Annotated in this window: 57 protein-coding genes and 1 pseudogene (1 of these 58 running past the window's edge); 12 read left to right on the top strand and 46 right to left on the bottom strand. The window is 52.9% G+C overall.

The window, feature by feature from the left end; all coding sequences use genetic code 11:
- Nucleotides 1-103 precede the first annotated feature (103 nt).
- Nucleotides 104-895: a class I SAM-dependent methyltransferase gene (locus tag AMM48_RS07175; protein ID WP_102783522.1), complete on the bottom strand. Its 792-nt coding sequence runs from the start codon at nt 893-895 to the stop codon at nt 104-106.
- Nucleotides 896-1,074: 179 nt separating this feature from the next.
- On the opposite strand from AMM48_RS07175, the gene AMM48_RS07180 reads away from it, so the two are divergent.
- From AMM48_RS07180 to AMM48_RS07200, 5 genes are all read left to right on the top strand, one after another.
- Entirely contained in the window at nt 1,075-2,205 is a 1,131-nt protein-coding gene (locus tag AMM48_RS07180; RefSeq protein WP_102783523.1) for an ABC transporter substrate-binding protein, read from the top strand.
- A 35-nt stretch (nt 2,206-2,240) separates the two neighbouring features.
- Entirely contained in the window at nt 2,241-3,266 is a 1,026-nt protein-coding gene (locus AMM48_RS07185) for an iron ABC transporter permease (protein ID WP_240626367.1), read from the top strand.
- Complete coding sequence (locus AMM48_RS07190; protein WP_022733758.1) at nt 3,260-4,084, top strand: ABC transporter ATP-binding protein; 825 nt, start codon at nt 3,260-3,262, stop codon at nt 4,082-4,084. The genes AMM48_RS07185 and AMM48_RS07190 overlap by 7 nt, the downstream gene beginning before the upstream one ends.
- Nucleotides 4,085-4,252: 168 nt before the next feature.
- Nucleotides 4,253-4,510, top strand: a complete 258-nt coding sequence (gene eutB, locus AMM48_RS07195) for an ethanolamine ammonia-lyase subunit EutB (RefSeq protein ID WP_244271154.1) — start codon at nt 4,253-4,255, stop codon at nt 4,508-4,510.
- Between the two features lie 412 nt (nt 4,511-4,922).
- Nucleotides 4,923-6,050 (top strand): class I SAM-dependent methyltransferase, encoded by a 1,128-nt coding sequence (locus AMM48_RS07200; RefSeq protein ID WP_102783524.1) that lies wholly within the window; start codon nt 4,923-4,925, stop codon nt 6,048-6,050.
- 188 nt (nt 6,051-6,238) lie between these two features.
- Here the strand turns inward: AMM48_RS07200 and AMM48_RS07205 are convergent, their stop codons facing one another.
- The 30 genes and pseudogenes from AMM48_RS07205 to AMM48_RS07345 all read right to left on the bottom strand — a co-directional run bounded on the left by AMM48_RS07205 (nt 6,239) and on the right by AMM48_RS07345 (nt 39,420).
- A complete protein-coding gene (locus tag AMM48_RS07205) occupies nt 6,239-6,661 on the bottom strand; it encodes a rubrerythrin family protein (RefSeq protein WP_102783525.1) in 423 nt (140 codons plus the stop codon).
- A gap of 252 nt (nt 6,662-6,913) precedes the next feature.
- A complete protein-coding gene (gene irrA / locus AMM48_RS07210) occupies nt 6,914-7,360 on the bottom strand; it encodes an iron response transcriptional regulator IrrA (protein WP_102783526.1) in 447 nt (148 codons plus the stop codon).
- Between the two features lie 194 nt (nt 7,361-7,554).
- Nucleotides 7,555-8,949, bottom strand: coding sequence for a 2-nitropropane dioxygenase (locus tag AMM48_RS07215; protein ID WP_028791762.1), 1,395 nt, complete (start codon nt 8,947-8,949; stop codon nt 7,555-7,557).
- A 99-nt stretch (nt 8,950-9,048) separates the two neighbouring features.
- Nucleotides 9,049-11,172, bottom strand: a complete 2,124-nt coding sequence (gene pnp / locus AMM48_RS07220) for a polyribonucleotide nucleotidyltransferase (protein ID WP_102783527.1) — start codon at nt 11,170-11,172, stop codon at nt 9,049-9,051.
- A 208-nt stretch (nt 11,173-11,380) separates the two neighbouring features.
- Nucleotides 11,381-11,650 carry a 30S ribosomal protein S15 gene (gene rpsO, locus AMM48_RS07225; protein WP_022733752.1) on the bottom strand — a complete coding sequence of 90 codons (270 nt, stop codon included), beginning with the start codon at nt 11,648-11,650 and terminating at the stop codon, nt 11,381-11,383.
- 17 nt (nt 11,651-11,667) lie between these two features.
- The gene (gene truB, locus AMM48_RS07230; RefSeq protein WP_022733751.1) at nt 11,668-12,594 is read right to left on the bottom strand and encodes a tRNA pseudouridine(55) synthase TruB; all 927 of its coding nucleotides are present in this window, start codon (nt 12,592-12,594) and stop codon (nt 11,668-11,670) included.
- Entirely contained in the window at nt 12,594-13,013 is a 420-nt protein-coding gene (gene rbfA / locus AMM48_RS07235) for a 30S ribosome-binding factor RbfA (RefSeq protein ID WP_022733750.1), read from the bottom strand. Before rbfA ends, truB begins: the two co-directional genes overlap by 1 nt.
- Before the next feature lie 17 nt (nt 13,014-13,030).
- Nucleotides 13,031-15,712: a translation initiation factor IF-2 gene (gene infB, locus AMM48_RS07240; RefSeq protein WP_022733749.1), complete on the bottom strand. Its 2,682-nt coding sequence runs from the start codon at nt 15,710-15,712 to the stop codon at nt 13,031-13,033.
- An 80-nt stretch (nt 15,713-15,792) separates the two neighbouring features.
- The gene (locus tag AMM48_RS07245) at nt 15,793-16,383 is read right to left on the bottom strand and encodes an RNA-binding protein (RefSeq protein WP_022733748.1); all 591 of its coding nucleotides are present in this window, start codon (nt 16,381-16,383) and stop codon (nt 15,793-15,795) included.
- 18 nt (nt 16,384-16,401) lie between these two features.
- On the bottom strand, nt 16,402-17,970 hold the full coding sequence (gene nusA, locus AMM48_RS07250; protein WP_028791761.1) for a transcription termination factor NusA: 1,569 nt from the start codon (nt 17,968-17,970) through the stop codon (nt 16,402-16,404).
- A gap of 9 nt (nt 17,971-17,979) precedes the next feature.
- Nucleotides 17,980-18,519 (bottom strand): ribosome maturation factor RimP, encoded by a 540-nt coding sequence (rimP, locus tag AMM48_RS07255; RefSeq protein ID WP_022733746.1) that lies wholly within the window; start codon nt 18,517-18,519, stop codon nt 17,980-17,982.
- 137 nt (nt 18,520-18,656) lie between these two features.
- A complete protein-coding gene (locus AMM48_RS07260) occupies nt 18,657-19,256 on the bottom strand; it encodes a biliverdin-producing heme oxygenase (RefSeq protein WP_102783528.1) in 600 nt (199 codons plus the stop codon).
- Between the two features lie 152 nt (nt 19,257-19,408).
- Nucleotides 19,409-20,671, bottom strand: coding sequence for an HlyD family type I secretion periplasmic adaptor subunit (locus AMM48_RS07265; RefSeq protein ID WP_244271155.1), 1,263 nt, complete (start codon nt 20,669-20,671; stop codon nt 19,409-19,411).
- A 98-nt stretch (nt 20,672-20,769) separates the two neighbouring features.
- A complete protein-coding gene (locus AMM48_RS07270) occupies nt 20,770-22,506 on the bottom strand; it encodes a type I secretion system permease/ATPase (protein ID WP_347876273.1) in 1,737 nt (578 codons plus the stop codon).
- Nucleotides 22,507-22,615: 109 nt separating this feature from the next.
- Entirely contained in the window at nt 22,616-23,347 is a 732-nt protein-coding gene (locus AMM48_RS07275; protein WP_102783529.1) for a calcium-binding protein, read from the bottom strand.
- 180 nt (nt 23,348-23,527) lie between these two features.
- Nucleotides 23,528-26,230 (bottom strand): TonB-dependent receptor, encoded by a 2,703-nt coding sequence (locus AMM48_RS07280; protein ID WP_244271156.1) that lies wholly within the window; start codon nt 26,228-26,230, stop codon nt 23,528-23,530.
- A gap of 212 nt (nt 26,231-26,442) precedes the next feature.
- Nucleotides 26,443-27,066 carry a FecR domain-containing protein gene (locus AMM48_RS07285; protein ID WP_244271175.1) on the bottom strand — a complete coding sequence of 208 codons (624 nt, stop codon included), beginning with the start codon at nt 27,064-27,066 and terminating at the stop codon, nt 26,443-26,445.
- Between the two features lie 183 nt (nt 27,067-27,249).
- Nucleotides 27,250-27,363: pseudogene (locus AMM48_RS22355) on the bottom strand (FecR/PupR family sigma factor regulator); the annotation flags it as partial.
- A 111-nt stretch (nt 27,364-27,474) separates the two neighbouring features.
- Complete coding sequence (locus AMM48_RS07290; protein ID WP_102783532.1) at nt 27,475-28,032, bottom strand: RNA polymerase sigma factor; 558 nt, start codon at nt 28,030-28,032, stop codon at nt 27,475-27,477.
- Between the two features lie 188 nt (nt 28,033-28,220).
- Entirely contained in the window at nt 28,221-28,940 is a 720-nt protein-coding gene (gene trmB, locus AMM48_RS07295) for a tRNA (guanosine(46)-N7)-methyltransferase TrmB (RefSeq protein WP_102783533.1), read from the bottom strand.
- A 136-nt stretch (nt 28,941-29,076) separates the two neighbouring features.
- On the bottom strand, nt 29,077-30,249 hold the full coding sequence (gene metK / locus AMM48_RS07300) for a methionine adenosyltransferase (RefSeq protein ID WP_102783534.1): 1,173 nt from the start codon (nt 30,247-30,249) through the stop codon (nt 29,077-29,079).
- Nucleotides 30,250-30,555: 306 nt separating this feature from the next.
- Nucleotides 30,556-31,050, bottom strand: coding sequence for a helix-turn-helix domain-containing protein (locus tag AMM48_RS07305; protein WP_198413508.1), 495 nt, complete (start codon nt 31,048-31,050; stop codon nt 30,556-30,558).
- An 86-nt stretch (nt 31,051-31,136) separates the two neighbouring features.
- Nucleotides 31,137-32,711, bottom strand: coding sequence for an apolipoprotein N-acyltransferase (gene lnt / locus AMM48_RS07310; RefSeq protein WP_102783535.1), 1,575 nt, complete (start codon nt 32,709-32,711; stop codon nt 31,137-31,139).
- Nucleotides 32,704-33,681 (bottom strand): hemolysin family protein, encoded by a 978-nt coding sequence (locus tag AMM48_RS07315; RefSeq protein ID WP_347876274.1) that lies wholly within the window; start codon nt 33,679-33,681, stop codon nt 32,704-32,706. The genes lnt and AMM48_RS07315 overlap by 8 nt, the downstream gene beginning before the upstream one ends.
- A gap of 37 nt (nt 33,682-33,718) precedes the next feature.
- The gene (gene ybeY, locus AMM48_RS07320) at nt 33,719-34,309 is read right to left on the bottom strand and encodes an rRNA maturation RNase YbeY (protein ID WP_102783536.1); all 591 of its coding nucleotides are present in this window, start codon (nt 34,307-34,309) and stop codon (nt 33,719-33,721) included.
- Entirely contained in the window at nt 34,293-35,432 is a 1,140-nt protein-coding gene (locus AMM48_RS07325; RefSeq protein ID WP_240626372.1) for a PhoH family protein, read from the bottom strand. Before AMM48_RS07325 ends, ybeY begins: the two co-directional genes overlap by 17 nt.
- Entirely contained in the window at nt 35,429-36,826 is a 1,398-nt protein-coding gene (miaB, locus tag AMM48_RS07330; protein WP_102783537.1) for a tRNA (N6-isopentenyl adenosine(37)-C2)-methylthiotransferase MiaB, read from the bottom strand. The genes AMM48_RS07325 and miaB overlap by 4 nt, the downstream gene beginning before the upstream one ends.
- 312 nt (nt 36,827-37,138) lie before the next feature.
- Nucleotides 37,139-38,044: a lysophospholipid acyltransferase family protein gene (locus AMM48_RS07335; RefSeq protein ID WP_102783538.1), complete on the bottom strand. Its 906-nt coding sequence runs from the start codon at nt 38,042-38,044 to the stop codon at nt 37,139-37,141.
- On the bottom strand, nt 38,041-38,835 hold the full coding sequence (locus tag AMM48_RS07340) for a GNAT family N-acyltransferase (protein WP_028791758.1): 795 nt from the start codon (nt 38,833-38,835) through the stop codon (nt 38,041-38,043). The genes AMM48_RS07335 and AMM48_RS07340 overlap by 4 nt, the downstream gene beginning before the upstream one ends.
- A gap of 162 nt (nt 38,836-38,997) precedes the next feature.
- Nucleotides 38,998-39,420: a Fur family transcriptional regulator gene (locus AMM48_RS07345; protein WP_022733735.1), complete on the bottom strand. Its 423-nt coding sequence runs from the start codon at nt 39,418-39,420 to the stop codon at nt 38,998-39,000.
- A gap of 233 nt (nt 39,421-39,653) precedes the next feature.
- Here AMM48_RS07345 and AMM48_RS07350 point away from each other — a divergent pair, with 233 nt between their 5' ends.
- Nucleotides 39,654-39,899, top strand: a complete 246-nt coding sequence (locus AMM48_RS07350; RefSeq protein ID WP_102783539.1) for a sulfurtransferase TusA family protein — start codon at nt 39,654-39,656, stop codon at nt 39,897-39,899.
- A gap of 148 nt (nt 39,900-40,047) precedes the next feature.
- On the opposite strand, the gene AMM48_RS07355 is transcribed toward AMM48_RS07350, so the two are convergent.
- Both AMM48_RS07355 and tsaB read right to left on the bottom strand, forming a co-directional pair.
- Nucleotides 40,048-40,614, bottom strand: a complete 567-nt coding sequence (locus AMM48_RS07355) for a GNAT family N-acetyltransferase (RefSeq protein WP_102783540.1) — start codon at nt 40,612-40,614, stop codon at nt 40,048-40,050.
- On the bottom strand, nt 40,611-41,411 hold the full coding sequence (tsaB, locus tag AMM48_RS07360) for a tRNA (adenosine(37)-N6)-threonylcarbamoyltransferase complex dimerization subunit type 1 TsaB (protein ID WP_101301324.1): 801 nt from the start codon (nt 41,409-41,411) through the stop codon (nt 40,611-40,613). The genes AMM48_RS07355 and tsaB overlap by 4 nt, the downstream gene beginning before the upstream one ends.
- Nucleotides 41,412-41,430: 19 nt before the next feature.
- Between tsaB and ddpX the strand changes: the two genes are divergently transcribed.
- Nucleotides 41,431-41,991: a D-alanyl-D-alanine dipeptidase gene (gene ddpX, locus AMM48_RS07365; RefSeq protein WP_102783541.1), complete on the top strand. Its 561-nt coding sequence runs from the start codon at nt 41,431-41,433 to the stop codon at nt 41,989-41,991.
- Nucleotides 41,992-42,023: 32 nt separating this feature from the next.
- On the opposite strand, the gene ugpC is transcribed toward ddpX, so the two are convergent.
- The 4 genes from ugpC to AMM48_RS07385 all read right to left on the bottom strand — a co-directional run bounded on the left by ugpC (nt 42,024) and on the right by AMM48_RS07385 (nt 46,254).
- Nucleotides 42,024-43,103 (bottom strand): sn-glycerol-3-phosphate ABC transporter ATP-binding protein UgpC, encoded by a 1,080-nt coding sequence (gene ugpC, locus AMM48_RS07370; RefSeq protein WP_102783542.1) that lies wholly within the window; start codon nt 43,101-43,103, stop codon nt 42,024-42,026.
- A gap of 5 nt (nt 43,104-43,108) precedes the next feature.
- Nucleotides 43,109-43,963, bottom strand: coding sequence for a carbohydrate ABC transporter permease (locus AMM48_RS07375; protein ID WP_051146036.1), 855 nt, complete (start codon nt 43,961-43,963; stop codon nt 43,109-43,111).
- A 2-nt stretch (nt 43,964-43,965) separates the two neighbouring features.
- A complete protein-coding gene (locus AMM48_RS07380) occupies nt 43,966-44,817 on the bottom strand; it encodes a sugar ABC transporter permease (RefSeq protein ID WP_033369135.1) in 852 nt (283 codons plus the stop codon).
- Nucleotides 44,818-45,009: 192 nt separating this feature from the next.
- A complete protein-coding gene (locus AMM48_RS07385; RefSeq protein ID WP_102783543.1) occupies nt 45,010-46,254 on the bottom strand; it encodes an ABC transporter substrate-binding protein in 1,245 nt (414 codons plus the stop codon).
- A 230-nt stretch (nt 46,255-46,484) separates the two neighbouring features.
- Between AMM48_RS07385 and AMM48_RS07390 the strand changes: the two genes are divergently transcribed.
- Both AMM48_RS07390 and AMM48_RS07395 read left to right on the top strand, forming a co-directional pair.
- A complete protein-coding gene (locus tag AMM48_RS07390) occupies nt 46,485-47,816 on the top strand; it encodes a GH1 family beta-glucosidase (protein WP_102783544.1) in 1,332 nt (443 codons plus the stop codon).
- A gap of 67 nt (nt 47,817-47,883) precedes the next feature.
- On the top strand, nt 47,884-48,924 hold the full coding sequence (locus tag AMM48_RS07395) for a LacI family DNA-binding transcriptional regulator (protein WP_022733723.1): 1,041 nt from the start codon (nt 47,884-47,886) through the stop codon (nt 48,922-48,924).
- A 24-nt stretch (nt 48,925-48,948) separates the two neighbouring features.
- Here AMM48_RS07395 and AMM48_RS07400 read toward each other — a convergent pair whose 3' ends face one another.
- Both AMM48_RS07400 and AMM48_RS07405 read right to left on the bottom strand, forming a co-directional pair.
- Nucleotides 48,949-49,518, bottom strand: coding sequence for an MgtC/SapB family protein (locus AMM48_RS07400; protein ID WP_244271157.1), 570 nt, complete (start codon nt 49,516-49,518; stop codon nt 48,949-48,951).
- 37 nt (nt 49,519-49,555) lie between these two features.
- Entirely contained in the window at nt 49,556-50,500 is a 945-nt protein-coding gene (locus tag AMM48_RS07405; protein WP_102783545.1) for a LysR substrate-binding domain-containing protein, read from the bottom strand.
- Nucleotides 50,501-50,594: 94 nt separating this feature from the next.
- Here AMM48_RS07405 and AMM48_RS07410 point away from each other — a divergent pair, with 94 nt between their 5' ends.
- Entirely contained in the window at nt 50,595-51,296 is a 702-nt protein-coding gene (locus AMM48_RS07410; protein WP_102783546.1) for a LysE family transporter, read from the top strand.
- Nucleotides 51,297-51,298: 2 nt separating this feature from the next.
- Here the strand turns inward: AMM48_RS07410 and AMM48_RS07415 are convergent, their stop codons facing one another.
- Together AMM48_RS07415 and moeB are read right to left on the bottom strand one after the other, a co-directional pair.
- Nucleotides 51,299-51,730: a DsrE family protein gene (locus AMM48_RS07415; protein ID WP_022733719.1), complete on the bottom strand. Its 432-nt coding sequence runs from the start codon at nt 51,728-51,730 to the stop codon at nt 51,299-51,301.
- Nucleotides 51,720-52,523, bottom strand: coding sequence for a molybdopterin-synthase adenylyltransferase MoeB (gene moeB, locus AMM48_RS07420; protein WP_102783547.1), 804 nt, complete (start codon nt 52,521-52,523; stop codon nt 51,720-51,722). Before moeB ends, AMM48_RS07415 begins: the two co-directional genes overlap by 11 nt.
- A 62-nt stretch (nt 52,524-52,585) precedes the next feature.
- On the opposite strand from moeB, the gene AMM48_RS07425 reads away from it, so the two are divergent.
- The gene (locus tag AMM48_RS07425; RefSeq protein ID WP_244271158.1) at nt 52,586-53,089 is read left to right on the top strand and encodes a metalloregulator ArsR/SmtB family transcription factor; all 504 of its coding nucleotides are present in this window, start codon (nt 52,586-52,588) and stop codon (nt 53,087-53,089) included.
- Nucleotides 53,073-53,552: an SRPBCC family protein gene (locus tag AMM48_RS07430; protein WP_102783548.1), complete on the top strand. Its 480-nt coding sequence runs from the start codon at nt 53,073-53,075 to the stop codon at nt 53,550-53,552. The genes AMM48_RS07425 and AMM48_RS07430 overlap by 17 nt, the downstream gene beginning before the upstream one ends.
- 104 nt (nt 53,553-53,656) lie before the next feature.
- On the opposite strand, the gene cysK is transcribed toward AMM48_RS07430, so the two are convergent.
- The 5 genes from cysK to AMM48_RS07455 form a co-directional block, all read right to left on the bottom strand.
- Nucleotides 53,657-54,607, bottom strand: a complete 951-nt coding sequence (cysK, locus tag AMM48_RS07435) for a cysteine synthase A (RefSeq protein ID WP_102783549.1) — start codon at nt 54,605-54,607, stop codon at nt 53,657-53,659.
- A gap of 202 nt (nt 54,608-54,809) precedes the next feature.
- The gene (locus AMM48_RS07440; RefSeq protein WP_022733714.1) at nt 54,810-55,265 is read right to left on the bottom strand and encodes an Rrf2 family transcriptional regulator; all 456 of its coding nucleotides are present in this window, start codon (nt 55,263-55,265) and stop codon (nt 54,810-54,812) included.
- 105 nt (nt 55,266-55,370) lie between these two features.
- Complete coding sequence (gene dut, locus AMM48_RS07445; RefSeq protein WP_102783550.1) at nt 55,371-55,838, bottom strand: dUTP diphosphatase; 468 nt, start codon at nt 55,836-55,838, stop codon at nt 55,371-55,373.
- Nucleotides 55,839-55,917: 79 nt separating this feature from the next.
- Nucleotides 55,918-57,144: a bifunctional phosphopantothenoylcysteine decarboxylase/phosphopantothenate--cysteine ligase CoaBC gene (coaBC, locus tag AMM48_RS07450; RefSeq protein WP_102783551.1), complete on the bottom strand. Its 1,227-nt coding sequence runs from the start codon at nt 57,142-57,144 to the stop codon at nt 55,918-55,920.
- A gap of 147 nt (nt 57,145-57,291) precedes the next feature.
- A protein-coding gene (locus tag AMM48_RS07455) for a polysaccharide deacetylase family protein (RefSeq protein WP_102783552.1) crosses the window boundary here: on the bottom strand, nt 57,292-57,671 show its end. It continues 832 nt past the right edge of the window; only the last 380 of its 1,212 coding nucleotides appear in the window; the start codon falls outside the window, past its right edge; the stop codon is at nt 57,292-57,294.

Raw genomic sequence — 57,671 nt, forward strand, 5'->3', positions numbered from 1 at the left:
TGAAAGATATATATCTTCCTGCGGCTTCGCTCCGCGTATCCGCACAAATCCGGTCAACCATTCAAACCAAATTAAGAGGTCCTGAGCCTAGACATTCGGGCAATCAGCTGATCGGTTTTTGTGCGCAAATGGCATAGCGATGCTGTGCGCCGCGCTCCAGCCCCTTGGCAAAGCTGATGTGTTTCTTTTGCGCGCTGTGAATTTGCTTGAGGTCAAAATCAACCGTGATCGGGTCAAACCCGGTTTGGCGTAGCATTGCTGAAACCTCATCGGACCGTGCGCCACCCGAAAAATGCACGCGGGCCAGAATATCACGATGGGTTTTCATCTGTGGCGCCACCTCAACCGCTTTGCGCAGACCAAGTGTTTGCATGAAATCAGCCATCGCCTTATTGAGCTTACTGGCCCAAGTCGATGAAACAAAATCACCATCGACCACCAACAGTTTTCCGCCCGGTTTAAGAACCCGGAACCATTCGACAAATGCTGCCGCCGGATCAACCAGCGTCCAAACCAGATGGCGTGTCACAATCACATCATAACTGTTGTCTGGCTCAAGCGTATTTTCCGCATCGCCGAGCAGAAACTGGATATTTGAGCCGCGCTGTTTTGATTTGGCGCGCGCCTTTTCAAGCATGGTTTCAGACCAATCAAGCCCGGTCACCGCAAACTCAAGATCATGCATCAGATGGCTGATCACAGCGGTCCCACTGGCAAGGTCAAGGGCGCGGCGACCATTCCCTTTTCCAATGTGACGTTCAAAAAGCGCATGCCACGCCGCCCGTTCCGTTTCAGAAAATATTTCGTGACCGGGTTGTTCGTCAAAAGTCGCCGCACGCATCGACCAATATTCTTTGATCTCGTCACGCAGGGAGTAATTGCTGGCCTCATTCATAGTATCTTTATGCCCTCAACAGCGGAAAACGCGAGATTTCCGCGATTTGTCTCGATCTCTCACAGATGTTCAAATTACGAATCCGCAAATAAATCGCATTATCATTGCGAAAAACATTGATTTGCATTCTCAATAACTGATAATCCCGCATCAGGGCAATCCTAAATGAGGGAACGGGAATGAAAATTTTTGGTGCAATTGCAGCGCTGACGATGTTGGTTGCGGGGTCTGCACAGGCCGCCGAATCGGTTAAAATTACCGATGTTGCCGGGCGGGAAGTTTCGGTAAACCTGCCGGTTGAACGCGTAATCCTTGGCGAAGGCCGCCTGATTTATGGGTTGGCAACGCTTGATAGCGAAGATCCTTTCGCCCGTGTTGTTGGCTGGCGCGATGACCTGAAAAAGGCCGACCCGCAAACCTATGACATCTATGCTGCGAAATATCCGCGCGTTGATGAGATTCCGACCTTTGGTGGCATGAAGGATGGCACGTTCGATGTCGAACAGGCGATCTCGCTGAAACCCGATGTCGTGATCATGAATCTCGAATCCAAAGGTGCGACCGAAGATGGCGGTTTTGATGAAAAACTCGCCGCCGTTGGCATTCCGCTGGTCTATATCGATTTTCGTGAAGCCCCGATCAAGAACACCGAAACCAGCATGAAAATTCTTGGCCAACTGACCGGAAAGGTTCAGAAAGCCGACGAATTCATCACCTTCCGCAGTGATCATATCAACGAAGTCACCGCACGGCTTGCCAAGGCAAATCCGGAAAAACCCAATGTCTTTATCGAACGTGCTGCGGGCTATTCCGAAGAATGCTGCATGTCGTTTGGCAACGAAAACTTTGGCAAAATGGTTGAAATGGCCGGCGGTATAAACATCGCTGCTGCGATCATTCCGGGCACATTTGGCACCATCAACCCCGAACAGGTTGTGGCATCAAACCCCGATCAGGTAATTGCAACGGGCGCCAGCTGGGAAGCCTATTCCCCCGGTGGAGCCTGGGTTGGTCTTGGCCCGAATGCCGATATGGTTGAAGCTCATCGCAAACTTGTTGGTCTGACAGAACGCCCGGCCTTTACCGGCATCAAGGCCGTCGAAAACGGCAAGGTTCATGCGGTATGGCATCAGTTCTATAACAGCCCTTATCAGTTCGTTGTCATCGAACAGATGGCTAAATGGCTGCACCCGGACCTGTTTGCCGATATTGACCCTGAAGCAACCTTTAAGGAACTTCACGACCGCTTCCTGCCGATTGACTATCAGCCGGGTTATTTCATCTCCATTAGCGATACCGTCACAAACTAATGACACCCAAACAAATATCTGTCGAAGCCGGGAGCGTGCACTACAAAGCACGCTCCTTGCGTCGTTTTTTGCTGCTGCTCGCGATGGGCGGGGCATTGTTTCTCTCGTTTGCTGTCGATCTGGCGACGGGACCGGCGAACTATCCGCTGTCTGATGTGATTGCCACCCTGCTTAATCCCGGGGCTGCAAGCGATCAGATGCGCGTGGTGATCTGGGAGATCCGCATGCCGGTTGCGCTAATGGCGCTAACTGTCGGGGCAGCCCTATCGACGGCTGGTGCACAGATGCAAACCATCCTTGCCAACCCGCTTGCAAGCCCCTTTACGCTTGGCATTTCGGCCGCCGCCGGATTTGGCGCGGCCTTGGCACTGGTTCTGGGCGTCGCGCTCGTACCGTCCCTTGTTGAATTTATTATTCCGATCAATGCCTTCATCATGGCCATGGGCGCAGCACTGATCATTCATTTCTTTAGCCGTATGCGTGGTGTCACGGTCGAAACCATTGTTTTGCTGGGCATCGCACTGGTCTTTACCTTCAACGCGCTTCTGGCCCTGTTGCAATATCTCGCCAGTGAGCAGGCGTTGGCTGCTGTTGTCTTCTGGACCATGGGTAGCTTGGTGAAAGCCACCTGGACCAAGGTCGCCGTCACTGCCGCCGCCGTTGCGATTGCCCTGCCGCTGTTTACCAAACAAGCATGGGCCTTGACCGCCCTTCGTCTGGGCGATGCCAAGGCCGAAAGTTTCGGCGTCAATGTTCAGGGCCTACGCCTGCGCACCATGCTGATCGTAAGCCTTCTGGCGGCAATCCCGGTATCGTTTGTTGGCACCATCGGCTTTATCGGGCTGGTTGGCCCACATATCGCCCGCATGCTGGTGGGCGAAGACCAGCGCTTCTTCCTGCCCGCATCGGTTCTGTGCGGGGCCTTGATCCTGTCGGCCACCTCGGTACTTTCCAAACTGCTGATCCCGGGTGCGATCTTGCCGATCGGGGTGATTACCGCCCTTGTCGGTGTGCCGTTCTTCTTCTCGTTGATTTTCGCAAGTCGGAGGAAATCATGGTAACGCTGCAACTTGAAAATATCGGAGCACGGTATGGCAAGGTTCAGGTGGTTTCGGGTGTTACGACGCCTTTGATCAAACCGGGCACTGTCACCGCCGTCATCGGCCCCAATGCGGCAGGTAAATCCAGCCTGTTCAAACGCATTGCGGGACTGGCCAAGGGGGAGGGCACGGTCGATACCGGGTCTGCTGCCAAACAGCGCAACACCATTTGCTACATGCCGCAGGATACTGGATCAACCGCCGTTTTGTCGGTCTATGAGTCAGTCATTCTTGCCGCCAAGCAAGGATCAAGTTTACGCGTGCGTGATGATGAACTGACCCGCATTGATGGCATTCTTGCTGCCTTGCGTATTTCAGACCTGTCGGCGCGCAATTTGGGCGAGCTCAGCGGCGGACAACGCCAATTGGTTGCCATCGCCCAGACACTGGTGCGGGACCCGAAAATCCTTCTGATGGATGAACCAACCTCGGCCCTTGATCTGCATCGCCAGATGGAGGTTCTGTCTTTCATGCGTGATATCGCCAAAGGACAAAACATCATTGTCCTGATCGCCATTCACGATCTGAACCACGCGCTTCAATATTGCGATCAAGCCATGGCGATCCGCGATGGCCGCATGGTGGCTTTCGGCCCCTGTGCCGATGTCATCGACAGCGACCTGTTGCGCGATGTCTATCAGGTCGATGGCCATGTCGAATATAATTCGCTTGGTCATGCTCACGTTGTCTTGCGCGGCCCGCATGATGAAACCAACAGCCGCCATAGCACAGCCGTGATGCATAATCCCGTCTCGGACATGTCACTGGCTGCTCAATAAGCATTCGCGATTTGCACAAAGATTAAAAATTTTGCATTTGCGGAATTTTCTGCTTCCATGGACTTCAGGATAAAACACATCGTTCTGGCGTCCATTCTGCGCCGTACAACATTGAAATATCGGACATGAACTGTCCGGCGATGTGACGGATGCTTCAGGAGACAGAACGTGCAGACAAGCGTGCCATATAGTTTCGAACGCTTTACCTTCCCCGATTTGAAAACCCTGCTGGCAAAGGCAAGTCCTTTACGCTCGGGCGATGTTTTGGCCGGTCTTGCCACCCAATCGGATGAAGAACGCGTTGCTACGCGGTTTGCACTGGCCGATGTGCCCTTAAAACGATTTCTAAGCGACTCACTGGCTCCATATGAACGCGATGATGTCTACCCGCATGATCATGGTTGGTCGCAACCGGGATGCGCTTGACCCTGGGTCCTCCATGATGGTTGGCCATTTTCGAAACTGATGCGCAATGAAGACCTGGTTGAAGTAGCAAATGACATGAATGATCCCAGAACAATGCGCCGGTCATCAACATGCGGAACCCTATGAGGCTGTGGAACAAGGTCTCAATGCGCTGTAACTGAGAACAAAACAGTTTGCTCTTAAAGTGTTCTTCAACAATCACAGGCACTACTTTTAAAAAAGGGTGGAGCAAAAAATTTGATAAGTTCTGAGTTCAGATTGACCCTAGACAATCAATAGACATATTTAGAATATCTAAGAAAAAGCTAGATACTAGACAAAATTTATTTCTTATTCTGCTTATCCGGATTAGAATATTAAATAAGATAACAAACCTTGAGTTAAATTAAATATTTATCTACATGAGGAAAACATGACAAAATATAAAGATGTATATGGAAAATATTCCATAGGATCTGGTGCAATTTTATCAAATGGAGATGAAGATAAAGTATGGGATAGAATAGATGAGCCTGAAGTGATCTCCGCTTACAAAAGATCAATTGTTCGGGACTTTGTCAAATCTGGAATATCACTAAAAGAACTCCCACAATGGAATATTATGGATGTCGGCACAGGAAGACAAGCAATAACAATGCTCGATCTAGGAGCAAAGAAGGTTGAACATTATGATATCAGCCCTGAAAACGTTGATCGATTGAATAAATATTGCACTTCCAATGGACTTGAAGGGCGTCTTAAAACTAATTGCTGCGATATAGTAGAAACATATTTAGGAAGTGAAAAATATGATTTCATTTACCTTAACGGAATAGTTCAGCATTTTTCAAACGTTGGTAAAGGAATAGAAAATTGTATTAAAGCGCTTAAGAATAGCGGATTGATTTGGCTTTATTTCTACAGATCTGGAACTTACGATAATTTTTTACTTTATATGATACGAGACCTAATTCATTCTAGTAATATTTCGAATGGAAGTGAAAAATTAAAAGAGCATTTTATTTCGTCTATTATTTCATACTCCGAAGATGTTGATAAAAATTATCTCACATCAATGTATATCGACGGCATATTTACAAGATATGCTAACTTATATACTCCTGAAACATATATTAATTTCATGAAAGAGCGAGGTTTTGAAGTTGTATCATCATCAGGACTTGACCCATTGGGCAAGAATATAGATCACTATTACGCGAGGGCAGCAACAGTAATAACCTTTAGGAAATCAAAAAAAATAAATGATTTAAATAGTTTAACAAACACTCTTTCTCCAGAAAATGATGTCAACCAACTCGAAAAATCCCTATATCTGGAACAAGAAATCGTCGAAACAATCGAACTCTATTCAGAAATGAAAAGACTGTTGAGCAATCCAAACGTACCTCAGTCTTTAACTGTATTTGTTAGCTTACGCCTGTTTAACTTCCTTAACTCAAAAATAAGATCAGAAAAACATGACCCTATGAATAGACATATAGACTTGCAGCATATACTGAGAAACATAAACAAACTTGTTAAAGAAGAATACATAGCTTGAATTAATTACATGTGAATACCAATATTTATATATGAATAAACATCCTTTATTAACTCTAGGCACAATGCGTTTCTTTGCACCTAGAGTTAATAAACTTAATTTTCTGAACATTAAATTAATTACATATCTATAATTAAGATAGTTGAAAATTGAGGTTCAGAACCAATACGCTAAATAATTTTTGAGTATCATCTGAATTTTTTTCCCCAAAGAAGACTCTCTATCCGTTTTACATGTGCTAACTCGACCCGCGCCAGACTTTCAAACCATGCGGCAACGTCATCAAGGCCTTCTTCCCGCGCGATACGCGCCATTTCTGGATAGGTCTGATCGGCTTCAGCACGTTCTAAGGCCAATGCCGCTTCCAGATTAAGCTTTGTCGTACCCAATGCCTTGCCGGTCGTCGCATCACCGGTTTTTTCCAGAAACTCCAGATGTCCGAACGCATGACCGGTTTCCGCCTCGGCGGCGGCTCGGAACAGCTCGGCGGCGTCGGTATCGCCTTCGATATCAGCCTGCTGGGCGAAATAAAGGTATCGACGGTTGGTTTGTGCTTCTGCGGCAAAGGCTGCGCGCAGATTTTCCTCGGTACGTGTTCCCTTAAGCGCCATGTGCGCTGTCCTTATATTATTGTTCGCAAGGATCATTTGTGTGGATGCTTGCGAAAGGTATCAAACAAAACAGGCGGCAAACCCTTACGGTTCTGCCACCCCTGTATTTGTCCTGAAATCGTTCTGCGTCAAGCAGCATCAAACCAATTTGCACCACCTGACGGCAGATTTCATCAGCCTGTCACATTGTGCCCAAATGCCGAAATTACCCCGCGACCAAGATGCTGATCACAGCCAAACATACCGGGGGAATCAGGCCGCATTCCGTGTCGCTGAATTGCGTTTCAGGCGGAAGACAAGATCAACCGACTGCAGTTCCGTGCCACGCGGCATGTTGGGAATACCGGCAATCTGAATGGATTCAGCCGGAATATCAGACAGCATGCCGTCTTCTTCGCAGTAGAAATGATAATGCGGGGCGGTGTTGGTATCAAAATATGAACGGCCCGAATCAACCACGATCTCATTAAGCAAACCGGCATCGGTGAACTGGTGCAAAGTGTTATAGACCGTTGCCAATGACACCTTGATGGTGTTGGTCATTGCTTCGGAATGAATTTGCTCTGCCGTGATATGGCGATGGCCATCTTCAAACATCAGACGGGCCAGGGCCAGTCGCTGCCGGGTGGGGCGCAGATTGGCCTCTTTAAGGCGATTAAGTGCATTGGTGTATGGACGCCCGGCGGTGGCGGTACGCATGATCTTGCCCCTTCACTTTCCTGACGGGCCAATATTCATTTACGGCCCCGATCAATTCCAAGGCTACCTTAGGGAACCTCTGCGCGCGGTTCTTTGATTTTGATCAACTCCAATCACATCAATCCGCGGCATGCGCCCATAAAAAAAGGGCCGGTGAAAAACCGGCCCTTTGAAATGATCTGACAGATCGATGATCAGTCACCGGTCATGATGCGATCAACGAGCTGTTTGACGGTCGGAATATTGCCGTTGGCATAGAACGGGTCTTCACCAAACTTGTAGGCATTATGGCCGGCAAACATCAGTTCGTTTTCAACCTTCGCACCGTGCGCAATGTTCTGAAGCGTTTTCTGAATACAGAAAGAACGCGGATCAGCACGCTTGCCGGTCGTGCCACTGTGCTGTTCCCAGTTGGAGAACTGGCACTGTGACAAACAGCCCATACAATCGATCTGGTCTTTCTTAACCGTCAATGCGCTTTCAGGTGTCAAAAACACCATGGTTTCATCCGGGGTCGGCATGCCTTCGGTGTATCCGGCATCAAGCCAGCCACGCACCTTGTCGGCATCATCTTCGCGGACGTAAATCGGACGCCCACGACGGCCCAGCGGAATACCAACATGCAGGTCTGCTTCAGCGGTACGCGAATAGCGCACCTGACGATCAGACCGCTGATGCAGGTCTTCGAGGAAGGTGTTGCGCACCGCCGAGCTATAGAAACCCGTCGGGCTGAATTTATGCAGCGATACATCGCCATCCTGAAGGCTGGTCAGGCGCTGTTTCCACTCGTCGGAAATCTCGCTTTCCTGAGTCAGAAGCGGACGGGTACCAAACTGGAAGGCCACCGGGGCAACTTCCGGGTTGTCGATCCAGTCTTCAAAATCACGCAGGAACCAGACACCGCCAGCCATAATGATTGGCACATGGTTCAGGCCAACCGAATTCATGAATGTACGCAGGTCACGGACACGCGGGAACGGATCTTCGGGCACAAGCGGATCTTCGGAATTCGACAGGCCGTTATGACCACCGGCACGCCATGGATCTTCATAAACCACACCGCCCAGCCATTCCGGGGTCTTTTTATACGACCGCAGCCACAATGCGCGGAAAGCACGGGCCGAAGACACAATCGGATAATAGTGAACGCCATAGTGGGCTGAAATCTGGGCAATCTTGTAGGGCATGCCCGCACCACAGGTCACCCCGTGAATAAGGCCTTTGGCACCTTCGAGAACCCCCTCAAGGATGGGTTCGGCGCCGCCCATTTCCCACAATACGTTCATATGCAAACGGCCTTCGCCATTCCGCATTTCGTGGGCAATCTGAGCCTGTGCAATGCCGCCGCGAATACCGTACGCAATCAGTTCCTGATGGCGGTCACCACGGGTTTTTCCTGCGTATTCGATCGGAACCATGTTGCCGTTCTCGTCATACGAGTCAGCATTCACAGCGGAAAAAGTTCCGATACCGCCGGCAGCGGCCCATGCGCCGGAACTCTTGCCCGTCGATACAGCAACGCCTTTGCCACCTTCGATAACTGGCAAGACTTCTTTACCCGACATGACGAGCGGATTAAGGGCTTTCAAGTTCGTCTCTCCCATTCGGCAATTTGCCAGCGACACCCCTGCATCGCTTTGACTGCCGGACGACGTTACATTTTTATCGTCGTCCGGCATCCAATTTGCTTATTCGGCGTCGCCTGCTTCGAGGTCTGCACCGGTTTCCTGGTCGACACGTTTCATCGACAGTTTGATCTTGCCGCGATCATCGAAACCGATGACTTTGACTTTAACTGCATCGCCTTCTTTCACGATATCCGAAACCTGTTTGACACGCTCAGGTGCCAGTTCGGAAATGTGAACAAGACCGTCGCGGGCGCCAAAGAAGTTTACGAAGGCACCAAAGTCGACAGCCTTAACGACCTTACCATCATAGATATGATCCAATTCAGGTTCTGCAACGATTGATTTGATCCAATCAACAGCTTGCTTGCCTTTTGCACCATCGGTGTGTGCGACAGTGATCGAACCATCATCTTCGATATCGACTTTTGCGCCGGTCTCTTCGCAGATTTCGCGAATAACCTTACCGCCCGAACCGATGACATCACGAATTTTGTCTTTCGGGATCGAGAACTGGGTAATGGTCGGTGCATTGCCCGATACTTCACCACGTGCTTCCGGAAGCGCCTTGGACATTTCACCAAGGATATGCAAACGGCCGTCACGTGCCTGTTTCAGGGCAATCTGCATGATGTCTGCGGTCACCGAGGTGATCTTGATGTCCATCTGCAGCGAGGTAATGCCGTTTTCGGTACCAGCAACTTTAAAGTCCATGTCACCAAGGTGATCTTCATCACCCATGATGTCAGAAAGAACGGCAAAGTCGTCTGATTCCTTGATCAGGCCCATTGCAATACCCGCAACTGGACGTACCAGCGGAACACCGGCATCCATCATTGCAAGCGAGCTTGCACACACCGTCGCCATCGAAGACGAACCGTTTGACTCGGTAACTTCCGAAACAATACGGGTGGTGTACGGGAAGGTGTCTTTGGTCGGCATCAACGGATGCAGCGCACGCCATGCAAGTTTACCATGACCGATCTCACGACGGCCAGGCGACCCCATGCGGCCAGCTTCACCAACCGAGTACGGCGGGAAGTTGTAATGCAGCATGAAGCTTTCACGGTATTCACCGTCAAGCGCATCGACGATCTGCTCGTCCTGACCGGTACCAAGGGTAACAACAGCCAGTGCCTGCGTTTCACCACGGGTAAAGATCGCAGAACCATGCGAACGCGGCAGAACCGAAACTTCGCCGAGGATCGGACGAACGTCAGCACCGCTACGGCCATCAATACGTTTGCCGGTTTTCAGGATCGCACCGCGAACGATGTCTTTTTCCAGATCCTTGATGATCGACGAAACTTTGCCTTTAAGCCCATCAGGAACTTCATCGCCAAGTTTCTCGACGATTTCAGCTTTGGCAACCGAAATTGCAGCCGAACGCTCCTGTTTGACAACATGGCCATAAGCTTTGGTCAGGGCATCGGTGCCAAGACCAGCAATTTTTTCGACCAGTGCGTCATAGCCTTCTGGCAGTTCAGCAATAGCGCGCGGCTCTTTGGCAGCATCTTCAGCCAGATCGATGATCAGGTCGAGAACGCCCTGGAACTGATCGTGGCCGAATTTAACCGCACCAAGCATGATTTCTTCGGACAGCTCGGATGCTTCGGACTCAACCATCATCACGCCATCGCGGGTACCCGCAACAACAAGATCAAGATCGCCTTCTTTAACCGAGTCGGTCGCCGGGTTGAGGATGTACTCACCATCTGCATAACCAACGCGCGCAGCACCAATCGGGCCAAGGAACGGCAGGCCAGAAATCGTCAGCGCAGCCGAGGTACCGATCATGGCAACCACATCCGGGTCGTGTTCCATGTCGTGCGACAGAACGGTACAAACGATCTGGGTGTCGTTGCGATACAGCGGGTGGAACAGCGGGCGGATCGGACGGTCGATCAGACGCGAAACAAGCGTTTCTTTTTCCGAAGGACGGCCTTCACGTTTGAAGAAACCACCTGGGATTTTACCCGCGGCAAATGCTTTTTCCTGATAGTTAACCGTCAGTGGGAAAAAGTCGACATCCGGGCGCGGCTGTTTGGCGCCAACGGCAGTACAAAGAACAACGGTCTCACCATAGGTGACCTTGACAGCGCCATCGGCCTGACGGGCGATTTTACCAGTTTCAAGGGTCAGAGTGGCGTTGCCCCACTGCATTTCCTTACGGACGACATTAAACATTATTTTCTCTTCCTCTTACAAACATCTGACGGACCCGTAATCATACACGAGTTCCGAACACATTAATTATGAGGCTTTGGTAACAGCTTCATAATTAATGGGTCCGGATTAAGCATCTGGTCGGCCCATCCGACCCTACTTCCCGTGTTCTGATCCATCAGAACAATAAAAAACGACGGCGGAGGTCACCCTCCGCCGTAGTTCGAAATCAGCGGCGAATACCGAGACGTGCAATGACGGTCTCGTAACGCGACTGGTCTTTGCGCTGCAGATACTTCAGCAGGCGACGACGCTGGCCGACCATCATGAGAAGACCACGACGGCTATGGAAGTCGTGTTTGTGTTCTTTCATGTGTTCGGTAAGGTTCTTGATCCGTTCGGTCAGGATTGAAACCTGGACTTCGGGGGAACCGGTGTCACCGTCTTTCTGAGCGTATTCTTTGATCAGCTCGGCTTTGCGTTCAGCAGTAATCGACATCAGGCATCCTTTCGCCTTTAGAGATTAAAAACACGTACGGGCCGAATTTCGCCACCACTTATCTCCGCCAACGCAACAGCACGGTTATGGAGCATGGCACAGACGATTTCGTCCTGCACGACGGGGTTTTCGAGGGCACTTCGCTTTGCAACCGGCAACAGTCCTACGGACTGGCCAGATGAAAGGCGTTGCGCCTCGACTTCGGTCAGGGCCAGCGCCGGGATGTCGTCCAGCGCGGTCTCAACCGGAAGCATTTTCTTCAACACCTCTTCGGGGTCCATTTCGAGCAGATCCTGCAAGCGAATGGAATCACCCTCCGAAAACGGCCCCGCCGAAGTCCGGCGAAGCGCGGCGATATAGCCAACAGTACCAAGGCGCAGCGCAATATCGCGCGCCAAAGATCGCATATATGCCCCTTTGCCCGATATGACATCGAACACAGCATGATCGCGATCTGGCATATCGACCAGTCGAAGATCCTTGATCAGAATCGGACGTGGTTTTAACACCACCTCTTCATCGCGGCGCGCAAGATCATAGGCACGTTTGCCATTGACCTTGATCGCCGAAAACTTTGGCGGCACCTGCTGAATTTCACCCGTGAATTCATTCAGCACGGCCTTAATTTCATCTGCGCTCGGACGATGATCAGACGTTTCGATAACGTCGCCTTCTGCATCATCCGTACTGCGTGCTTCGCCGAACTTCAGCGTAACACGATAACTTTTGCTGCCATCCATGACATAAGCAACCGTTTTGGTTGCTTCGCCAAAGGCAATTGGCAACACACCAGACGCCAATGGGTCAAGTGTCCCGCCATGTCCAGCTTTGGCTGCATCTAACAGACGACGCACCTGATTGACCACGGTTGATGACGTGATCTCCAGTGGTTTGTCGACCGCCAACCAGCCATTAATGCTTTTACCGCGACGACGACGCGCCATCAGTCGTCCTCATTTTCCGGTTCGTTTGAACCACCATCCGCAAGATCCTGAGCAACGTGCGGATCGCGCAACAAAGCTCCGATATGGTCGGCGACATCAAAACTTTTGTCTTCGATAAATCGCAATGCTGGCACATATTTCATGTGAACCTTCTGGGCCACATGATTGCGCAGGTGACCCTTCTGGCGCGTCAGCGCCTTGAGCGAGGCTTCCGCCTCACCCCCGCCAAGCGGCGTGAAGGATACCATAGCATTGCGCATATCCGGTGAAAGACTGACACCCGTAATGGTGACCGGGCGACGGGTCAGTTCCGGTTCGTAAATATCGCCGCGTTCCAACGCCTGCGACAGCGCCTGGCGAATTTCTTCCGCCACTCGGAGCTGTCGCTGACTTGGTGCTTTGGCTGGTTGCTTCGCCATTTCAGATCCTCACCGCCTTACAGTTCGACGGCGATTTCCTCGTTTTCGAAGCACTCAATCATATCGCCGGCCTGCAGATCATTATACTTGGCGAACGACATACCACATTCATAGCCCTCGCGGACTTCTTTGACTTCGTCCTTGAAGCGACGCAGGGTCGACAGCTCGCCGGAGTGAATGACCACGTTGTCGCGCAGAAGGCGGACACCTGCACCACGTTTGACGGTACCTTCGGTAACCATACAACCAGCGATCTTATTGCCAGAAATGGTGAACAGATCGCGGATTTCGGCGTAGCCCAGGAACTTCTCGCGAACTTCCGGCGACAGCATACCCGACAGCATCTTTTTGATGTCATCAGCAACATCATAGATGATCGAATAATACCGAATATCAACGTTATCACGACGCGACTGTTCGCGGGCCTGCTGGTTTGCACGCACGTTAAAGCCGATGATCAGCGCGTTCGATGCACGGGCAAGTGTGACATCCGATTCGTTAATTCCACCAACGCCGCTGTGCAGGACGCGAACCGAGACTTCTTCGTTACCAAGCTTCTGCAAGGTCCCGATAAGCGCCTCGACCGACCCCTGAACGTCACCCTTGATGACAATCGGAAGTTCTTTAACTTCACCGCTCTGCGCGAACATGTTCTCAAGCGCGGATTTCTTCATCGCCGCAGCCTGCGTTTCGCGGATACGACGCTGACGGAAATCAGAGACTTCACGTGCTTTTGCTTCGTTTTCAACAACCACGAAGTCATCACCCGCTGCTGGAACACCGTTCAGGCCAGTGACCTCAACCGGCATCCCCGGAATGGCATCAACAACACGGTTACCGTGATCATCGACCAGCGCACGAACACGGCCCCATTCTGCACCCGTGACAAAGATATCACCGGTTTTCAGCGTCCCGCGCTGAACCAGAACGGTTGCGACCGGACCACGGCCTTTTTCCATACGGGCTTCGACAACAACGCCATCGGCAACACGTTTGGGGTTGGCTTTAAGGTCAAGAACCTCGGACTGAAGCAGAATGGCTTCTTCAAGTTCGGTAAGACCAAGACGCTGTTTGGCCGAAACCTCGACAGCCTGAACGTCGCCGCCCATTTCCTCGACCACAACTTCATGCTGAAGCAGCTGGGTTTTAACCCTTGATGCATCGGCACCCGGTTTGTCGATCTTGTTGATCGCAATAATCATCGGAACACCGGCTGCCTTGGCATGGCTGATGGCCTCGATCGTTTGCGGCATGACCGAGTCGTCGGCTGCAACAACAAGAACAACGATATCGGTAACCTTCGCACCGCGCGAACGCATTTCGGTAAATGCCGCGTGGCCCGGAGTATCAATAAAGGTGATTTTCGCACCGGTCGCCATGGTGACCTGATAGGCCCCAATGTGCTGGGTAATACCACCGGCTTCGCCACCGGCGACATCGGTTGCACGCAGCGCATCAAGCAAAGAGGTTTTACCATGGTCAACGTGGCCCATAACGGTCACGACCGGCGGACGACCAATCAGATTGTCGTCATTCTCATCAACCGATACCAGCGATTCTTCAATATCAGCATCCGAAACACGCTTCATGTTATGGCCGAATTCTTCGACCACAAGCTGGGCGGTATCTGGATCAAGGCTCTGGTTGATGGTCGCCATAACGCCCATGCCCATCAGGGACTTGATCACATCAGCTGCACGTTCGGCCATACGGTTGGCAAGTTCCTGAACAGTAATGACGTCAGGAACGACCACATCACGCACGACTTTCTCCTTAGGTTTCTGCGGGCCCTGAGCACGGGCCTTGGCTTTGGCCTGCTGGCGCTTGATCGATGCCATTGAACGACGACGACCACTTTCGTCACCGCTCATGGCATTGTTGATCGACAGTTTGCCACGGCGACGGCCATCATCGGTTTTGGCGCGCGCAGCCCCGCCCTTTGCTTCTTCTTCGGCACGCTTGCGTGCTGCCAAACGAGCATTTTCCTCGTCGATTTCCTTGCGGCTTTTGGTCTTGGCAGCAGCAGGGGCCGTACGACGACGCTCTTCAGGAACCAGCGGTTCGGCCGGTTCACCAGGCATGATTTCTTCGGCTGCTTTTGGCTTACCAACCGGTTTTGGTTTGGACGGTTTGCCTTTGGCCGTTGATGCCGCAATCGACTTTTCAACGTCTTCAACAGACATCGAACCATCTTTAACCGGAGCATCTTCTGCTTTGTCGGCAGCTTCTGCCGCTTTGGCTTCTTCTGCCTTGCGGGCATCTTCTTCGACCTTACGCGCAGCTTCTTCGCGTGCACGCACCTCGGCATCCGCTTCATCCTGCTTGCGGCGCTCTTCAGCAGCCTTCAAAGCAGCCATGCGGGTTGCACGCTCACTGTTGGTCAGATTGCCCTGATCTTCGACAACCGGACGCTTTTTTACTTCTTTAACCGGTTCCTTTTTAGCTTCCGGTGCCGATTTGGCTTCCGGTGCTTCTGGCGCCGCCTGCGGCTCCTCGGCAACGAGATCCTTTTTCACTTCACGGAAGCGACCGGATTCGTTCTTTTCGAATGTCCGCTTCTTGCGCACTTCGACGGTCACAGATTTTGACCGTCCATGTGAGAAGTTTTGGCGAACCTGCCCTGCCTCGACCGTCTTGCTCAATTCAAGTTTCGATCTGTTGAGGCTCAGCGGTTTCTTCTCCTGATCGCGATCACTCATAATCCGTCCAACTTCCTCATTTCCTGCGGGATCGACTTCACATGTCGACCCTGTCCTGTCCGTCCGGCGCACGCCTGTTGTCAGACTGCGCGAAATCCTTCAAGCCGCTTCAAGGAGCGACCCAGCCGTTTGGCCAGGCCTCCTGGCGCAACGGCCACATGTACTGCTTTTTCACGACCAAAAGCCGCGCCGATTTCAGCAGCGTTCAGAACGGAATAAATCGGCAGATCCCGGGCCTTGGCCTCGATCTTGGATTTTCCGTCTGCAGCACCATCGCGTGCTGCCAATATCAGAGCCGCACCCTCAGCAATTTGGGCACGTGCTTTTTCAAACCCGGCAACGGCTTGACCGGCACGTCGTGCAAGCGACAACAGATCAAGACATTTCTGCGTTAGCAGCTGCTCGATCCGGTCAGCAAGCTCGGGGTCGATCACGACTTTTTGCCGCGCTGCCCGGGCAAAGGCATTCTTTGCACAGGCGGTATTTATCACATCCCGCGACGGGCACAACCATAATCCCCGTCCCGGCAACCGTTCCTCAAGATCGGGAACAACCGAACCATCTGGTCCGATCACAACCCTGAGAAGATCTTCCTTGGCCCGGACCTCGCCGGTGACAATGCACCGGCGTTCCGGAACCTCGGCTACCTTGCCGCCTTTGCGATGCGACATGGCGTCCTCCGATCGGCCTTAGGCCTGTTCGCTTTCAACTGCTTCGTCAGCAGTCTCAACGGTCTCTTCTTCAAGACCTTCGAACCAGCCAAGCTTGCGACGGGCTTCCATGATCATGTCATTCGCCTGATCCATGGTGATATTGTCGGCATCGCCGGCAAATTCGATCAGCTCGTCACTTGCCAGATCGGCGAAATCTTCAAGGTTTTTAACCTCATTCTCGCCAAGACGCACAACAACTGCCAGCGACAGGCCATTAAATTCGACCAGATCGTCAGCAACCTTAAGTTCTTCGCGGCGTTTCTGAAGACGTTCAGCTTCGTCCGACAGGAAGGTCCGTGCACGGGTACGCAGTTCCTCGGCGATTTCTTCTTCGAAACCTTCGATTTCTGCCAGCTCGGCCAGTGGCACATAGCCAACTTCCTCGATCGAGGTAAAGCCTTCGGCGACCAGGAGATGGGCGATAACTTCATCAACATCAAGTGCCTTGATGAACATTTCCGCACGCTTGCGCGCTTCTTCCTGACGACGTTCGCTTTCGTCTTCTTCGGTCAGAATATCGATATCCCAACCGGTCAGCTGAGACGCCAGACGCACGTTCTGACCACGACGACCAATGGCCAGGCTCAGCTGATCATCCGGCACAACGACTTCGATACGATTGGTTTCTTCATCCAGAACAACCTTGGTGACCTCGGCAGGTGCCAATGCGTTCACAACAAAGGTTGCTGGATCTTCCGACCACTGAATGATATCGATTTTTTCGCCCTGCAATTCGGCAACAACCGCCTGCACACGCGAACCGCGCATACCGACACAGGCACCGACCGGATCGATCGAGGTGTCTGACGACTGAACCGAGATTTTAGCGCGCGAACCCGGATCACGGGCCACCGATTTGATTTCGATAATACCGTCGTAGATTTCCGGTACTTCCTGGGCAAAAAGTTTGGCCATGAAAGCAGGATGGGTCCGCGACAGGAAGATTTGCGGGCCGCGCTGTTCGCGGCGCACATCCAAGATCACCGCACGAACGCGATCTCCTTGACGTACTGTTTCACGGGGGATCAGCTCTTCGCGGCGCAGGATGGCCTCGGCACGGCCGATATCAACCAGAACGTTGCCAAATTCAACACGCTTGACCAAGCCATTGATGACTTCGTCGGCACGGTCTTTGTATTCTTCGAACTGACGTTCACGCTCTGCGTCGCGCACTTTCTGAACGATAACCTGTTTGGCGGTCTGTGCTGCGATACGACCAAAATCAATCGGCGGCAACGGATCAATCAGGAACTCACCCAGATTGATGTTTTCATCACGGATACGCGCCTGTTCGAGCGACATCTGCGTAAAATCGTTTTCGATGTCATCGGTGACTTCAACGAAACGTGCGAGTTTGATCTCGCCGGTTTTACGGTCGATATGGGCACGGATGTCATGTTCATGGCCATATCTGGAGCGGCCAGCCTTTTGAATGGCCTGCTCCATTGCGCCAAGAACTTCATCACGATCAATGCCCTTTTCACGGGCAACGGCATCAGCAACTTGCAAAAGTTCCGGCCGTGGCATTCCCGAAGTGGCTTCCATATCCAACCTCTATTCTGCGGTGTCGTCAGTCCGGCGTTGGCCGGTGACATGCGCGATCAATTCATCCGTCAACACCAATTTCGACTTCGCGATATCGGCCAGCGGCAACAAGACACGTTCGCCATCAACAATCAGGGCGACCGCATTATCTTCAATCCCATCCAGCAAACCGCTGAAACGGCGACGACCATTTTGGGCCATCGTCAGTTCGACCTTTGCCTCAAACCCCTTCCACACTTCAAAATGCGGTGCACGGGTTAAAGGACGGTCGATACCCGGGGAGCTGACTTCAAGGTGATACGCACCTGAAATCGGGTCCTCGACATCCATAAGGGCAGAAACAGTACGGCTGATTTCGGCGCATTCAGTAACATTGATGCTGCCTTTGGCGTCCGCACGATCTGCCATGATCTGCAGGATATTGTGGTCCTGTCCGGTCATGGAGACGCGGACAAGTTCAAAACCCAGCGCGTTGATCGACGGTTCAATAATTTCCGTGACCTTCGCCATCAACGGGTCTTTTAACTGCTGTCCAATCAGTTCGGCCATATAGCGATGCCATACCCCAAAATGCACAAAAGAGCGGGCGCAAGGCCCACTCTTTGTCCGGTTTTACAAAAAGCTTGGCGGCTTTATACAGCCGGTTTGCGCAGAAATCAAGTCGGGATACCCACTGCGAGAGCCTTTCAACCGTGGGATTGCGTGTCAGCCGTGCGCGCGGCCTCTACCATCAGCAGATTACGGAAAAATTCAAAGGCCGCACAGGCACCGTCGCGAACCATCTCATCTTCATTCTTTCCGAGTGCCAAGTTATTGACCTGATCGACAAATTCACGCCAATGACGCCCCCGGCCATCTGCATGTGCTGCCAGATGACGCGCCCCGAAATCAGCGGTAAGGCCGATCCCCGCAGCCGCCTTTAACAAAAAGGCAGCACCCAGCGATGATCCTTCACAAACATAAAGCCAGCCAACACGCGCCATCCCGATTTGCGCTATATCTTGGCGACTCCTAAAATCAGGAACCTCACATCCCATGTCGTCAATATCCATCGACACAGCACCATATCGGCTTCGATCTGCCAGCCCCGGCATCAGTTGGTTCAGGTCATCGGCCACGTACAGTGGCCGCATTGTGCTATGAAATATATATTGCAGCCGAAGAAACCGTTTGTAGTTTTCCAGACTGTCAAAGGGTGCCATTGCCATCACCATATCATCAACACTCTGATGGTCGGTCCGCGTTGATTGTTTCAGCTCCGCCAATCGCGTTAGCTGGCCTCGCATCGTCTCTGGTTGTGATATCTCGTTCACGTCAAAGCCCCTCGTGACTGTTCTATTTGCCTAAACTGGCTGCTGGTAAACAGCCCATAGAATCTGAAACGATCCGGACCACGTGATATCTGAACGCCGCAATGCTTTCCTGTGACATTGGGATGTTAATCCTCTCGAAAGGCACGCGCGAACTGATCCGACAAGGGTTTAAAAAGATAACTCAGCGCAGAACGTTCTCCGGTTGCCAAAAAGATTTCAACCGGCATACCCGGCACCAGTTCCTGCCCATCAAGCTTATCAATTTCCCCCGAACCGATGCGCACCCGCACCACATAGTAACTTTCACCGGTTAGCTCATCGCGATCCAGTTCGGCGGAAATCCGTGACACTTCCCCCGACAATTCCGGCGTTGTCCGCTGGTTAAAGGCTGTAAAGCGCATCATAGCGGTTTGACCAGGCATGACCTGTTCGATATCACGCGGATTAACATGTGCTTCGATCACCAATTCATCGCGGTCAGGGACAATTCCCATGATGCGATCACCACCGGCAACAACACCACCCACCGTATGGACAGCCATCTGATAAACCGTCCCGTCATAGGGGGCACGAATGTCAATCCGGCGCAGTTGATCATTAAGCGCGATCTGGCGTTGCAGTAATTCGGCAAGTTGCTGGTCAATTTCGGTCAGTTCGGACAGAACGTCTGTCTGACGGTCACGATCAAGTTGTAAAATCTGCATTTCAGTTTCAGAAATCTGCATATGGGTCGCCGCAATTTGCGCGGTCAGTTCACCATGAGTCCCGTCGAGACTAGCCCGCTCCCTGCGTAACGCCGCCACCCGCGTAATCGGAACAAGTTGCTTGGCATAAAGCATCTCCAACCCGCCAAGTTCATCAACAATGTGCCTGCGTTCCTCTTCATTTGCTGATTTCTGTGCCGTTAATCCGACAATTGTTTCGGAAAGCTGGGCCAGTTTTTGCGCAAGCTGTTGTTTTTCACCTTCAAGGCTGCTGCGCCGTGCCGCAAACAGGCGGTTTTCGGCACTTACCAGCTCAGAAATATCGGCATCCTGCTGTCGACTTTTAAAAGCATCCGGCAAAGACAGCTCATCATTTACATCGCGTTCTGCGACCAGACGCATCCGACGCGCTTGAAAGGCATCAAGCTGGGATTCGACAATGCCAAGACTGGCACGCGCCATTGTATCATCGAGCCGGATCAAAAGATCACCGGCCTTAACCTGATCACCGTCATGGACGTGAATTTCACCAACGATGCCACCATCGGCATGCTGGACATCCTTGACGTTGCTTTCGACCACCATTTTACCAGATGCCACCACGGCCCCGGAAAGCTGGGCAAGAAACAGCCACACCATCAAACCTGCCATCAAGGCAAAGACAATCCCGCCGCCCCAAAACATATGCTTTCTTAATGCCAGTTGTGCCACAGATAGACCCGTCTGTTGCCGGCCGGCTGCCGAGGGGGATACGGACATCGCACGCACAGATGAAACACCGATCATGCTGTTTCTCCCACCTGTCGGACGGTTTTGCGCAAGATGTCATCGCGCGCACCAAAGGCTACCTGACGTCCGTCCTGAATAATGGTTGTCAGGTTAACCGTCGCCAGTGCACCGGGACGATGCGCTATCAAAACAACAATGGCACCACGTTCACGCGCATCGCGGACTGCCTGCAAAAGCGACTGTTCACCCGCGCTATCAAGATTGGAATTGGGCTCATCAAGCACGATCAGGAATGGATCTCCAAATAGGGCGCGTGCCAAGCCAATCCTTTGACGCTGCCCCCCTGACAGAACCACACCACCGGCCCCGACTTTGGTGTCATAGCCATTGGGCAGGGACTGGATCAGGTCATGCACACCAGCAGACCGGGCCGCCGAAACGATATCCTCGGATCTGGCATCAGGGATAAGCCGGGCAATGTTACGGGCAACCGTGTCGTCAAACAGTTCAACATCTTGTGGCAAATACCCGACATGACGCCCCAGCCGGTCAGGATCCCAATGTGATAATTCAGCCCCGTCAATACGGATGGAACCACCCCGAATGGTGCCAATGCCGACCATTGCCCGCCCAAGAGTCGATTTTCCCGATCCGCTGGGACCAATGATCCCCAAACCATCTCCGGCCTTAAGCACCAGATCATTAACCCGCAACAATACTTTTTGGGCATGTACAGACTCCCCACCCGACGTTGCCACTACAAGATTTGAGATTGTCAGACCTTGCGTTGGCGCAGGCAACTGCATGCGTTCGGAATGAGCGTCCTGTTTACTGAGAATGTGATCCAGGCGGGTGTGCGCTTGTCGGGCTGCGACAAACCCCCGCCAATTGGCAATGGCCTGCTCGACCGGTGAAAGTGCGCGTGCGGTCAGGATTGATGCCGCCACCATGGCACCCGGCGTGACTTCCTGCCGGATCGCAAGATAGGCCCCAAGGGCAAGCACAATGGATTGCAACGCAAGCCGAATGACCTTGATATAGGCCGAAAATGTTGAATTAACGTCGCCAACGACGGTGTTTTCCCTCAAGTAGCGATCATTTTGCTGACCCCATTGGTGCCGAAAAGCCCCCAACATCCCCATCGCCCGAATGGCTTCGGCGTTACGGCACCCTGCTTCGACCAGATTGCTTCGCACGACTGTTTGCGCATTCATGTGCGCGACCTTCTTACGGGTCACCAATTCACTGACAAATGTCAGCGTTATTAAAACAATCCCGCCGACCAACGCCAATATGCCAAGCCAAGGGTGGAAAACAAAAACAATCCCCAGAAAAAGCGGCATCCACGGCAGATCACAAATCGCAATCGGTCCGGCCCCACCAAGGAATTGGCGAATTTGATCAAGGTCATTGAGCGGCTGCGCCGTTTCCCGACCATTGCCCAAGCGAATGGCAAGCGTCTGTTCCAATGCCTTTGGCCCAATCTGCTCATCAACCCGCCAGCCAATCCGCACCAGCATGCGGGCGCGCAGGGCATCCACACCGCCCAGAAACAAATAAAGACCGATCACAAGACCAATCAACGCCAGAAGGGTCGGGACACTCTGACTGGCCAGCACACGATCATATACCTGAAGCATAAAAAGCGGGCCCGTCAGCATCAGCAGGTTCGAGATACCGCTCAACCCTGCAACAACCCAGAACACACGGCGCAAAGATGCAATCGCGGATCCAATTGGTGATTGGGGGGCACCATGCACAGTGCTTTGGGCCGATATTTTGCCAAACACGTTTTTTATATTCCAAAGATGTTTTACGCTGGGGTGGGTGCCGCTGTTACGCGGCACCCTGCATCAAGACTTTGCGCCCGTTCCGCTGCTTGTGGGACGGGCCGTTTTGTTAAACGAAGTCAGTTGCGTCGATATCGGTGTAATCAACACCGGTCAGCGTGACCGTGCCATTGGCATGGGAGATCAGCGCATTGCCGCTGCCATCATCGGCAACAGTGACCGAGGCATAATCGATATCAAGAAGATCGGTACCGTCGGTAAAATCGGTCACGGTGTCGTCACCGAAATCTGCTGACGTATCGAATTCGAAGGTATCTGCACCGCCATTGCCAGTCAGAACATCATCACCGGCCCAGCCACCGATAACGTCATCACCAGTGCTGCCGTTGATTTCGACACCTTCGGATGCAAAAACCGACTGCAGTTCCGAACTATCACCACTGAAAAGCCCGGTCAGAACCGTACCGGTTTCACTCGAACTCAAAGCAAGCCCGGAAATATCGACGCTTGAATCGCTTAGATAGTAATCACCGTTGGCATCCTGGGCCTTGGTTTCACCGAACGAAAGCTGATCAAGATTGCCAACGATTTCATGCGTACTGATGTCATAGCTGAAATCGGTGCCACTGTTGGATGAGGCTAGGAAACCGCCCGTATAGCTCGAACCGCTGTCTTCATCGCTCAAATAATATTGTTCGCCCTGAAACAAACCGTTGCCATTCAGGAACTCACCATAGTTGAACAGACCCTTGGAAAAGTTTGCATCAAAGTCTGCAAGCAGACCTTTGAAGTCCACACCGTTTCCTGAACCATCTGCATTCAGATCAATCGTGATCGTCATTTCGGAATCTCCTCGTTGTTTGTCACCCCAACCATTGAAGCAACAAACATGAGAATGACTCTTAGTTTCATAATGAGTCAATATGTTTTTTTGTTTAAAAACAATTAGTTAATAGGAAATACCAAAACACCGGCCAGGGAATTTCCTGACCGGTTAATGCCGTTTAAATTGCCTTGTGACCTAGAAATTACCGCTTAAAGTCACAATCGCCGTCCGTCCCGGTGCAGCCGCATATGTTCCCCCTGATCCCTGAACGTAAGCTTCATCAAGCATGTTGTTCACCGCAAATCGCAGCGAGACATTCTCGTTGACTTCATAGGAGCTGTAGAAGTCGAACACACGATACTTGAAATACTCGCCGACCGACGTTGACAGTGTTGCATGACCAATATTGTCTTGCGGGTACACAAATGTCGCGCGCATCCCCATGACCAGATCTTGATCAAACAACCTGAAACCGCCATCAAGTGTGTATTTTCGTTTTGGCGGTGCATAAACACCATTAAGGCTGGATGCAGATCCATATTGATCTGCGACCGAAAGGGCTGCTGCGGAGTATGTGGTATCAAGGATGTAGGGGTCATAAGTCCCCTTAAGGTCCATGTCCGAGGTCGTCAGTGTTCCGCCGAGAAAATACTCACCGCCATCATAGGCCATCTCAAGTTCGGTACCGTGGATATAGACTGGGTCGGACAGGTTCACCATACCAGCCGCCTGATAGGTCCCGGTCAAACTGGCCAGAAGAAGCGATGGAGTCGGCACATAGCCCATGGTGATGTAGTTATCCACCGTGGTACGATAATAGGCAACTTTGGCCCGGAAACCGTCGCCTTGTTGCAAAACATTGTCGAATTTGAAATTCGCACCAATTTCCTGTGTACGCGACTCTTCAGCCTTAAGATTAGCATTTGAGAAAAAGGAAAGCGGTACACCGCCAAGATGCGAACCTTTCAACATCGTCTCCATCACAGTCGGAGCACGAAAGTTTTCACGATAATTGGCGAACAACTGGATACCATTGACAGGTGTAATGCCGAAACCGAATGACGGGGAAACCTTGTCTTGGACCAAGTCAATATCAAGAGACGCATCATTGTCAGTCGCACATTGATTTGCCGAGCCAAAGAAATTTGGAACCGCTTCACACCAGTAAGAATCTCCATCCAGAGCAAACCGGTCATAGCGAACACCTGCGCTCAGCTCAAACACATCATTCCAGCCATATGTTCCCGTTAGATAGCCGCCGTAGACATCCCGCTGACCGGCAGGCGTATTGCCTTCAACTTGATAAGGAAGGTCGCCTGAACCACCTAAATCTTCGACTTCCGAACGTGTTGTGGCTTTGTCGTGAAAAAACTCGGTCCCATAGCCTAAACCAAATTCACTAAGCCCATCTCCAAACCGGGTCAGATCAAATTCGCTGTGGTTCGCGATATCGCCACCCGTTGTGTCCACTGCAAAAAGATTGGTGTACGGATCATGCTCGACCGAACCCGCTGCATTGTAGCGGGCGGGCCGATACTGACTGTTTTCGGTGCGCGTCCAGAACAGATTGGTATCAAGATTCACCAAATCCGTTTCCGGGTTCCAGTTATGCTTAGCTGTTAAAGTGTCGGTCTTGGTCTCATTGAAGTCTGTTTTTTCGTTCGCGATGTCATTGGTTTTGGCATAGTTGCTTTTTGATCCGACATATCCAAGATTGAGCTCCTGATCTTCGGTCAAATAGATATTTGCCTTAACCAATCCAGACGTCTGACGCAGAAAAGTGTAATCGGAACGGGAACTGTCTCGATCGTGGTATGTTCCGTTGCCGGTAACAAACAAACCCGGATTATGTGCACCAGCCCGATAATTCCCAATTACCTTACGGCTAATGGTTGCCGAAACATCAAGTTTCGGTGAAATCCGTGCACCGGCAGATGCGTCACCAGCAAAATCGTAGTTGTTGGTACCGTGACTGATATTGACCTTGCCGCCCCAATCTTCATCATCATCAAGGATGTCATTGGTATTCAGTGTCCGCATGGTCACAATTCCGGCTGAACTCCCCGCACCGCCATTTTGATTAAGGTTAGATTTTTCAATCTCAACTTCTGCCAAAAGTGCTGGATCAAGATAAACGCGCGATGAAGCACCGTGAGAGGCTTGGTTGTAGTTCTGACGTGCGCCATCAATATTGACGTTCACACGGCCCATTTCCTGCTGACCGCGGACATTGACGGTCAATCCCGGATCACGGGCATCGTTTGAAATGTCGACACCGGCAACATGATTGAAAATGTCGCGTGCTTCCCGCACAGGGGATTTACGCATGCTTTCCTGCGTAATCACGGCAATCGACCCAGGTGTTTCATAAACCTCATCAGGAACGCCGTTTGGACCCAGATTGCGAATTGCTGCCGTTACCGTGATTGGCTCTGTGATATTTGCCGAACTCTGCGCATTGTCCTGCTGTGGATTTGCAATCGAGATGGTGCTTTGGTTGATCACGCTCCATGCCAAACCGCTTTGGCGAAGCAAAATATCGAGCGCGCTCGCAGCGGTCATATCACCATTCACACCGGCGCTTGTGGCGCCATCAGGCAACACACCGTCAAACACAACATCCACGCCGGAAATACGCGAAAAAACAACCAACGCACTGCTTAATGACTGTGCTTCGATATCAAAGCGATGTTGCCCAGCCTGCAATCGAGCCGGTCCAGTATCAGCCTGTGCCAGTTCAGGTCCTTCTCGCGTTTGCAGTGAATTTTCATTTTTGGACTGCGCCTGAGCAACGGCAAAACCCGGCGCAGACATCACGATACCAGCACTCAATATTGCGGCCACGACCAGATGCGAACGCCCCAAAGATGTTGTCGCCCCAAGCAAATTTTTATTCATCGTGCTGCACACACGCCCCACCCCATCGGAAGGCATATTCAATTTCTCCTGATTTCTCAGAAATGCAAATGCGTCGCATTCATTTCCTGTTACTTTCTGAGACGAAGAAGAAAATCAGTTATCTGAAATTAAATGATTTATTATGAAAATAATTTTCATTCTCACTTAATTTCAGAGGCCATCCATTGCATGCGGGAGGGTTTTCCAGGGAATTATGCGGCGCGAACAACCGTAAGATAGTCGGTGAATTGATCGACCTTGATCGACAAAACTGTCGAAAGCGCATCCAGAACATGCCGTGACCGGTCAAGATCAACGACAATTGTTACCTTGCGCGATTTCAAGGCGTCTCCAAGGATGACGATCTTGCCATCTTGCCAGCGTTCAAGAATATTGACGACGTCGTCAAGACGCTCGCCAATGAACACAAGTTGTCCATTCCGCCAGGCAAGCGCATTGCCGACATTGACCTTTCTTGGATCGCTGACCCAACCATCGCCATATCGAACTTCCTGCCCGGCCTGAACCGGCTTCATGGTTCCGCCAGCCCGTAAGACAAGACCATTTTGCTCGGCGATCACGGTTGTCGTGCCAGCGTAGTTTGCCACATCAAACCTGCCGCCTTCCGACCAAGTGGCTCCGCCAGTCGCGGCAACAAAAAAGTTTGCCCCTGCAACTTGATGGTCAAACCAAGCCTCACCATGATGAATGGCGACGCCTGAAACACCCTGTTTCGCAACAAGTGACAGGGACGTATCGCTGGCAAGCATGGCTTTAACACCGCCCGGTAGAACCATTTCGCGGCGCTCACCACTGGCTGTTCTGATGTCTGCCAAGGGATGGAACCGATGCGCAGTCCATCCAGCCCCGAGAACCATAGCGACAATTGTGCCCCCCAGAAATGCCCGACGGCCAAGATTTCTGTTGGCGCCAATTTGCAAACTGGAACTGCCATTCCACAAACGTTCAATTTCATCGAAAGCATGAAGGTGACTCGGATCTTCGGCGACCCAGCGCGCAAAAGCTTTTCGGTCATTTTCCGTTTCGCTGCCATCAAGAAGCAACGCAAACCAGTAAGCGGCCTGATCGCTCACGGTTCTTGGCATGGTGTCAAAATGTGTTTCCGGGATCATATCGGCATCGCCGTTCTTTACAAAACTCCCCCGCAAAGACGCAAATATACGCTTTGATGTGCGGGACCTGATTATGAGACGAGCGGGATTTGAGGATTTCTGATCTGGCGATCATTTTTCTTGTGGTTTTTCCATCGCCTCTTTGACAACGCCTAAGGCCTTGACCATTCGACTGAACGCCGTTTGGGTCGGAATCCCCAACTGCTCGCCAATCTGGACATATGTTTTGCCTTCGACACGGGCCAAAATAAAGACATCACGCAATGGTCGGGGCAGGGACTCAAGCACCTTTTGAAGGTGACGCAGTTCCTGACGAGACCAGGCAATCTGTTCCGGAGACGGGGCGTCGTCGGCGATGACTTCAAACGCCAGTTCAGAATCCTGCACAAAGGTCAGAATGCGTTCGCGTCTGAAATGGTCAATGACAAGATTGTTGGCAGTTCGATAAAGATATGATTGCGCAAAACATTGCTCAGGCAGGCTCGGTGTTGCAACAACCCGAACAAAAGTATCCTGCACAATATCATCGGCAAGATGCCACGATATCCTGCGCTGCCTCACAAAATGTAACAAGCGCCCGCGATAGGTTCTGAACAGATTATTGACATCCCAGTGCGTCACGGTCTGGACCTTTGGAATTGACCAGCAGCCACAGAAATCCCGTAACATTGGAATGTGGTCATGCGGTAACGTCAAGCAAGTTGAATGCTCTACTTATCGCATATGAAAATCATTCTCAATAAAAATTTGCAACTTTTGATACAGATGACCCACGCTCATTCCCAGTAAAGGCCAGAAAATCACATTTTACTTATTCTGGAAGATCAGACGCAAGGCAGCATAGAGCCTAAAGCATACTATGCCGCGCGTGGCTTACGCCGGAATCGCAGATAGTTGCATTTCTTGCCCTGACGCAGCGCCTTTTGCTCATAGCGGGTTTTCACCCAGTCTTCGGGTGGTGTGCGCCAGTCATCGGCACCTTCGGCCAGCCATTCAAAATCGGGATGGTTGTGCATGTGTTGCAACGTCCAGGAGATATATTGCATATCGTCACTGGCAACCCGGAACTCGGCACCGTCTTTAAGCAGACGCGCCAGCAGGGCCAAGTTTTTCGGGCCGATAAAGCGGCGTTCGGAATGGCGCTTTTTGGGCCACGGATCGGGAAACAGCAAAAACGCCCGGTCAAAGCATGCATCAACAAGCTTATAGAGCAACGGGCGCGAGTCATCGGCAATGATCCGCACATTGGTCAGGCCACGCTCATCAATATGACGGGCAAGGCTGCCCACACCATCCAAAAACGGTTCAGCGCCAATAATACCGACATTCGGGTTTGCCTGCGCCTGACCCGCCAGATGCTCACCACCCCCAAAACCGATTTCCAGCCACACCTGATCGGGCGTGTCATCGAAATAGCTGTTGGGATCAACACCACCCTGATCAGGATAGCCAATGCCAAACTTGGGCATCAGTCTATCAAGAAGCACACGCCGCGTATCCTTAAGCGGCCGGCTGCCACGGCGGCCATAAAAATTCGGGCGGTCCGGTGTCGGGATGGGTCGGTTACTATTGCGCATTATCTTGTCTGTCAGAACGGAAACGAAAAAGTTCGAAGCATTAAAATTAAACGGGCGGCTCCAAAACCGTTCGGAGCCGCCCGCGTCATATCATGTCAGGCAATTTTAGCAAATCGCCCTTTTGCAATGCTGTTGCCTATGCACCAAATGCCGACTTGAGATCACCGACCAGATCGGTACGTTCCCAAGAGAACCCGCCGTCTTCGGTTGGCTTACGGCCAAAGTGACCATAGGCAGAAGACGGGGTATAGATCGGCTTGCACAGCGCAAGATGTTCGCGAATGCCGCGCGGGCTCAGATCCATCAATTGACGCAGAACGCTGCCCAGTTTGATCTCATCGACATTGCCCGTGCCGTGGTTGTTGACATACAACGCCAACGGCTTGGATACGCCAATCGCATAGGCAACCTGGATGGTGCATTTTTCTGCCAAACCAGCAGCAACCACGTTTTTCGCAAGGTAACGCGCAGCATAGGCCGCAGAACGGTCAACCTTCGTCGGATCTTTACCCGAGAATGCGCCACCACCATGCGGAGCAGCACCACCATAGGTATCCACAATGATTTTACGCCCGGTCAAACCGGCATCGCCATCGGGACCACCGATAACAAAGCGGCCCGTCGGGTTGATATAAATCTCGTCAGAAGCAGGCAACCAGCCACTTGGCAAGGCAGCCTCCACATATGGAAGAACCAGTGCACGCACATCATCCTGGCTCAAACCATCTGCATGCTGCGTCGACACAACGACCGAGGTCGCCCCGACCGGTTTGCCATCAACATAACGCAAGGTCACCTGACTTTTGGCGTCCGGACCAAACTGCGGGGCTTTGCCGGAATGGCGGTCTTCGGCCATGGCGCGCAAAATACGATGCGAAAACTGAATCGGGGCAGGCATCAGCTCGTCGGTTTCGTCACATGCGTAACCAAACATGATGCCTTGGTCACCTGCACCAAGATCTTTTTCGCCGGCTGAATCGACACCTTGTGCGATATCGGCGGACTGTTCGTGCACATGGCATTCGATCTCGGCAGTTTTCCAATGGAAACCTTCCTGTTCATAACCGATGGCGCGAATAGCATCGCGAGCCTTTTCGATCATGACTTCCTTGGTCACACTTTCAGGACCGCGGGTTTCGCCCGCCAGCACCACACGGTTGGTGGTCGCAAGCGTTTCAACGGCAACACGCGAATCTTCGTCTGCGGCCAAAAATGCGTCAACAATGGAATCGGAAATGCGGTCACAAACTTTGTCAGGGTGACCTTCAGAAACGGATTCGCTGGTAAAAAGATATTCGGAAAGTGACATTAAGACCTTCTCCGGTAATGGGTTTCCAAAACTGGACCGGAGGGCTCTCAATACATGTCTGTATCGATAGCGCCCACTTAGCCTTTTTTTGTGTGGTGGCAAGCGGTCCAAATCCGTCCACAATCTGCAAGCTTTGTTCAAGCTGCATGACGCTTTTGCCTGATGATCTTTTTAAGGTCAAGCATCATTGACGCAAAAACGTAACCGGAATTGCATCGCGTGTATGCGATCCGCGGCCAAAAGAAAAAGACGCACTCCCGATGACTTTGGAATGCGTCCTTAATTGGGTTCAGTCGTCAGGTCGACTTACTTCTGGTCAGGATCGGCCGCGGCAATTACGCCCATCGATTTGACCAGTTCAAAGACTTTCTTCCGCTGGTTCGGATCAGTAATCCGGTAGTAGGCACGCACAAGTTCAAGCGTTTCACGCCGGTTCATCGGATCATTGTCAAACGGGTCCGGGCTTTCGGACATCTCGCGGCGCTCGTGAACCGATTTCGACGAGATTTCATCGGGCATATCATCAAAGAAGAACGATACCGGCACTTCAAGAACACGCGACAGATCATAGAGGCGCGACGCCCCGACACGGTTCGCACCACGTTCGTATTTCTGGACTTGCTGGAAGGTCAACCCAATGGCTTCGCCCAGTTTTTCCTGGCTCATCCCCAGCAGCGTTCTGCGCAACCGAACGCGCGCACCAACATGAATATCAACAGGATTGGGTTTGCCATTGGCAGTCCGGCCACGACCGCGCCCACGCGTGTTTTTTACTATCGTGTTTTCATCCTTAGGCGACATGTGCCTTTTTCCTTCTCTCACTCCGACCTACCCGTCTTTATTTAGATGGGACAATCTCTAGACGGTTCGGTGCTTTAGACAGCCGCTTAAAGGGATTTTAAAAACCGATTATATCCCATAACGAGAACGGCGAGGAAGGCAACAATACCGTAAAATAGAATATCACGCCACAAAGAATATACTGTTGTATGGTTTTGATTGCTCAAAAGGGGGTGCACCAAGATATTACTTGTACTTAAGGGCAGTTCCGCAAGTTTTCGACCATAAGGATCATACATAATCGATACGCCAGTATAGGCCGCCCGGATCAGTGGCAGGCCTTCTTCGACGGATCTAAAGCGCGCTGCCGCCAGATGTTGATAGGGGCCGGCACTCTTTCCAAACCAACCATCATTGGTGACATTCAAAAGCCATTCTGGGCGATTTGCATCATCAACAACCGCACCGGGGAAAATCACCTCATAACAAATCAAAGGTGAAAAACTCGGAATCCCGGGCACTTCAAGTGTTTTGGGTCCCGGACCAGCTGAGAAATCGGTCCGTCCGGCGGTTAATTTGGGAAATGGCAGGATGGACCGAAACGGAACATATTCGCCAAAGGGCACAAGGTGGAACTTGTCGAAACTGGCTACGATCTCACCACTGGAATCAACAACCTGAACTGCGTTCCAGACCTTGTATTCGTCTGTATCGCGCGGATAGGTCCGCGGTGCACCGGTAATCAGGATATCATCCGGCCCCAAGACATCGGCCATTTGCGACCGTGCCACGGGTTGGTCTTCAACAAAAAATGTCGCCGCCGTTTCTGGCCAAATCACAATACGCTTTTGCGCCGGATCCATGCCTGCAGGCCTGCGTGACATATCAATTAATTTGGTAAAATGCTGGCGTTGCAAGTCAGGCCGCCATTTATCGCGCTGCGCGATATTGGGCTGAACAATCTGAACCACCGGCACATTCGGATCAATCTGCGCTATTTTATCTGTTTGGACAGGCCCGACCATTGAAAGACGTAAGGCCCCACCACCCCAAAGGACAACTGCAATCAAAACCCCGGCAAGGGCGGCCAGTCTTCCGCGTTTTCCGGCAATGACAGTCGCAGGTAACGTCGCAAAAAGCGCGGTTAGCACCGATAGACCATACACACCGACAACCGACGCAAATTGCATTGGTGCGGCATCAAATGCCCAAATATGCGCCAGTAGATTCCACGGAAAACCGGTCAGGATATGGCCGCGCAGATATTCCGCCACCGCCCAGAAAACGGCCAAAAGCACAGCACGGCGCACCAATCCGTCGGTCAAACGCCAACTGGCCCAAACAGCCAGCATCGGGAAAACCGCAAGCCCGCCGCCAAGCCCCAGCAGAGCAAACGGGATCATCCAGCCATAAATTTCCGGCTGAACCAGAAAGGCATGGCTGACCCAGTAAAAACCAGCAGCAAAATGCCCTGTTCCAAACCACCAACCCGCTGAAAGTGCCCCCTTGTTGCACCGAACCCCTTCAAGGCTCCAGAGCAGCACGGCAAAACAAACCGGCAATACCGGGATCACAAAAAAGGGCGGCAGCGCCAATACCGCAACCGCCCCGGATATCAACCAGACAAAACGCCTGCGCCAGCCAGACAAGCCAGCAAGACGTGCCGCCACAGTGTTAATCATCCGTTTTTTCCTGATTAGAAGTGCCATCACTGGGCACAAGCGTGTCACGACGCACCATATGAATGCGCAATCTGCGAATGCGGCGCGGATCAGCTTCAAGCACTTCGAACTGAATTCCAGTGGGATGTTCGATCAACTCGCCGCGCGCCGGAACCCGGCCCGCCAGAGAGAACACAAGCCCGCCAAGGGTGTCTATATCTTCGTCTTCTTCATCATCAAGCAATCCAAAGCCCAGCTTTTCTTCAAGGTCTTCGACCTCAAACCGGGCATCGGCGATATAGCACCCGTCAGACAGGCGGATCAGTTTTGGCGCCTGATCAACGTCATGTTCATCATCAATCTCACCGACGATTTCTTCGACAAGGTCTTCAATCGTAATCAGGCCATCAATGCCGCCAAACTCGTCAACCACCAACGCCATATGCGTGCGTGACAGCCGCATTTCCGACAACAGATCAAGCACACGAATGGCAGGGGATACAAACAAAACCCGGCGGACAAGGGCATTCAGGCTGTATTCACGCCCAGCTGCAACACAGCCCAGCACATCCTTGATATGCACCATGCCGGCAATTTCATCGAGTGTATCGCCATAAACCGGCAGACGCGAATGCGCCTTTTTGACCATCACTTCAACCAGCGCATCAAGTGTGATGGCCTTGGATACGGCAACGATATCGGCACGTGGGATCATAACATCCTCGGCCGTCATATCGCGCAATGCGATGATATTTTCAAACAGGGACCGTTCATGAAGCGAGACCGGCTCGTCATCTTCTTCGGTCCGCTCGGCCAGCTCTTCGAGCGTATCGCTCAAAGATGCCTCGCCGTTGCGTGGCTTACGCTTCAACCCAAGGGCCGAGGCCACATTCCCCCACAAGGAGCCGCCGTCGGCTTCCTGACTGATCTCCTCGCCGATGCGAGGGCGCATACTCTCGTGGTCGTCGTCGCGTTGACTACTGTCGTTCATTGGTCGGGTTCGAAATCCTTTAAATCAAACAAGCTGTTCAAACAGGTTCATCTTCAATCGGCTCATAGGGATCATCAATGCCAAGTCGGGCAAGAATTTGACGTTCAAGGTCTTCCATCTCTTCGGCTTCATCATCAACCATATGATCGTAGCCGACAAGATGCAGCGTACCGTGAACGGCAAGATGAACCAGATGATTTTTCAGGGACTTTTTTTGCTCGATCGCTTCGCGCGCACATGTTTCGCGCGCAATGACAATATCCCCAAGCAAAAGCGGCATCTCAGGCGCCATCAGAAAAGCCGCCGCATCATCGGCACTTTCAAGCGCAGCAAAGGACAAAACGTTGGTTGGCTTGTCCTTATCACGATAATCGCGGTTCAAAATACGCACTGCGGCATCATCGGACAGACGCACGCCAATCTCAACCATCGGGGCAACCGACAATAAGGACGCCCCGTCGCCTTCATCGGGGGTGCCATCCGTTGCAACGGCGTCATCGTCCCAAAGCGCACCATCGGCCAACGCCCCATCAAGGGCGGCAATAATCGCCGCTTCAATCGCGTCAATTTCGGCCTTTTCCCAAGCACCGGCCTCAACGTCGAGATCAAGGTCAAGCGGTGCTGTCATTTTCCGCGCCCTTGTCTGCACCATCCTTGTTGCCGCGATAGCCTTTTTTAAGCCGGTCGCGCAGAGCATCCATCTCGTCATAGGCCTGGACGATCTTGGTCACCAGATGGTGGCGCACAACGTCGCGCTGATCAAACTTGATCGTCGCAACACCCTTAACGTCGCCAATGGTTTCAAGCGCATCACGCAAACCCGATTTTGTGCCATCAGGCAAATCGACCTGCGTCATATCACCGGTCACCACCATGCGCGATCCTTCACCCAAACGGGTCAGAAACATCTTCATCTGCATCGGGGTGGTGTTTTGTGCTTCGTCAAGAATGACAAAGGCATTGCCAAGTGTACGACCGCGCATAAAGGCCAGCGGAGCGACTTCAATCTCGCCACTTTCCATACGCTTGACCACAACATCGCCCGGAAGCGTGTCGTGCAAGGCGTCATACAGCGGACGCAGATACGGATCGACCTTGTCTTTCAAATCACCTGGTAAAAAGCCAAGACGTTCGCCAGCCTCAACTGCGGGACGCGACAAGATGATGCGATCAACCTGTCCAAGGATAAAGGCCTGAACCGCCATCGCCACCGCCAGATAGGTCTTACCCGTACCGGCCGGACCGATGCCAAAGATCAGTTCGTTATCAAGGATCGCCTCAACATAGTCTTTCTGACGTTTCGACCGTGGTGAAATGCGACGTTTCTTGGTCTGAATGGTCAGACGCGATCCGCCAAACATATCCTTGGTCTGGCCGTTCCACGGATCTGTATCATCTGGCTCGGACAAACGAATGGCACCATCAACGGTTTCAACATCAATCAAATCAACTTCCTTGTCGCGCAGACGGGCATACAGCTGAGCCAGTACCTTTTTGGCCTGAGCAACTTTTTGCGCGTCCCCGACAAGCGTCACGACCAAGCCACGGCTCGACACCTGCACCCCGGTACCTTCGGAAAGGCGGGTCAGGTTTTCTGCCTGTGATCCATAGAGCAATTGCGCAAGCGCGTTGTCTGAAAACTCAATCTGATCCTGGTCTTTGGTCGGGGTCTTTTTGGGTGCCGCTTTTTTGGTCACCGTCTTTTTAGCTGCGACTTTAGGTTTGGTGGTTTTAGCCGAGGTGCCGCTCACGCAACGTTCCTTTCAGAATCCTGATCTTTGCCCGTGACAGGGGTATCGACCAGCTCACCGCCCAGTGAATTGGGCCGTGCTTCAGTAATTTTCAATCGAACGATTTGCCCCAGTGCTGTCTCTGGCAAACCACTGACATGGACCGGCTGCATATAGGGGCTTTTGCCCACCAGCTGACCTTCCAGCTTGCCAAACCGTTCCAGCAGAACGTCCATTTCCTTGCCAACACAGTTGTGGTTAAAGGCAAGCTGCTGTTCGGCCAGCAACGCCTGTAACCGCATGATGCGTTCGGTTTTAACCTTCTCAGGGACTTGCAATTCCATCGCCGATGCCGGGGTTCCCGGACGTGGGCTGTATTTGAAACTGAAGGCCTGAATAAAGGTAATTTCGCGCACAATATCCATCGTGTCTTCGAAATCCTTGTCCGATTCGCCGGGGAACCCAACAATAAAGTCCGATGATAACGCCAAATCCGGGCAGGCGTCTTTGAGCCGCGCCACAACGTCGCGATAGTCGGCAACACCATGCTTTCGGTTCATGGCTTGCAACACGCGATCTGATCCTGCCTGTACAGGCAGATGCAAGAACGGCATCACTTTTGGCAGATCACGGTGGGCCGAAATCAGGTCGTCATCAACATCACGCGGATGCGATGTGGTGTAGCGAATACGATCAAGACCGTCGATGTCAGACAGTTCACGTAACAATCGGCCAAGCGTCCATTCCCCGCCATCGGGTGCGGCACCGTGATAAGCGTTTACATTCTGACCCAACAGCGTGATTTCGCGCGTGCCTTGCGCCGCAATCTGGCGGGCTTCATTGATCACATCCATGCCCGGACGCGAATATTCCGCCCCACGGGTATAGGGCACGACACAAAACGTGCAGAATTTATCGCAGCCTTCCTGAATGGCCAGAAATGCGGAATAGCCATGCTTTGAAACCTGTTCGGGCAGGTGGTCAAACTTTTCTTCGGCCGGGAAATCGGTATCAATGATGCGATCGCGCCCCTTGGCACGGTTCGCCCGTGCGACCATTTCGGGCAAGCGATGATAGGTCTGCGGGCCAAACACCATATCAACAATGGGTTCGCGGCGCATAAGCTCCGCCCCTTCGGCCTGCGCGACACAGCCCGCCACCGCGACAATCATCTTGTCGCCGCCATTGGCTTCCTTGGCTTCTTTGTGTTTGCGCACACGCCCCAGATCGGAAAAGACCTTTTCAGCCGCCTTTTCACGGATATGGCAGGTGTTGAGGATCACCATATCGGCGTCCTTTGCACTGTCGACCGACTGGTATCCCAGTGGCGCCAAGACATCCTGCATGCGCTGGCTGTCATAGACATTCATCTGACAGCCATAGGTTTTTACAAAAAGTTTCTTCGGTTCAGTCACGCCAGATCCGTTTCGCTCTCTCAAACGCCAAAAAGCGGCGTGACGAAGTCACACCGCAAAGGGTTCGGACTTGTTCCCAAGACCGCAATGATAGATCAGATGTATTTAGAGACCCGACGCAAAATCGCAAGGTGCGTAAAATCAGTCAACTTTCTGCGACACAGCAGGCCATGCCAGTCTGATCCATTAACGAACATTCGATACCACGGCGACATGCTGAGTCAAACACATCAAACAAACTCACCGTGTTTTTTAGAAGTTTTCTTAAATATTCCGGCAATATCGACGGCTATAGCCGCCTTGGCGAAACACTCAGGCACCAAACTGTCGGTCTGGACCAAACAGACGAAAATCTTCGCAAATAATCGCCAGCGGTGAAAACCCAACCAGTTCACCTGACAGATCACTGTCAATTAACTGAACCGGTACTCCTTGATGGATACCGCGCAATGCGGCCTGATGTCCTTGGGCAACCTTAGCTTCGCACATCCGGGCCAGTTCCTTGCGCGATCCGGCGGCATCTGCAAGCGTCACCGGCGGATGCACCACAATTTCAACCGTCACCTTGCCAAGAGCCATAAACTGCCACAGGTGCGGTGCCAGATCCATATCCCCATACCAAGAATAGAAAGCCCGTAAATCACGGCCAATCGGCGCACCGTCAAGACGGGTGGCCGCGATTGAAACCGGTTGGAACTTTACCTGTGATCCATCCGGAAGAGTGCGTTCAGCCGCCGCAAACAAAGTGGATTTAAACGGCAGAACCCGGTTGCCATCATTGCTGGTTCCTTCGGGAAACAGGATCAGCTTATCGCCATTATTTAACCGTTCGCTCAACTGGTCGTTCTGGTCACGTGATCGTACGGCCCGGCGTTCAACAAAGGTTGAGCGCGACAGTTTGGCCAACAGGCCAAACACTGGCCAGCTGGCTACTTCGGTTTTGGCAATAAAGCTTGCCCGGGTCAGGGCCCCCAAAACCGGGATATCAAGGTATGATGCATGGTTGGCAACAATCACGCCCGGCCCATCCATCAAATCACCGCCCGATACCCGAACCTCGATATGAAGTATCCGCAGACAGAGCGCGTGATAAAAGCGCGGCAATTCTTCTGCCAATCGCATGTTACATGCGATGGCCACCATCTGGACTGGCAGTAACACCAGTGTCAAAAACACATAGGCCGTCAGCCGGATCGCGGCACACACATAGCAGTTCACGATACCCTCGCGGTGCGTTCGTAATGCTTGTAATAGCGATCGGTTACCTTTTCGGTTGGCAACACGATGCAGATGTCCGTGGTGTTGAACTGATGATCAATCACCGCCCCGTCGCCGACAAAACCGCCAAGGCGAAGATACCCCTTGATCAGCGGCGGCAAGTCACGCAGCGCCTGACGCTGATCGATACCGCCGATTTCGGCACGCATCATCGTCTCGTACCGTTCTTCAATCGCCCGGGGGCGCATGTCTTCAGGGGCGAGGTGATTGTGATGCAGATAGGTCAGCACATCGCTAAAGGCGTCCGGGTCGGTCCCGTGGAAGGATGCACAGCCAAACATCAATTTGATATCGTACTTAAACACATAGGCGGCAATGCCCTGCCAAAGAAGCTGCAACGTCGGCATGGTGCGGTAATCGGCCTCAACGCAAGACCGGCCCAGCTCCATGATTTCGCCGGTTTCCTTGACCGCATTGAGCATGCTTTCGATGTGGTATTCATCCGCACTGTAAAAACCGCCATGTTCGTTGGCAACCGACTGGCGCAACAAGCGATACGTTCCGACAACCGCGTCAGTACCCGCACCACGACCATGATCAAGAACCAGCAGGTGATCGCACAACGGATCATAATGATCAAAATCACGCTGTTGTGCTGCCATTTCATCGCTTGGCTGCGCACCGCGCTCTTCATAGAAAACCTTGTAACGAAGTTTCTGGCTGGCAAGAATTTCGTCTGCATTCTCGGCGAGGCGTACCTCAAGCCGCTGAGGCTGTCTTTCGTCGCGCATTGCAACACCCTTTCGTTCATCTGCGCGGATTTTGCGCAAGATTTGCGTGAAGGGCGAGTGAAGGGTTTGTGAATAAAGCGTAACAAAAATATGAAGGCCATCTGCTCGAATTGAACAGATGGCCAAAATTTTGTCTTTGTTAAGCGCAGTTGAACTTAACTTTTATTTATCGTCTTTCGAAGGAACACCATAAAGTTCAAGACGATGACCGACCAGTCGGTAGCCAAGCTCGTTGGCAATCTCTTCCTGAAGCTTTTCAATTTTGTCGTTCGAAAACTCGATAACATCACCCGACCGCATGTCGATCAGATGATCATGATGCTCTTCGGTCAGTTCTTCATACCGCGCACGACCATCACCGAAATCATGTTTTTCGAGGATATTCGCCTCTTCAAAAAGACGAACGGTACGGTAAACAGTGGCAATCGAAATCTTCGGATCAATCTCGGTCGCACGGCGATAGACCAGCTCCACATCGGGGTGGTCTTCGGACTCTGACAGCACACGGGCGATAACCCGGCGTTGGCCTGTCATTTTAAGGCCCGAGTCGATGCATTTTTGCTCGATGGTTGATTCTGCAAGCATTGTCTTGTTCTCGTTTCCGGTTCCGCCTGTCCCCAAGCCGGGATGTCCCAGCCTTTGCTCTCTTGTGGCTCAATATCGAAAAATCTGCCACATATCGCAAGGTCGAATTCGCGTTTATTTCCAGATCACAGGCCAGATCATAGGGTATGACATAAAATCTGCGTCTTCCTGTGGCCCCTTGCCACCTGCGCTGCGAGACGCTACTTCATCATCGCACCTGCCAGGAGACAGTCATGGACAATCCCGCCCCCGATCAGAAAATCGACATCACCAAGGATGTCTGTCCGATGACCTTTGTGCGCACCCGCCTCAAACTTGAAACCATGGCCACAGGCCAGGTTCTGGAGGTAACTCTTCGCACCGGCGAACCGTTGAAAAACGTTCCACGTTCGGTGAAAGAAATGGGTGACGACATCATCGATCTGGTCGAAATCGCGGATATGCCCGGGACATATCGACTGACAATCCGCAAAGGATAATCAGCTTTCAAGCCCGAATGAGGGCTTACCGTACAACAGGTTGAACATCAAGACCACACTAATCATGTGGGTATACAATATTAAAATGCGATCAACTTGCATGTCATGTTTTCCCCACCCGGCATGGACGCAAAAACCAGCAAATCAATCAGTCACGTACCAGATGATGTTCAAGCACCAAGGCATCGACCTTCTGCCCATCGCGCCTGTCATAGTATCTTTTACGACGACCAATTTCGGCAAAGCCAAACCCGCGATACAGCCTTAACGCCGGCTCATTATCAATTGCAACTTCAAGCAGCATGCGCGTCACATCATCTGCGCGAAGGCGTTCTTCAACCCCGCTCAGCAGCTTTTTACCGACACCCAACCCACGTGCCGACGGCGTGACAACGATTGTATTGATTTCCGCTTCGTCCAGAACCGCCTGCACCAACACAAATCCCAACGGGATATCGGCCCCATTGCGGGCATTGTCACCGGGCTGAAATGCCAACAATCCAAATGCTCCCGGCACATCAAGCAACCGCGTGATCGCATCCGCGTCCCAGCAATCATCAAACCCCTGTTCGTGCAAAGCCGCCGCAACCGACGCAAAAGCACCGGTCAAAGCCACCAACTCGATGGCTTTTGCTTTTTTTGGAAGGGAGGAATTATTGGCATGATCCGATCCCGCACGACCCGGTGCTGGACCGTTTGGTGATGTGCGGGTCATTTCTTTTTCTGCGGTCCCTGATCTTCGATCCGGCGTGCATCGGGCGCGCGCAAATACATCGGAACCGGGGCAAGGTTTTCACCACTTTCCCAACGCGACGCAGCAATCAGTGCAACATTGCCTGCGCGCGGTAAACTATGGGCCGTGCAATCATAAAACGCATCTGGCGCATGGGCAGCGGCGGTTAACAAACGCGGTGTTGCATCCCCGGCCAAAATCGTATCGCCGGGTGGTGCCATCATCAGAGCCTGACGCGGGGCAACACATTCAGGCGTGCTCAGCGGTCTTTTTTTGCCATCAAAGGCCTGCGCAAAAATCTCGTTTCGCTTGCTATCGAGCGCCACCAAAATATTGCGCCCCTGCTGATCACGTTCAGACACGCCGTATGCCACGGCTTCGAGCGAACTCACCCCGACCACCGGGATCTTGCGCGCAAGACCAAGGGCACGTGCGGTCGCCAGACCAATGCGCATTCCGGTAAAAGCACCCGGACCGACCGTAACCGCGATGCCATCAACCGCGTCAAAGCCGATACCCGCTTTTTCAAGGCTTTCAGCGATGAAGCTCATCAGGTGTTCTGCCTGTCCGCGTTCCATATTGGCAAAAAGTTCGCCTTTGACCTCACCATTGATCAAAACAGCGGTCGTCAGCGACGTTGAGGCAGTATCAATTGCCAAAAGCGTCGGGCCGGATTTCTCCGCTAATTGTGATGCGGTTTGCGATGCAGCGTGATCTGCGCTATCTGAAGAACGCGACTGACCCGTCAGCATCTTTTTTATGTAATCGGTGAACGACAAGAACAGGGGGCCTCCGGCGATGGCGCTGGTCGAAATTACGCCACAAGAATATGATGTCGAAATTGATATCGTCTATGCCACGGATCGTAACTTCACCGGGGTACCGATATATACACGACCTGCCTGCTATCTTCATGCGGATGCGGCAAAATGCCTGAAAAAGGCATCGGCCATGGCACGTCGTCAGGGGTTGAAGCTTCGCATTCTTGATGCATTCCGCCCTCAGGAAGCCCAACGCGCCCTGTGGAACCATTCGCCCAACCCCGATTTCGTCGCCAACCCGGATTTCGGATCGCCACATGGTCGTGGTGTTGCCATTGATCTAACCCTGATTGATCAAAACGGCAAGGAACTGGATATGGGGGCAGGGTTTGATGAAATGCATGACCGGTCCTATCACGGCTCGGATTTGATTTCCAAAACCGCCGAAGCCAACCGTTTTATCCTGCTGGGCATCATGGTCAGTGCCGGGTTCGAGTTTTATGACCACGAATGGTGGCACTATCAATTGCCCAATGCGGCCAAGAAATATCCGGTGATGTCCGATAGCGCCCTTGGTAACCCCATGATGGCCCGCTAGGCCAATACAGGCGCGAAGTGCTTTCCGAGCGGTCAGGCCTGCAACAACGCCTGACCACTTTGTGGATCAAACAGCGACATCCGGGCCCCATCGATAAGAATTCTGGTATCCGAACCTGATCTGAAAACCTGTTCAGGACCGCATCTTGCCGTGATTTCCGATCCTGCAACGGCAAGTCGAACATACTGATCCGGCCCGGTCGGTTCGGCCAGCAACACCCGCGATGCGATCCCGGCATCATCAAACAAAAGATGTTCGGGCCGGGCCCCCAGCGTTATTGGTTGCCCTACAAGGTTGCGTGCCTCGGTCGGGACGTCGACCAGCGGCAATTGGCCCGCTCCGCTGTCAAAGACGACATCCGAGCCATCCTGTATCATTTTGCCTTCGATAAAGTTCATCGTAGGCGCACCAACAAAGCTGGCGACAAAACGGTTGGCTGGTCGGCGATAGACGTTTTCAGGCGTGTCCGCCTGCTGAATTCTGCCCTTTTCAAGCACCACAACCTTGGTCGCGAGGGTCATCGCTTCGATCTGGTCGTGGGTGACATAGACAATCGTTCGTCCCAGTCGTTCATGCAGACGTTTCAATTCAACGCGCATATCCGCACGCAGCTTGGCATCAAGGTTTGAAAGCGGCTCATCAAACAGAAACACCGACGGTTCGCGAACCAGTGCGCGCCCGATCGCCACGCGCTGCTGCTGCCCGCCCGAAAGCTGAGATGGTTTGCGATCCAGAAGCGGCGTGATTTGAAGAAGTTCGCCAACATCGGCAACCCGCTTTTCAATTTCATCCTTGCGCATGCCGCCCATTTTAAGGCCAAAACCGATATTCTTGCGCACCGACATGGTCGGATAAAGGGCATAGGACTGAAACACCATCGCGATATCGCGCTCGTCCGGCTCCAGTTCAGTCACATTGCGCCCGCCAATATGAATTTCTCCACCCGTGGTCGGTTCCAACCCGGCAATCATGTTCAGCAATGTCGATTTGCCACACCCTGATGGCCCCAACAGCACCACAAAATCACCATCGGTGATTTCAAGGTTGATGTTTTCCATCACTGTCAGTCCGGCATACGCCTTGGTTACGTTGCGAAGTTCAACACCATTCATTCTGGTTACCCTTTCACCGCACCTGCGGCAATTCCGCGCACAAACAGCCGCCCCGACAATAGATAAACCGCAAGCGTTGGCAGGGCTGTCAGCATGGTTGCAGCCATATCGACATTATATTCCTTCTCGCCGAACTGTGATCCGACAAGGTTGTTAAGTGCGACGGTCATCGGTTGACCCGATCGCCCGCCAAAGGTCAGACCCAACAGAAAATCATTCCAGATATAGGTGAACTGCAAAATCATCGCGACACCCAGAATCGGCAGCGAAAGCGGCAACATCACGTGCCAGAACAATCGCCAGAATCCCGCCCCGTCGATCCGTGCTGCTTTCAGCAAATCCTCTGGAACGGTTTTAAAGAAGTTGCGAAACATCATGGTGGTAAAGGCAACCCCCCAGATGACATGCACCAGGATCAACCCGGGTATGGACCCAAATATACCAAGTTCACGGATCATGATGATCAGGGGATAAAGGGTCACCTGCGGGGGAATGAACATACCAACCAGAAGGGCGGCAAACATCACATTTGCCCATTTCATTTTCCACGCCGCCAACGCATAACCCGTAATGGCCCCAAGCCCGACCGACAGGATCAGCGCCGGAATAACGATCTTGACCGAGGTCAGGAATGACGATGAAAGCCCCCCGCATTGATCACCAAGCGCCTGACTGCAATCGCCAAACCAAGCCTTGCCCCAAGCCGCGAATCCGGGGTCGGCGGGCAGGGCGAAGATACTGCCATTACGGATCTCATCCATCGATTTTAACGACGTTGAAATCATGATGAAAACCGGCGCCATGATCATGATGGCGGCAAGAATGAGCAGCCCATAAAGGGCAAGTCGATTATAACGCATGCTCAATGCCCCCGCCCGCCGCGCTCTTTTTTGAGCTCGAAGTAAATATAGGGCGAAATAACCGCGATCACGGTACACAACAGGACAAACGCACCCGCCGCGCCAAGACCAAGTTCCTGCCGGTTAAGAATATGATCAACCACGAACCGCGCCGGCAAATCAGATGAAAATCCCGGCCCGCCACCGGTCAGTGCAACAACAAGGTCAAACGCCTTCATGACAATCGCACTCATCAGGATAAATACCGTGAAGAAGACGGTGCGCAGCATCGGGGTAATGATGTGCAGATAGACCCGCCATACCGGAATGCCATCGACACGCGATGCCTTCCAGATGTTCGGATCAATATTACGAAGCCCGGCAAGAAACAGTGCCATGCACAATCCAACCTGTTGCCAGATACCAGCAATTGCCAGCGTATAGATCGCGCGGTCCGGCCGGACGATCCAGTTGAACTCGAAACTGTCCCAACCCAACGCACGTACGGCTTCCTGCAAACCCAGTCCCGGGTTCATCACCCATTGCCAGATCACGCCCGTCACGATGAATGACATCGAAAGAGGCAACATGAAAATGGTGCGGTACATGCCTTCGGCCTTGACCCGACGATCAATCAAGATCGCCAGCAAATAGCCAAACACCATGCAGCCACCAATGAACAGAAACCCGTGGATCGCCAAATTCTGCATCGACGTCCACCAGCGTTCATTGGCAAACAACCGAACATATTGGTCAAACCCGGTAAATTTATAGACCGGCAACAAACGTGACCGCGTCAGCGAAATCACAAAAGTCCAGATAATGAATCCGTAAAAACAGACAATCGTAATGGTCATGGCAGGGATAAGCGCCATTCTGGCGGTCCATTGCGGACGCCAGCGCCGCCTGCCTGTCTTCTGAATTGCGTCGTTCTCAACTGAACGCTGCAACACACCTTGTGCCGGATCGGCCATAAACATTCTCGCTTCTTTGTAAAGGTGCTGCTGCACCCGCCTTAGCGGTCACGCAGCAGCACATCCCTGCAAAGTATTGCGCAGTCCCACACCTTACTTGGCGTAGGAAATTGCTTCGTGGAATTGTTCCTGACCCTCTTTCGGGCTCATGTCAGCACTGTTCCAGAAATTGGAGATGCTGTCATCAATCGCGCCCGAAACGGCACTTGGCACCCCGAAAAGACCTGTACTGACCAGATGGGTCTTTTTGTCCTGAAGGGTTTTAATGGCCTTTTGCGCACAGGCATCAAAGCTGTCTGACGGCACATCCAGACGCGCAGGGATCGATCCCTTTTTCATGTTAAAGGCAATCTGCACATCGGGCTCCAGCATCACCTTAGCCATTTTTTCCTGTGCGGGTGTGGCGTCTTCGCCGTCCATTGCCGAAAAGGCAAAGGCATCCACAGTCATGATATAGGCGGTATCAACCGCAGGTGCGAAGGCGCAACCAACCGTGGTGCCCGGTTCGATCCCGGCGGCAATGATTTCACCCTTGGCCCAATCCCCCATGAACTGGAAGGCCGCATCACCCTTGATCACCATATTGGTTGCTTCGTTCCAATTCCGGCCCGGACTTGATTCATCGACAAAGGGTTTCAGTGCGGCAAAGGTTTCAAACACCTGATGCATGGTGTCGGATTCCAGAAGGTCATCATCAAGCGTGCTATAAAGATCGGCATAGAATTCACGTCCGCCAACACCCAAAAGTACACTGTTGAACATGATGCGTTCCTGCCACGGCTGACCACCTAGGCCAATCGGTGTTACGCCAGCTGCCTTAAGCTTCTCTGCCGCCGCGATGAAGTCATCCCAGCTTGTCGGCACATCGATACCGGCGTCATCAAGCACGGCCTTGTTATAGAACATCCAGTTTTCACCATGGATGTTGATCGGGGCTGCGATGTAATCGCCGTCATATTTTGCCGCCTTGACGATCAGGGGCGGCAATTTTTCATCCCAGTTTTCTTCCTCGGCAATCTTGCCAACATTCGCCAGAAGGCCTTGATCGGCAAGTTCGCGCAATTGTTGACCGATGGAAAACTGGAAAACGGCTGCCGGATCGCCGCCAAGCATGCGGTTCACGGCTGCTGCACGGGCGTTACTTCCCCCGGCAATCGGGGTATCAACCCATGTGCCACCTTTGGCCTCAAACGCCTTGCGCACTTCGGCAAGGGCCGCCTGTTCACTGCCCGACGTCCACCAATGCAGGACTTCTGCCGTCTGGGCATGAATCGCACCGGCAGATACACCGACGCTCAGAAATGCCGCGCATGCTGCGGCTGTGGAAAATTTCTTCATAACGGATGTTCCTCCCTAATAGGGTACGCTCAATGCCGACTTCTTGATGGTCGAAAATTCGTAACGTTTCGATTTTTTTGATAAGCGCTTTATTCGCTCTTGTCAATCAACAAAACCAGCCCATAATAGGGACAAAATGAAACATCGGTATTTTTTTGCCGATTTTTCCGAAACGTTACGATTTTGGGTGCGCCCAACAAAAGCACCCAGAACAAGGCAAGGAAGCGAACATGACCAAATCATTTCCCGACGGTTTCCGCTGGGGTGTCTCAACATCCAGTTATCAGATTGAAGGCGGTGCCAAAAATGACGGGCGCGGTGCCACCATCTGGGACACCTATTGCGCAACACCGGGCCGCGTTGCCAATGGCGACAACGGAAGCATTGCCTGCGATCATTATCATCGCTGGGCAGAGGACCTTGATCTGATCAAAAACCTTGGCGCCAAACATTACCGTTTTTCGGTCATGTGGCCGCGCGTCCTGCCCGAAGGAACCGGCACGGTAAATGAAGCCGGCATTGATTTTTACAGCCGCCTGATTGACGGCATGCTTGAACGCGACATTGAACCATGGCTATGCCTGTATCACTGGGATCTTCCCCAAGCGCTTCAGGATCGGGGCGGCTGGACAAACCGCGACATTGTTGACTGGTTTGGGGATTATACCGAACTTCTTGCATCCCGGCTCGGCGACCGGGTGAAATCCTGGGTGACATTTAATGAACCCAATGTGGTTGCCTGGGTCGGCCATGAAGAAGGCCGACACGCCCCGGGCATTGCCGACCCGCGTGCCGCCATGCGCACCGCCCATCATTTAAATTTATGCCATGCACGCGCCACCAAGATCATCAAAGGCCATTTCCCCAAAGCCCCGGTTGGATTCGTTTTGCCGATGCATAAGGGCTATACATTGCCCGAGCGTCAGGAACAGGACGCACATCTGATCGATCTGTTTGAAGCAAAATGGAACGGCGTGTTCCTTGATCCGGTCTATTATGGCCGTTATCCGGAGCTGATTTTGGACCGGATGGAACCCCACATTCGGGACGGCGACCTTGAAGCCATAAAAACCAAGGTCGATTTTCAGGGCCTAAATCAGTATTTCCCAAGCTATATAGAAGCCGCAAGCGACAAGGCTTGGCCGTTTAAGCATGCAGAACCACCAAAATATTTCCGCCGCACCGAAATGGGGTGGGCAATTGATGGCGATTGTTTTTATCGCACGATGAAAATCTTGCAAAACGACTATGGTAACCCGCCGGTCTTTGTCACGGAAAATGGCGGTGCCTTTATCGATCTGCCTGACGCAAATGGTAAAATCGACGATCAGGATCGCATTGCCTATCACAATGAATACCTCTCAGCCGTTTTACGCGCCACGAAAGAAGGTGCGAATGTTCAGGGATACATGCCTTGGTCTTTGCTTGATAATTTCGAATGGGCTTATGGCTATGAAAAGCGGTTTGGCTTGGTGCATGTCGATTACACCACTCAAAAACGCACGCCAAAGGCGTCCTTTGAGTTCATGCGCAACGTGATCAAAAGCAACGCATTGCCTTAACCATAGCCGCGCGATTAGATTGTCCGCCACAATACCGCTCGCCACGACCACAAGAACGGACCTGCATATGCCCGCCTCGCGCCCGAACCTTCGCACGATTGCCGAACATCTTGGCCTGTCAGTTACGACAGTTTCACGTGCGCTCAAAGACGGGCCAGAGGTCAAACCCGGCACAGTGGCCAAGGTAAAGGCCGCAGCCGAACAAATCGGCTATCAGCCCGATGCCCGCGGCGTCATGCTGCGCACGGGTAAAACCATGCAGGTCTGTTCGATCCTCTATTCCCCGGAAGTCGGCGATTACGGCGATCCGGGGTTTCTGGCACAGGTCGAAAGCCTCGCACAGGGGCTGGAGGCAGACCGCTATTCGCTGGTGGTTCTAGCGCAAACCAGCAACAAAGACCCGCTTGAACCCGTCATACGCGTCCATACCCAACGCATGGCCGATGCCGTGGTCTTTTCACGCACCACATCCCAAGACAGCCGGGCAAAATATTGCCTGCAACATGATTTTCCGTTCGTCAGCTTTGGCCGGACCGAACTTTTAACCCCGCATGCCTTTGTCGATCACGATGACGAACAGGCCGCCTATGACGCCGTCAAACGCCTGATCGCAGATGGACACCGCAAAATCGGCATGATTGATCCACCGGAAAACTTGACCTTTTTTGGGTATCGCAAACAGGGTGCGCGCCGCGCAATGACAGAAGCCGGACTTGATCCCGAAAGCCTGATCTGGATGCGCTCCGATGTCTCGGTACGCGCCGCCCGCGATGCCACCACGACGCTGTTTCGCACCCAACGCGATGCCACCGCAATTGTCTGTGCCAGCCAAATGACCATGATCGGCGCACTCGAAGCCCTGATGGAACTGAACATGGACACCATCCGCGACGGGATCGGGGTTGTCGGGTTTGGCGGCATGCCATTCCGCATGCTGTCAAAACAAAAACTGGCCTATTATTACCAGCCACAACGGCATGTGGGTGAAGTCCTTGCGCGTCATTTACATGATCTGATGGTTGGCGTGCCCGCTCAGGAACTGCAAACACTTTTGCCTTATCGACGCATTGATGATCTTGCCGCCTTCCGCGAGGGGGAGGATTTTTAAAGTCCGGCGCCCGAACCATCCTCGCTAGTCGCGTGCGGCATCCTTGTCGCTGATTAGGCGCACCAGCATCCGCTCAACCGGTTTAAGCACAATCAGAACAAACAGGGCCAGGACCGTGGCAATGATCACGATGTGCCACGCCGCAAGCGCACAGGCAATGCCAAGGGCGGCGGTGATCCACACCGTTGCCGCCGTTGTCAGGCCGGAAACCGTCATGCTTTTTGGCTGACGCATGATCACGCCGGCACCGATAAAGCCAATGCCGGTCAAAACCCCCTGCAACAAGCCCTGCACAACGCGTGAAAGCGCATCGGGATGGTCAATCAGATCCTGAAAATGTACCGCAACAACCGACACAACAGCCGCCCCCAGACTGACAAGTGCCAAGGTCCGCATGCCTGTCGGCTTGCCGTTCACATCGCGGTTAAGCCCGATGATCATGCCAATCACCGTCGCCGCACACAGCCGCAGCACCATATCGATGACGCCAATATCGAAATATTTCTCGGCCGTCGCAAAATAGGGAAGGTCGGTCAGCATAAAACGGGATCCGCACAGTTTCAGGAATTCCCAAAACGCGGCACGTTCGAACAATGTTCCGACTCCGCGCATATGGAGCCGGTGTTCAGGATCAGATTTTCTTACCCGGTCCCGTCATATCATTGCCCGGCAAAGCACCGCCGTCCATGTCGCCTGCTTCTGCCATCAACCAGTCAAAGAACAGGGATATCCGCGGATCACGGCCGGGCGGATCAAGGGTAATCAACACATAATCATACCCGGTCGGGGCCATGCCAAGCGGGGCAATCAGACGCCCCGCTTTTAAATCGTCATACACCAGCGGCAAGGGACCAATCGCCGTACCAAGCCGGTTCACAGCCGCCTGAAGCGCAAAAAAGAAATGATCGAAATACTGTTCGCTGGCAGCGGTGGCTTCACTGCCACTGGCGCGCTTCCAAACCTCCCACGCATCCGGTCGGGTTCGGGCATGTAGCCAGCGGGCATTGGACAGATTTCGCGCAAGAATTGTTTCCCAGCAATCCGGATCACACACCGGCCCGGCATGTTCGGCCCAAAGACGGGTGGTGATGTACTGTTCTGAAATACCGTAATCCGCCCGCCGGATCGCCACGTCACAGCCATCGGCCAATAAATCCACCGGGCCACCGGCAAGGCGCAGGTCAATATTCAAGTCCGGGTTGGCTTCGCGAAATCCCCCCAAACGCGGCATCAGCCAGCGCATGGCAAGGCTGGGCTCGCACGATACCGTCAGGATCGGCGATGCTCCGTCATGACGGTGAATATCCTCAACCGCGCCATCAAGTCCATTAAGGGCCGCACTGGTAGCCTTTAACAACCGTTCGCCCGCCGCGGTTAACCAGACCCGCCGGTTTCGCCGCACGAACAGCTCAACCCCCAATCGATCTTCGATCTGGGCCACCGCCCGGCTGATTGCCCCATGGGTCAGATGCAATTCTTCTGCGGCGCGCGAAAAGCTTTGATGACGCGCCGCTGCCTCAAAGGCGGGCAGGGCGGCAAGCGGCGGCAGATGCCGTTTTCTGTGAATATTACTCACAATAAATCCCGGTATTTTTCGATTTTATGACCTTTGAAACAGTTTGATACTGATTTTACGCACAGATCAAGCCCCATCAAAGGACCGTTCCGTCATGCCCGACATCACCGCCGATATCCGATCCATGGAAATCATCGCCGTTGGCATCATCACCGTGCTTGCCGTCATCAGCCCCGGCCCCGATTTTGCCATGGTCACCCGCATCGCCCTTACCCGTGGCAGGCGCGCCGGGGTTTTCTGTGCCATTGGGATTGGCAGCGGCGTTTCAGTTCACCTTGCCTATACCCTGATTGGCCTGGGGGTTCTGTTTGCCAGTAATATCTGGGTGCTTAACAGCCTGCGCTATCTGGGGGCGGCTTATTTGATCTGGCTTGGTTTCGCAGCCCTGTGGCCTGATATCCGCAAACTTCATGGCCGCGCCAAATCCGCCAATGCCATGGATGTTAGCGCTAACATATCAACTTCCCAGCCATCAGGAACGTCGGCACCGGGCACAGATCAAACCCGGAACGGGTCGGCCTTCTGGATCGGGTTTGCCTGCAATGCGCTGAACCCCAAAACGATGCTGTTCATCGTTTCCCTGTTTAGTCAGGTGATTTCGCCCGACACACCTATCATCCAGGAAATCGGATACGGCATTTATATCGCCGTCTGTCACATGTTCTGGTTCGGATTGGTGGCGGTCGCATTGACCTTACCCGCCGTGCAGGCCCGCATTTCTGCAATCAAAATTTGGATCGAACGGGCGGTTGGTTTGTGTCTGGCCGGGCTTGGCATCAAGCTTCTGGCAAGTTGAGATCAGATAAACAGCATCTCGCCATTCTGCTTGGCGTCGTTAAGGAATGTCACCACACCGCCGGTCTCAATCGAAAGCTCATCGCGGGTGGCTTGATCTTCAAGGCCCAATGCGCGCAAGCCCATTTCACAAACCATGAATTTGCCATCCAGTGATGCACAGGCGCTCAGCAATTCTTCGAATGTGCCGATCCCGCGCGTCGCATAGGACAAATCGATTGAGGTCGCGGTGGCCCCTTGGGCATCCGTGCGCAAATGTCGCCATCCGGACGGGGCCAAAAGCGCACGGCTGGCTTCCATGGTAAAAAACAGCGTGACCTCCCGGCCTGTGGCAAGGGCAGACGACGCCATTACGAGTGCGTAATGAACTTTTTCAAAGCTGCCGGAAAACACCACCAGCGACAGTTTCTTTGGACTTTCGGTCTCAGTGTTCATGGATCGACAGGTCCTTGATCGTGGCGTTTTGTGAACAAAGCGGGCAGCCCGGATCGCGGGGCACCTTGATTTTACGATAGGCCGCCGAAAGCGCATCGACAATCAACAACTGGCCCGAAAGCCCATCACCAATGCCCATCAATTCTTTGAGAACTTCGGTGGCCTGCATCCCGCCGATCATCCCAACCACCGATCCCAAAACGCCACCTTGCGCGCAGGATGGAATGGCGTCCTCGGGCGGGGGGGCATGATAAATACAGCGATAACACGGATGAGGTGCACCCAGATGGGCCTTGAATGTCGAAACCTGCCCGTCAAATCGCAACGCTGCGCCCGACACCAGCGTCTTGCCCGCCAAGTAGCAAGCGTCATTAAGCAAAAACCGCGTCTCGAAATTATCTGACCCATCGGCAATCACATCATAATCGCCAATCAAATCCATGACATTGGCCGCATCAAGCCGGGTGTTATGGGCATGCACGGTGATTTCCGGGTTCATATCGGCCATGGTTGATTTTGCACTGTCAACCTTGGGCGTTCCGATATCGCGCATACCGTGCGCGATCTGACGTTGCAGGTTGGAAAGCTCCACCGTGTCGGCGTCGACAATGCCAATTGTGCCAACCCCGGCTGCGGCCAGATACATCGCAAGCGGGGAGCCAAGCCCACCGGCCCCGACAATCAGCACGCGCCCCCGTTTAAGCATCATCTGCCCGGTGCCACCAACCTCTTTAAGGACGATGTGGCGGGCATAGCGCTGCACTTCATTTTCGCTGAAGTCAAAATCAGTCACGCGGGCGGGTTTCCTGTCAGATCGAATGCAACAGAGTAAAATCTCTGACTTCTGGATATAGCGTGGCGATCCCATCACTCAAGCAAAAGATTTGTTTTTCCTTGGAGGTCTGTCTTTTTCACAACCTGTTTCAGGGCGAAACACCCCAATACTTAGGCACATACCTAAATATTCTTGACGTAGCCCTGAAACTCAAGTTACTAAGGCACATGCCTTATCATTCAAACCCCCTTGATCTTGCGTTTCACGCCCTTAGCGACCCGACCCGCCGTGCGGTGGTCTCGCGGCTTGCCAACGGCGAGGCGTCCGTAAGCGACTTGGCCGCGCCTTTCAACATGGCGCTACCGTCATTCACCCAGCACCTCAAAGTACTTGAGGAGTGCGGCCTGATCGCCAGCGAGAAGCGCGGGCGCAGCCGCTGGTGCCAACTGGTGCCAGAGCGTTTCAACGAGGCGGCGGTCTGGATGGAGGCGGAGCGTCGGCGCTGGATCGAACGGTTAGACCGGCTGGAACTTCATCTGGACCACAAAGACGAAGAGGATGGACGACATGAAAAATCCGACTGAGACTTGGTCGCTGGACCGCGAGATCGTGCTGGCAAAGCTGCTGAACCATCCGCGCGACAAGGTCTTCGCTGCCTGGACGAACCCCGACGCGCTGGCGAAATGGTATGGCCCAGAAGGCCTCGACATCGAAACCAAGGAGGCCGACATCCGCGAAGGCGGGGTGTGGCGGTTCGACATGGTCGGCACGTTTGAAGGCAAACCACAGCGCTTTGAAAACCATATACGGTTTCTGGAAATCGTGCTGAACGAACGGATCGTCATGGACTATGGCACGCCCGACCCCAACGACCCTGAACGGTTCCGCATGACAGTGACTTTCGACGAGCAAAGCGACGGCAAAACTGTGGTGACGTTGCGCCAACTCCATCCGACTCGCGAACGACGTTTGGCGGTTATTGGCTTCGGTGCGGTGGAATACGGCTTGCAAACGCTCGACGGTCTTGCCGTCTGGCTCGACGGCTGAGCCTTGGTTGATCAGATTGGCGTGGTGTGCAAACACCCTCAATAAAAAAAGGCCCGAAGCATATGCTCCGGGCCTTTTTCCGACTGTCATTTAAGACAAACGCCTTATTGCAGACCGTCAAACAGTGGGGTCGACAGATAACGCTCAGCAAAGCTTGGAATGATGATGACAATGCGTTTGCCAGCATTTTCCGGCTTCTGACCAAGTTCAATCGCTGCCGCAACTGCCGCACCTGACGAAATGCCGGTTGGCAGGCCTTCGATGGCGGCCAGTTTGCGCGCCGTGGCAAAGGCGGTTTCATTCCCAATGGTCATTACGGTATCGATAAGATCTTTATTCAGGTTGCCCGGAATGAACCCGGCGCCAATGCCCTGAATTTTATGCGGTCCCGGTGCACCACCGGAAATAACCGGGCTGTCTTCCGGTTCGACTGCAACGATCTGAATGTTCGGGTTATGCTTTTTCAATACGTCAGCAACACCGGTCAGCGTGCCGCCAGTGCCCACACCCGAGACAAAGATATCAACGTTGCCGTCGGTATCTTTGAGAATTTCCTGTGCGGTGGTGTTGCGGTGAACTTCCGGGTTGGCCGGATTATCAAACTGCTGCAACATGATCGCACCATCAATCTCGGCCACCAGTTCTTCAGCACGGGCAACCGCACCTTTCATGCCCTTGGCCGCCGGGGTCAGGTCAATCTTTGCCCCCAGAAGCATCAGCATCTTGCGCCGTTCAATCGACATGCTTTCAGGCATGGTCAGAATAAGGTTGTAGCCCTTGGCCGCAGCAACGAAAGCCAGCGCAATACCGGTATTGCCCGAGGTCGGCTCGACCAGAGTTGCACCCGGTTTGATCTTGCCAGCCTTCTCGGCGGTTTCGATCATTGCCAGACCGATACGATCCTTGACCGATGCCAGCGGATTGAAGAATTCAAGCTTGCCGATCAGATCCGCTTTCACGCCTTCTGCTTCTGCCAGACGCGAAAGGCGAACCAGCGGCGTTGCACCGATGGTGTCGATAATGCTGTCGTAAATCTTACCGCGAAACTCAGTCATGTTTTCCTCGCACTATTTTGTATTTTACCATCAAGCACATACTCAATTTGTATTTAAACCGCTATTTCCCCATGTCAAATGGGCTTTGGAGATTTTTACACAATATGGCGTTTGATGGCGTACCCGTTGCCTGTAGATTTTAGGGAACCGCAGCGGTTTCTTGTTGATTGAAGATACAATACACCACCGTCAGTTCAGAAGACTAAATAATGAAATCGGGGGATTCTTCGATCCCGCTGCGCAAACCGGCATCCCGTGCCCGATTGCACAAATCCTCGACCGTGATTTTCGCCAGTTGTACCATCATTTCATCTTGCAACTCGCGCCACAATGGCCGGACGACTTCCTTGCCAAGCGGCGATCCTGCCGGATCTTCAATCGGGTCATCGGATGTTTCCATCGCACGGATCACCGACACAATATCAGAAAGCGTGATGCGACGGCGTTCGCGCGCCAATCGATACCCACCGCGCGGGCCGCGTACACCCACCAGAATGTCAGCCCGGACAAGCTGTTGCAATGTCTGTTCAAGATAGCGTTTCGGGATGCCCTGACGCGCGGTGATATCGCGGCTTTGTACCGGTTCACCCGCCGCGTTATAGGCAATATCGACAACCGCCTCGATCGCAAACAGCATTTTCTTAGAAAGCTTTAACATCTTTTCTCGCTACTCCCCTTGTGGCCCCGACATCCCCCCAGATGTCATCTGGACCTGATTTCGACAGAGCATTCCTTGCATTACCCGCTGGTTCCAGCGGACCGTTCAAGCAGATACCGCACCCTTGGTACCAGTTGACCCAAATCCGCCCGATCCACGCGCCGTTTCATCCAGATCATCAACCGCCTGCCACGCCACCTGTGTCACCGGTGCAACAACAAGCTGGGCAATGCGCATGCCGCGTTCAATTTCAAATGCCGCATCCCCGTGATTGATCAAAATGACTTTAATCTCACCGCGGTAATCGGCATCAATCGTACCCGGGCTGTTGAGCACCGTGACACCGTTTTTCGCCGCCAAGCCTGATCGCGGGCGGACTTGTGCTTCAAACCCGGCCGGAAGCGCAATCGCAATGCCGGTTTCAATCATCGCCCGTTTGCCCGGCGCGATCACCTGCACACCGTCAATTGCGGCCTGCAAATCGACGGCCGCCGACTGTGACGTCGCGTAATCGGGCAGCGGCAAATCCGCACCGTGAGGAAGTCGTTTCAAATTGACGGTCAAGCGCGTCATGGTTCTTCCTTGTCTTTTGTATCGCCGCCCCGAAAGGGTCTAGCGGCATGGCAGTATGCTGATCACCTGTGCGTAAGCATCAGGCAAAATGGTCAATGATGCGCGCCGTCAGCGTCCGGGCAACGCCGGTTTTACTTTGACGTGGCCAGCGTTCATCGGTTTTTTCATCGTCGCCTGCAATCAGGCAGATTTCGTTCTGATCGCCACCAAAAGTCCCGGTATCGGGCGCAACATCGTTGGCCAGAATCCAGTCACAGCCCTTGCGCACCCGTTTGGCGCGCGCATGCTCGGCAACATTTTGCGTTTCGGCCGCAAAACCGATCACAAGGGCCGGGCGGGTGGGGCCGGGCGCACTGATGGTTGCCAGAATATCAGGATTTTCCAAAAGCTTCAGATCAGCGATCACGCCTGATCCGTCTTTTTTCATCTTCTGATCCGCCGCATCTGCGGCACGCCAATCGGCAACAGCGGCAGCAAAAACCGCAATATCAGCCGGAAGCGCATTTGTCACCGCCGCCAACATGTCGCGTGCGGTTTCGACCCGCACCACTTTCACCCCAACTGGATCGGGAAGTGAAACCGGGCCGGACACCAATGTGACATCCGCCCCCGCCTGCGCCAGACTTTCGGCAATCGCATGGCCCTGTTTGCCCGATGACCGGTTGGCGATATAGCGCACCGGGTCAATCGGCTCGTAGGTCGGGCCGCTGGTGACAATCGCCTTTTTGCCCAAAAGCGGCTTGGGTGCGTCAGCCGCTTCAAGGAAATCAAGCACGCTGGCAATGATTTCGGCCGGTTCAGCCAGACGACCGGACCCAAATTCGCCGCACGCCAGATCACCAGAAGACGGCCCAACGCGCAAGACACCCCGGCTTTCAAGGGTTGCGATATTGGCTTGTGTCGCCGGATGGTTCCACATTTCAACATTCATCGCCGGTGCAATCATTACCGGCCTATTGGTCGCTAGCAGGGCCGTGGTTGCCAGATCACCGGCCTGTCCGGTGGCCATTTTTGCCAGAATATCCGCACTTGCCGGGGCGACCAGAACAAGGTCCGCCTCACGCGACAATCGGATATGGCCCATTTCGGCCTCATCGGTCAGGGAAAACAAATCCTGATAGACCTTGTTTTCCGTCAGTGCTGCAACCGACAACGGGGTGACAAACTGCGCACCACCGTTGGTCAGGACCGCGCGAATGTTAATATCGCGGTCACGCAACCGACGGATCACCTCAAGAACCTTATAGGCAGCAATGCCGCCCGAGATGATCAGAAGGATATTCTTTCCTGTGAGAGCACGTGGCACTGTGGTTACCAACTATTTACGGTTAAGAAGTGTGGTTAACCTACATTGTCGCATGATCACGTGCAAGCACCCAAAAAACGCAATAAAAAACGCCGCAAATCCCTTGGAATCTGCGGCGTTAAAATGGTGCGTTCGTGATGATCGCCTTTAAGGGACGGTATAAAGCATCCCGAACCACTGCCACCGTGATTGTGCGCCAAGGGCGGTGCAATTGATCCGCCAGCGACCAGACGCCACCGGGCCATCCATGCGAATTTCAATCCGCTCATCGCCAAGGCGGCTCATGGTTGCCTGCCCATCAGACGGATAGCATGACACGTTCGGCGCAGGCTCCTTTAACGTAAAGCCAAAGGCCGGCGGGTTTCGTGTCAGGGTATAGTCGCCCGGTGTCACGTCGCTCACCCGCAACGGCAGCGAATTTGCCGCCAAGCTAAAGCGTTCCATCGCACCATAATGCTCGTTAAGGGCAAAACGCGGCAGATACATGAAATCTGACTCGTCGCTCATTGCACCACTTTGCTGACCAA

The sequence above is a fragment of the Thalassospira sp. GB04J01 genome (genome assembly GCF_000751115.1).
Lineage (GTDB): Bacteria > Pseudomonadota > Alphaproteobacteria > Rhodospirillales > Thalassospiraceae > Thalassospira > Thalassospira lucentensis.

What these genes read in the sequence shown, in the direction of transcription:
- AMM48_RS07380 (WP_033369135.1), bottom strand. Translation starts at nt 44,817, where the DNA reads ATGGCGCTTATCCCTGCCATGACCATTACGATTGTCTGTTTTTACGGA.
- lnt (WP_102783535.1), bottom strand. Translation starts at nt 32,711, where the DNA reads ATGATTAACACTGTGGCGGCACGTCTTGCTGGCTTGTCTGGCTGGCGC.
- AMM48_RS07315 (WP_347876274.1), bottom strand. Translation starts at nt 33,681, where the DNA reads ATGAACGACAGTAGTCAACGCGACGACGACCACGAGAGTATGCGCCCT.
- AMM48_RS07390 (WP_102783544.1), top strand. Translation starts at nt 46,485, where the DNA reads ATGACCAAATCATTTCCCGACGGTTTCCGCTGGGGTGTCTCAACATCC.
- AMM48_RS07245 (WP_022733748.1), bottom strand. Translation starts at nt 16,383, where the DNA reads ATGTCGCATCGCAAAGGCGGCAAGGTAGCCGAGGTTCCGGAACGCCGG.
- AMM48_RS07375 (WP_051146036.1), bottom strand. Translation starts at nt 43,963, where the DNA reads ATGCGTTATAATCGACTTGCCCTTTATGGGCTGCTCATTCTTGCCGCC.
- cysK (WP_102783549.1), bottom strand. Translation starts at nt 54,607, where the DNA reads ATGACTGAGTTTCGCGGTAAGATTTACGACAGCATTATCGACACCATC.
- AMM48_RS07265 (WP_244271155.1), bottom strand. Translation starts at nt 20,671, where the DNA reads ATGTTTTGGGGCGGCGGGATTGTCTTTGCCTTGATGGCAGGTTTGATG.
- AMM48_RS07275 (WP_102783529.1), bottom strand. Translation starts at nt 23,347, where the DNA reads ATGACGATCACGATTGATCTGAATGCAGATGGTTCAGGAAACGGTGTG.
- rbfA (WP_022733750.1), bottom strand. Translation starts at nt 13,013, where the DNA reads ATGGCGAAGCAACCAGCCAAAGCACCAAGTCAGCGACAGCTCCGAGTG.
- pnp (WP_102783527.1), bottom strand. Translation starts at nt 11,172, where the DNA reads ATGTTTAATGTCGTCCGTAAGGAAATGCAGTGGGGCAACGCCACTCTG.
- AMM48_RS07415 (WP_022733719.1), bottom strand. Translation starts at nt 51,730, where the DNA reads ATGAACACTGAGACCGAAAGTCCAAAGAAACTGTCGCTGGTGGTGTTT.
- AMM48_RS07430 (WP_102783548.1), top strand. Translation starts at nt 53,073, where the DNA reads ATGAAAAATCCGACTGAGACTTGGTCGCTGGACCGCGAGATCGTGCTG.
- AMM48_RS07180 (WP_102783523.1), top strand. Translation starts at nt 1,075, where the DNA reads ATGAAAATTTTTGGTGCAATTGCAGCGCTGACGATGTTGGTTGCGGGG.
- dut (WP_102783550.1), bottom strand. Translation starts at nt 55,838, where the DNA reads ATGACGCGCTTGACCGTCAATTTGAAACGACTTCCTCACGGTGCGGAT.
- truB (WP_022733751.1), bottom strand. Translation starts at nt 12,594, where the DNA reads ATGGCGCGTCGTCGTCGCGGTAAAAGCATTAATGGCTGGTTGGCGGTC.
- AMM48_RS07205 (WP_102783525.1), bottom strand. Translation starts at nt 6,661, where the DNA reads ATGGCGCTTAAGGGAACACGTACCGAGGAAAATCTGCGCGCAGCCTTT.
- AMM48_RS07200 (WP_102783524.1), top strand. Translation starts at nt 4,923, where the DNA reads ATGACAAAATATAAAGATGTATATGGAAAATATTCCATAGGATCTGGT.
- nusA (WP_028791761.1), bottom strand. Translation starts at nt 17,970, where the DNA reads ATGGAAGCCACTTCGGGAATGCCACGGCCGGAACTTTTGCAAGTTGCT.
- rimP (WP_022733746.1), bottom strand. Translation starts at nt 18,519, where the DNA reads ATGGCCGAACTGATTGGACAGCAGTTAAAAGACCCGTTGATGGCGAAG.
- AMM48_RS07190 (WP_022733758.1), top strand. Translation starts at nt 3,260, where the DNA reads ATGGTAACGCTGCAACTTGAAAATATCGGAGCACGGTATGGCAAGGTT.
- AMM48_RS07305 (WP_198413508.1), bottom strand. Translation starts at nt 31,050, where the DNA reads ATGTCGCCTAAGGATGAAAACACGATAGTAAAAAACACGCGTGGGCGC.
- infB (WP_022733749.1), bottom strand. Translation starts at nt 15,712, where the DNA reads ATGAGTGATCGCGATCAGGAGAAGAAACCGCTGAGCCTCAACAGATCG.
- irrA (WP_102783526.1), bottom strand. Translation starts at nt 7,360, where the DNA reads ATGCGTACCGCCACCGCCGGGCGTCCATACACCAATGCACTTAATCGC.
- ugpC (WP_102783542.1), bottom strand. Translation starts at nt 43,103, where the DNA reads ATGAATGGTGTTGAACTTCGCAACGTAACCAAGGCGTATGCCGGACTG.
- AMM48_RS07355 (WP_102783540.1), bottom strand. Translation starts at nt 40,614, where the DNA reads ATGACCCGCACATCACCAAACGGTCCAGCACCGGGTCGTGCGGGATCG.
- rpsO (WP_022733752.1), bottom strand. Translation starts at nt 11,650, where the DNA reads ATGTCGATTACTGCTGAACGCAAAGCCGAGCTGATCAAAGAATACGCT.
- AMM48_RS07290 (WP_102783532.1), bottom strand. Translation starts at nt 28,032, where the DNA reads ATGTTACGGGATTTCTGTGGCTGCTGGTCAATTCCAAAGGTCCAGACC.
- AMM48_RS07395 (WP_022733723.1), top strand. Translation starts at nt 47,884, where the DNA reads ATGCCCGCCTCGCGCCCGAACCTTCGCACGATTGCCGAACATCTTGGC.
- AMM48_RS07410 (WP_102783546.1), top strand. Translation starts at nt 50,595, where the DNA reads ATGCCCGACATCACCGCCGATATCCGATCCATGGAAATCATCGCCGTT.
- AMM48_RS07175 (WP_102783522.1), bottom strand. Translation starts at nt 895, where the DNA reads ATGAATGAGGCCAGCAATTACTCCCTGCGTGACGAGATCAAAGAATAT.
- AMM48_RS07340 (WP_028791758.1), bottom strand. Translation starts at nt 38,835, where the DNA reads ATGCGCGACGAAAGACAGCCTCAGCGGCTTGAGGTACGCCTCGCCGAG.
- ddpX (WP_102783541.1), top strand. Translation starts at nt 41,431, where the DNA reads ATGGCGCTGGTCGAAATTACGCCACAAGAATATGATGTCGAAATTGAT.
- AMM48_RS07385 (WP_102783543.1), bottom strand. Translation starts at nt 46,254, where the DNA reads ATGAAGAAATTTTCCACAGCCGCAGCATGCGCGGCATTTCTGAGCGTC.
- ybeY (WP_102783536.1), bottom strand. Translation starts at nt 34,309, where the DNA reads ATGACAGCACCGCTTGACCTTGATCTCGACGTTGAGGCCGGTGCTTGG.
- AMM48_RS07260 (WP_102783528.1), bottom strand. Translation starts at nt 19,256, where the DNA reads ATGCGAGGCCAGCTAACGCGATTGGCGGAGCTGAAACAATCAACGCGG.
- metK (WP_102783534.1), bottom strand. Translation starts at nt 30,249, where the DNA reads ATGTCACTTTCCGAATATCTTTTTACCAGCGAATCCGTTTCTGAAGGT.
- trmB (WP_102783533.1), bottom strand. Translation starts at nt 28,940, where the DNA reads ATGCGCAATAGTAACCGACCCATCCCGACACCGGACCGCCCGAATTTT.
- AMM48_RS07280 (WP_244271156.1), bottom strand. Translation starts at nt 26,230, where the DNA reads ATGAATAAAAATTTGCTTGGGGCGACAACATCTTTGGGGCGTTCGCAT.
- AMM48_RS07350 (WP_102783539.1), top strand. Translation starts at nt 39,654, where the DNA reads ATGGACAATCCCGCCCCCGATCAGAAAATCGACATCACCAAGGATGTC.
- AMM48_RS07345 (WP_022733735.1), bottom strand. Translation starts at nt 39,420, where the DNA reads ATGCTTGCAGAATCAACCATCGAGCAAAAATGCATCGACTCGGGCCTT.
- AMM48_RS07440 (WP_022733714.1), bottom strand. Translation starts at nt 55,265, where the DNA reads ATGTTAAAGCTTTCTAAGAAAATGCTGTTTGCGATCGAGGCGGTTGTC.